The 56,057-nt window shown below is 71.3% G+C and carries 56 protein-coding genes and 1 riboswitch (1 of these 57 running past the window's edge); of the genes, 23 read left to right on the top strand and 33 right to left on the bottom strand.

The window, feature by feature from the left end:
* Together E2651_RS06525 and E2651_RS06520 are read right to left on the bottom strand one after the other, a co-directional pair.
* Positions 1-64, bottom strand: partial view of an amidohydrolase gene (locus E2651_RS06525; protein WP_135330036.1) — the beginning only. The gene continues 1,580 nt to the left of window position 1, outside the view; only the first 64 of its 1,644 coding nucleotides appear in the window; its start codon is at positions 62-64; its stop codon lies off the left edge, out of view.
* A gap of 49 nt (positions 65-113) precedes the next feature.
* Positions 114-554, bottom strand: coding sequence for an Lrp/AsnC family transcriptional regulator (locus tag E2651_RS06520; RefSeq protein ID WP_030789227.1), 441 nt, complete (start codon positions 552-554; stop codon positions 114-116).
* 199 nt (positions 555-753) lie between these two features.
* On the opposite strand from E2651_RS06520, the gene E2651_RS06515 reads away from it, so the two are divergent.
* Positions 754-1,218 (top strand): hypothetical protein, encoded by a 465-nt coding sequence (locus E2651_RS06515; RefSeq protein WP_135330035.1) that lies wholly within the window; start codon positions 754-756, stop codon positions 1,216-1,218.
* Between the two features lie 4 nt (positions 1,219-1,222).
* Here E2651_RS06515 and E2651_RS06510 read toward each other — a convergent pair whose 3' ends face one another.
* The 3 genes from E2651_RS06510 to E2651_RS06495 all read right to left on the bottom strand — a co-directional run bounded on the left by E2651_RS06510 (position 1,223) and on the right by E2651_RS06495 (position 5,194).
* On the bottom strand, positions 1,223-2,314 hold the full coding sequence (locus E2651_RS06510; protein ID WP_135330034.1) for a phosphotransferase family protein: 1,092 nt from the start codon (positions 2,312-2,314) through the stop codon (positions 1,223-1,225).
* 52 nt (positions 2,315-2,366) lie between these two features.
* Complete coding sequence (locus E2651_RS06505) at positions 2,367-3,494, bottom strand: hypothetical protein (RefSeq protein ID WP_135330033.1); 1,128 nt, start codon at positions 3,492-3,494, stop codon at positions 2,367-2,369.
* Between the two features lie 527 nt (positions 3,495-4,021).
* Entirely contained in the window at positions 4,022-5,194 is a 1,173-nt protein-coding gene (locus E2651_RS06495) for an acyl-CoA dehydrogenase family protein (protein ID WP_135330031.1), read from the bottom strand.
* Between the two features lie 362 nt (positions 5,195-5,556).
* Between E2651_RS06495 and E2651_RS06490 the strand changes: the two genes are divergently transcribed.
* Positions 5,557-6,801 (top strand): glycoside hydrolase family 18 protein, encoded by a 1,245-nt coding sequence (locus E2651_RS06490; RefSeq protein ID WP_135330030.1) that lies wholly within the window; start codon positions 5,557-5,559, stop codon positions 6,799-6,801.
* 79 nt (positions 6,802-6,880) lie between these two features.
* Here the strand turns inward: E2651_RS06490 and E2651_RS06485 are convergent, their stop codons facing one another.
* A complete protein-coding gene (locus E2651_RS06485; protein WP_245238611.1) occupies positions 6,881-7,468 on the bottom strand; it encodes a TetR/AcrR family transcriptional regulator in 588 nt (195 codons plus the stop codon).
* A 177-nt stretch (positions 7,469-7,645) separates the two neighbouring features.
* Here E2651_RS06485 and E2651_RS06480 point away from each other — a divergent pair, with 177 nt between their 5' ends.
* From E2651_RS06480 to E2651_RS06470, 3 genes are all read left to right on the top strand, one after another.
* Positions 7,646-8,260 carry a DUF6230 family protein gene (locus E2651_RS06480; RefSeq protein WP_135330028.1) on the top strand — a complete coding sequence of 205 codons (615 nt, stop codon included), beginning with the start codon at positions 7,646-7,648 and terminating at the stop codon, positions 8,258-8,260.
* Positions 8,261-8,331: 71 nt separating this feature from the next.
* Complete coding sequence (locus tag E2651_RS06475) at positions 8,332-9,240, top strand: DUF6114 domain-containing protein (RefSeq protein WP_135330044.1); 909 nt, start codon at positions 8,332-8,334, stop codon at positions 9,238-9,240.
* 61 nt (positions 9,241-9,301) lie between these two features.
* Positions 9,302-10,216 carry a hypothetical protein gene (locus E2651_RS06470; RefSeq protein ID WP_135330027.1) on the top strand — a complete coding sequence of 305 codons (915 nt, stop codon included), beginning with the start codon at positions 9,302-9,304 and terminating at the stop codon, positions 10,214-10,216.
* Here the strand turns inward: E2651_RS06470 and E2651_RS06465 are convergent.
* The gene (locus tag E2651_RS06465) at positions 10,194-10,346 is read right to left on the bottom strand and encodes an SCO1431 family membrane protein (protein WP_135330026.1); all 153 of its coding nucleotides are present in this window, start codon (positions 10,344-10,346) and stop codon (positions 10,194-10,196) included. The genes E2651_RS06470 and E2651_RS06465 overlap by 23 nt on opposite strands.
* Before the next feature lie 11 nt (positions 10,347-10,357).
* Positions 10,358-10,546, bottom strand: coding sequence for a hypothetical protein (locus E2651_RS06460; protein ID WP_135330025.1), 189 nt, complete (start codon positions 10,544-10,546; stop codon positions 10,358-10,360).
* A 142-nt stretch (positions 10,547-10,688) separates the two neighbouring features.
* On the opposite strand from E2651_RS06460, the gene E2651_RS06455 reads away from it, so the two are divergent.
* Positions 10,689-12,167: a M1 family metallopeptidase gene (locus E2651_RS06455; protein WP_209446082.1), complete on the top strand. Its 1,479-nt coding sequence runs from the start codon at positions 10,689-10,691 to the stop codon at positions 12,165-12,167.
* An 18-nt stretch (positions 12,168-12,185) separates the two neighbouring features.
* Positions 12,186-12,572, top strand: coding sequence for a hypothetical protein (locus E2651_RS06450; RefSeq protein ID WP_135330024.1), 387 nt, complete (start codon positions 12,186-12,188; stop codon positions 12,570-12,572).
* A gap of 53 nt (positions 12,573-12,625) precedes the next feature.
* Here the strand turns inward: E2651_RS06450 and E2651_RS06445 are convergent, their stop codons facing one another.
* Complete coding sequence (locus E2651_RS06445) at positions 12,626-13,987, bottom strand: peptidase C39 family protein (RefSeq protein ID WP_135330023.1); 1,362 nt, start codon at positions 13,985-13,987, stop codon at positions 12,626-12,628.
* A 227-nt stretch (positions 13,988-14,214) separates the two neighbouring features.
* On the opposite strand from E2651_RS06445, the gene E2651_RS06440 reads away from it, so the two are divergent.
* Both E2651_RS06440 and E2651_RS06435 read left to right on the top strand, forming a co-directional pair.
* Positions 14,215-14,859: a hypothetical protein gene (locus E2651_RS06440; protein ID WP_135330022.1), complete on the top strand. Its 645-nt coding sequence runs from the start codon at positions 14,215-14,217 to the stop codon at positions 14,857-14,859.
* 444 nt (positions 14,860-15,303) lie between these two features.
* Positions 15,304-17,175, top strand: coding sequence for an AAA family ATPase (locus tag E2651_RS06435; RefSeq protein ID WP_135330021.1), 1,872 nt, complete (start codon positions 15,304-15,306; stop codon positions 17,173-17,175).
* A 16-nt stretch (positions 17,176-17,191) separates the two neighbouring features.
* On the opposite strand, the gene E2651_RS06430 is transcribed toward E2651_RS06435, so the two are convergent.
* The 10 genes from E2651_RS06430 to ribD form a co-directional block, all read right to left on the bottom strand.
* Complete coding sequence (locus E2651_RS06430; RefSeq protein WP_135330020.1) at positions 17,192-18,271, bottom strand: hemolysin family protein; 1,080 nt, start codon at positions 18,269-18,271, stop codon at positions 17,192-17,194.
* Positions 18,268-19,611: a hemolysin family protein gene (locus E2651_RS06425; RefSeq protein ID WP_135330019.1), complete on the bottom strand. Its 1,344-nt coding sequence runs from the start codon at positions 19,609-19,611 to the stop codon at positions 18,268-18,270. The genes E2651_RS06430 and E2651_RS06425 overlap by 4 nt, the downstream gene beginning before the upstream one ends.
* Positions 19,612-19,809: 198 nt before the next feature.
* Positions 19,810-20,256 (bottom strand): PH domain-containing protein, encoded by a 447-nt coding sequence (locus tag E2651_RS06420; protein ID WP_135330018.1) that lies wholly within the window; start codon positions 20,254-20,256, stop codon positions 19,810-19,812.
* A gap of 23 nt (positions 20,257-20,279) precedes the next feature.
* Positions 20,280-21,128 carry an ATP phosphoribosyltransferase gene (gene hisG, locus E2651_RS06415; protein WP_135330017.1) on the bottom strand — a complete coding sequence of 283 codons (849 nt, stop codon included), beginning with the start codon at positions 21,126-21,128 and terminating at the stop codon, positions 20,280-20,282.
* A gap of 53 nt (positions 21,129-21,181) precedes the next feature.
* Positions 21,182-21,454 (bottom strand): phosphoribosyl-ATP diphosphatase, encoded by a 273-nt coding sequence (locus E2651_RS06410; RefSeq protein WP_135330016.1) that lies wholly within the window; start codon positions 21,452-21,454, stop codon positions 21,182-21,184.
* 35 nt (positions 21,455-21,489) lie between these two features.
* On the bottom strand, positions 21,490-21,975 hold the full coding sequence (ribH, locus tag E2651_RS06405; RefSeq protein ID WP_135330015.1) for a 6,7-dimethyl-8-ribityllumazine synthase: 486 nt from the start codon (positions 21,973-21,975) through the stop codon (positions 21,490-21,492).
* Between the two features lie 75 nt (positions 21,976-22,050).
* Positions 22,051-23,349 (bottom strand): bifunctional 3,4-dihydroxy-2-butanone-4-phosphate synthase/GTP cyclohydrolase II, encoded by a 1,299-nt coding sequence (locus E2651_RS06400; RefSeq protein ID WP_135330014.1) that lies wholly within the window; start codon positions 23,347-23,349, stop codon positions 22,051-22,053.
* Complete coding sequence (locus tag E2651_RS06395) at positions 23,346-23,933, bottom strand: nicotinamide mononucleotide transporter family protein (RefSeq protein WP_135330042.1); 588 nt, start codon at positions 23,931-23,933, stop codon at positions 23,346-23,348. The genes E2651_RS06400 and E2651_RS06395 overlap by 4 nt, the downstream gene beginning before the upstream one ends.
* Positions 23,934-23,989: 56 nt before the next feature.
* A complete protein-coding gene (locus E2651_RS06390; protein WP_135330013.1) occupies positions 23,990-24,619 on the bottom strand; it encodes a riboflavin synthase in 630 nt (209 codons plus the stop codon).
* Positions 24,620-25,735, bottom strand: coding sequence for a bifunctional diaminohydroxyphosphoribosylaminopyrimidine deaminase/5-amino-6-(5-phosphoribosylamino)uracil reductase RibD (gene ribD, locus E2651_RS06385; RefSeq protein WP_135330012.1), 1,116 nt, complete (start codon positions 25,733-25,735; stop codon positions 24,620-24,622).
* Between the two features lie 153 nt (positions 25,736-25,888).
* A riboswitch (FMN riboswitch) is annotated at positions 25,889-26,019 on the bottom strand.
* A 131-nt stretch (positions 26,020-26,150) separates the two neighbouring features.
* Between ribD and E2651_RS06380 the strand changes: the two genes are divergently transcribed.
* The gene (locus tag E2651_RS06380; protein ID WP_280922760.1) at positions 26,151-27,044 is read left to right on the top strand and encodes an RNA polymerase sigma-70 factor; all 894 of its coding nucleotides are present in this window, start codon (positions 26,151-26,153) and stop codon (positions 27,042-27,044) included.
* Positions 27,045-27,111: 67 nt separating this feature from the next.
* Positions 27,112-27,861, top strand: a complete 750-nt coding sequence (locus E2651_RS06375; protein ID WP_135330011.1) for an NAD(P)H-binding protein — start codon at positions 27,112-27,114, stop codon at positions 27,859-27,861.
* 20 nt (positions 27,862-27,881) lie between these two features.
* Here the strand turns inward: E2651_RS06375 and E2651_RS06370 are convergent, their stop codons facing one another.
* Positions 27,882-29,042, bottom strand: a complete 1,161-nt coding sequence (locus E2651_RS06370) for an ROK family transcriptional regulator (protein ID WP_135330010.1) — start codon at positions 29,040-29,042, stop codon at positions 27,882-27,884.
* A 121-nt stretch (positions 29,043-29,163) separates the two neighbouring features.
* Between E2651_RS06370 and E2651_RS06365 the strand changes: the two genes are divergently transcribed.
* The gene (locus E2651_RS06365; RefSeq protein WP_135330009.1) at positions 29,164-30,375 is read left to right on the top strand and encodes an MFS transporter; all 1,212 of its coding nucleotides are present in this window, start codon (positions 29,164-29,166) and stop codon (positions 30,373-30,375) included.
* 138 nt (positions 30,376-30,513) lie between these two features.
* Positions 30,514-31,932 carry a solute carrier family 23 protein gene (locus tag E2651_RS06360; protein WP_135330008.1) on the top strand — a complete coding sequence of 473 codons (1,419 nt, stop codon included), beginning with the start codon at positions 30,514-30,516 and terminating at the stop codon, positions 31,930-31,932.
* Here the strand turns inward: E2651_RS06360 and E2651_RS06355 are convergent.
* Positions 31,911-33,038 carry a glycoside hydrolase family 6 protein gene (locus E2651_RS06355; RefSeq protein ID WP_135330040.1) on the bottom strand — a complete coding sequence of 376 codons (1,128 nt, stop codon included), beginning with the start codon at positions 33,036-33,038 and terminating at the stop codon, positions 31,911-31,913. The genes E2651_RS06360 and E2651_RS06355 overlap by 22 nt on opposite strands.
* A 220-nt stretch (positions 33,039-33,258) precedes the next feature.
* Between E2651_RS06355 and E2651_RS06350 the strand changes: the two genes are divergently transcribed.
* Both E2651_RS06350 and E2651_RS06345 read left to right on the top strand, forming a co-directional pair.
* A complete protein-coding gene (locus E2651_RS06350; RefSeq protein WP_135330007.1) occupies positions 33,259-33,963 on the top strand; it encodes a DUF5995 family protein in 705 nt (234 codons plus the stop codon).
* A gap of 88 nt (positions 33,964-34,051) precedes the next feature.
* A complete protein-coding gene (locus E2651_RS06345; protein ID WP_135330006.1) occupies positions 34,052-34,984 on the top strand; it encodes an LLM class F420-dependent oxidoreductase in 933 nt (310 codons plus the stop codon).
* A 124-nt stretch (positions 34,985-35,108) separates the two neighbouring features.
* Here the strand turns inward: E2651_RS06345 and E2651_RS06340 are convergent, their stop codons facing one another.
* Together E2651_RS06340 and E2651_RS06335 are read right to left on the bottom strand one after the other, a co-directional pair.
* On the bottom strand, positions 35,109-36,803 hold the full coding sequence (locus tag E2651_RS06340; RefSeq protein ID WP_135330005.1) for an NAD(P)/FAD-dependent oxidoreductase: 1,695 nt from the start codon (positions 36,801-36,803) through the stop codon (positions 35,109-35,111).
* A gap of 56 nt (positions 36,804-36,859) precedes the next feature.
* Complete coding sequence (locus E2651_RS06335; protein WP_135330039.1) at positions 36,860-37,684, bottom strand: carbon-nitrogen hydrolase family protein; 825 nt, start codon at positions 37,682-37,684, stop codon at positions 36,860-36,862.
* Positions 37,685-38,017: 333 nt separating this feature from the next.
* Between E2651_RS06335 and E2651_RS06330 the strand changes: the two genes are divergently transcribed.
* Positions 38,018-38,626: a Repetin gene (locus E2651_RS06330; RefSeq protein WP_135330004.1), complete on the top strand. Its 609-nt coding sequence runs from the start codon at positions 38,018-38,020 to the stop codon at positions 38,624-38,626.
* Positions 38,627-38,823: 197 nt separating this feature from the next.
* Positions 38,824-39,360: a Repetin gene (locus E2651_RS06325; RefSeq protein WP_135330003.1), complete on the top strand. Its 537-nt coding sequence runs from the start codon at positions 38,824-38,826 to the stop codon at positions 39,358-39,360.
* 60 nt (positions 39,361-39,420) lie between these two features.
* Here the strand turns inward: E2651_RS06325 and E2651_RS06320 are convergent, their stop codons facing one another.
* Both E2651_RS06320 and E2651_RS06315 read right to left on the bottom strand, forming a co-directional pair.
* Positions 39,421-39,876: an Lrp/AsnC family transcriptional regulator gene (locus E2651_RS06320; RefSeq protein WP_135330002.1), complete on the bottom strand. Its 456-nt coding sequence runs from the start codon at positions 39,874-39,876 to the stop codon at positions 39,421-39,423.
* 10 nt (positions 39,877-39,886) lie between these two features.
* Complete coding sequence (locus tag E2651_RS06315; protein ID WP_135330001.1) at positions 39,887-41,356, bottom strand: amino acid permease; 1,470 nt, start codon at positions 41,354-41,356, stop codon at positions 39,887-39,889.
* A gap of 307 nt (positions 41,357-41,663) precedes the next feature.
* Here E2651_RS06315 and E2651_RS06310 point away from each other — a divergent pair, with 307 nt between their 5' ends.
* The 3 genes from E2651_RS06310 to E2651_RS06300 all read left to right on the top strand — a co-directional run bounded on the left by E2651_RS06310 (position 41,664) and on the right by E2651_RS06300 (position 44,810).
* On the top strand, positions 41,664-42,779 hold the full coding sequence (locus tag E2651_RS06310; protein WP_135330000.1) for an LLM class flavin-dependent oxidoreductase: 1,116 nt from the start codon (positions 41,664-41,666) through the stop codon (positions 42,777-42,779).
* A complete protein-coding gene (locus tag E2651_RS06305) occupies positions 42,776-43,582 on the top strand; it encodes an SDR family oxidoreductase (protein WP_135329999.1) in 807 nt (268 codons plus the stop codon). Before E2651_RS06310 ends, E2651_RS06305 begins: the two co-directional genes overlap by 4 nt.
* Positions 43,583-43,724: 142 nt before the next feature.
* A complete protein-coding gene (locus tag E2651_RS06300; protein ID WP_135329998.1) occupies positions 43,725-44,810 on the top strand; it encodes a GDSL-type esterase/lipase family protein in 1,086 nt (361 codons plus the stop codon).
* Here E2651_RS06300 and E2651_RS06295 read toward each other — a convergent pair.
* Complete coding sequence (locus E2651_RS06295; protein ID WP_135329997.1) at positions 44,786-45,214, bottom strand: helix-turn-helix domain-containing protein; 429 nt, start codon at positions 45,212-45,214, stop codon at positions 44,786-44,788. The genes E2651_RS06300 and E2651_RS06295 overlap by 25 nt on opposite strands.
* Positions 45,215-45,330: 116 nt before the next feature.
* On the opposite strand from E2651_RS06295, the gene E2651_RS06290 reads away from it, so the two are divergent.
* Positions 45,331-46,146 (top strand): NAD(P)H-binding protein, encoded by an 816-nt coding sequence (locus E2651_RS06290; protein ID WP_135329996.1) that lies wholly within the window; start codon positions 45,331-45,333, stop codon positions 46,144-46,146.
* Positions 46,147-46,216: 70 nt separating this feature from the next.
* Here E2651_RS06290 and E2651_RS06285 read toward each other — a convergent pair whose 3' ends face one another.
* The 5 genes from E2651_RS06285 to rpe all read right to left on the bottom strand — a co-directional run bounded on the left by E2651_RS06285 (position 46,217) and on the right by rpe (position 50,508).
* Positions 46,217-47,659 (bottom strand): GuaB1 family IMP dehydrogenase-related protein, encoded by a 1,443-nt coding sequence (locus E2651_RS06285; RefSeq protein WP_135329995.1) that lies wholly within the window; start codon positions 47,657-47,659, stop codon positions 46,217-46,219.
* A gap of 173 nt (positions 47,660-47,832) precedes the next feature.
* Positions 47,833-48,216 carry a barstar family protein gene (locus E2651_RS06280; protein ID WP_135329994.1) on the bottom strand — a complete coding sequence of 128 codons (384 nt, stop codon included), beginning with the start codon at positions 48,214-48,216 and terminating at the stop codon, positions 47,833-47,835.
* A complete protein-coding gene (locus E2651_RS06275; protein ID WP_245238609.1) occupies positions 48,213-48,599 on the bottom strand; it encodes a ribonuclease domain-containing protein in 387 nt (128 codons plus the stop codon). The genes E2651_RS06280 and E2651_RS06275 overlap by 4 nt, the downstream gene beginning before the upstream one ends.
* Positions 48,600-48,616: 17 nt before the next feature.
* Positions 48,617-49,663: a sugar-binding domain-containing protein gene (locus tag E2651_RS06270; protein WP_135329993.1), complete on the bottom strand. Its 1,047-nt coding sequence runs from the start codon at positions 49,661-49,663 to the stop codon at positions 48,617-48,619.
* Between the two features lie 158 nt (positions 49,664-49,821).
* Positions 49,822-50,508, bottom strand: a complete 687-nt coding sequence (rpe, locus tag E2651_RS06265) for a ribulose-phosphate 3-epimerase (RefSeq protein ID WP_135329992.1) — start codon at positions 50,506-50,508, stop codon at positions 49,822-49,824.
* A gap of 132 nt (positions 50,509-50,640) precedes the next feature.
* On the opposite strand from rpe, the gene E2651_RS06260 reads away from it, so the two are divergent.
* On the top strand, positions 50,641-52,869 hold the full coding sequence (locus E2651_RS06260) for an MMPL family transporter (protein ID WP_135329991.1): 2,229 nt from the start codon (positions 50,641-50,643) through the stop codon (positions 52,867-52,869).
* On the opposite strand, the gene E2651_RS06255 is transcribed toward E2651_RS06260, so the two are convergent.
* Together E2651_RS06255 and fmt are read right to left on the bottom strand one after the other, a co-directional pair.
* The gene (locus E2651_RS06255) at positions 52,843-54,291 is read right to left on the bottom strand and encodes a transcription antitermination factor NusB (protein WP_135329990.1); all 1,449 of its coding nucleotides are present in this window, start codon (positions 54,289-54,291) and stop codon (positions 52,843-52,845) included. The two genes, E2651_RS06260 and E2651_RS06255, sit on opposite strands and share 27 nt — an antisense overlap.
* A gap of 34 nt (positions 54,292-54,325) precedes the next feature.
* Complete coding sequence (gene fmt / locus E2651_RS06250) at positions 54,326-55,270, bottom strand: methionyl-tRNA formyltransferase (RefSeq protein WP_135329989.1); 945 nt, start codon at positions 55,268-55,270, stop codon at positions 54,326-54,328.
* 267 nt (positions 55,271-55,537) lie between these two features.
* Between fmt and E2651_RS06245 the strand changes: the two genes are divergently transcribed.
* Positions 55,538-56,057: hypothetical protein (locus E2651_RS06245; RefSeq protein WP_135329988.1), on the top strand; the 520-nt coding region annotated here is incomplete at its 3' end.

The following is a 56,057-nucleotide window of genomic DNA, read 5'->3' as shown; positions in this document are numbered from 1 at the left end:
CGCCGCGCAGCAGCACGGTGCGGTGGCCCTGAGGGGGGTTCTGGGGGGCGGTGCTCTCCATCATGGGACCAGTCTGGCCCCTCCCCCGGCGCGCCCCCGCGCAGGGGGCCGTCTCAGACCTGCGGGGGCCGTGCCTCGTACGGCGTGGAGAGCACGACGGTCGTCCGCGTCGAGACCCCGGCCAGGGCTCGCAGCCGGCTCAACAGGTGCTCCAGCTCCAGTGGTGTCGCCACGCGCACCTTGAGGATGTAGTTCTCGTCGCCCGCCACGCTGTGGCACGCCTCGATCTCCGGGACGCCCGCGAGGCGTTCGGCGATGTCGTCGGGTGCGCTGGGGTCGAAGGGCTTCACCGAGATGAAGGCCGTGAGCGGCAGCCCGACGGCTTCGGGGTCCACGACCGCGGCGTAGCCACGGATCACGCCGCGCTGCTCCAGGCGTCGTACCCGCTGGTGCACGGCCGATGTGGACAGGCCCGTGGCCTTGCCCAAGTCGGTGTAGCTCATCCGCCCGTCCTTGACGAGCAGCTGCACGATCTGTCGGTCCAGCTCCTCCATGCGCCGAACCTACAGGGCTCTTGATCCCTCCGGATACCTGAGAGCCGACGCGGGGCATCTTCTTCCGGCATGTGACGAACGCCACATGCCTGTGACCGTGTCCGAAGGGATGCCACGATTACCTCTACGACGGGACGGGAAGTGCTTGCTGTGGTCGAGGCCGCAGCGCCTTGTCGGCCCACCCAAGGGGGAGATTCCCATGCAGAACTTGAAGCGCCCCGGTCGCACTGCCCGCAGCAAGCAGCAGCGCTCCGATGAATCCGCGTCGTCCGCCCTCGCATCGGAGGGCGTCGAACCCGGTTCCGAACCGGGCGAGCACGACGCCGACTTCGACGCGTACGACACCTTCGAGATGTACCGCGTGACGTGCCCGGACTGCGCGCAGCCGATCGCACTCCTGGCCGACGAGGACGTACTGCCCGAGCACGCGCTGTGCCCCACTCCGTGGAACCCGTTCGGGCTCACGGTCTGCGCGGGCACGGGCCGCGCGGCGGCCGACGCGGCGCCCGCCGACGAGTCGATGGAGGCTCAGGAGCAGGACACCGCCCTGCTGTTGACGCTCCCTCAGGGACTCGACTGGCGGACCCAGCCCTTCTCGCACGTCGGCGGCCAGGGCTCGCGCCCGCTGCGCGTGCCTCAGCAGGTCCGGCGCACGGCCGCCTGAGCGTTCACCAGTAGCTGCCCTGCACCATGGCCGCCAGGCTGGCGTGGTGCAGGATCAGCGTGTCCGGGTCCGCGGGGACCGCGGCCTCGCCGAAGTGCACCTGGCGGTAGGCGACGCGGAGCATGACGACGGCGTGCCGCAGTGCCGCGTACAGCGTGTGGAAGTCCATGGACCGCGGCGTGTGGCCGGTGAGTTGGGCGTAGCGCTCCTCGATGCGGTCCCGGCGCAGGAAGTCGGGCAGGCCGTCCTGGCCGAAGCTCACCGTCAGGTCCTGGAAGAAGCGGTGCAGATAGACCAGCCAGCCGAGGTCGACCTCGCGGGGTGCGAGCGCCGCCATCTCCCAGTCGAGGACGGCCGCGGGTTCGAAGCCGTCGTAGATGACGTTGCCGATGCGCGCGTCACCCCAGTTGAGGACGGCGTCACCCTCCTCGTCGGGCCACGTTTCCTCGAGCCGGTCGAAGGCGCTCTCGATGAGGGGTGAGCGCGGCAGGCCGTCGACCACCCATGCGTAGTAGGCGCGTTGGGCGGCGACGTGCCGGCGCAGCGGGCTGCCCTCGCCGGGCAGTGCCAGGAACTGGGCTTCCCCGACCGGCACTTGGTCGTGCAGGCGGGCGACCAGGCCGATCGACGCCTCCTCCAGGCGAGCACGTTCGGTGTCGCTCGCCGTGTGCAGCCAATTCCCCTCGTACGTATAGGGCATGACGTCCGGCGGCACCCGGCCCTCGACCCGCTCCATGACGAAGAAGGGCGCGCCCAGCGGCCCGGGGTCCTCCTCGAGCCACAGCACGCGCGGCACCGGCAGGTCGGTGCGCTCGGCGACCAGGCGCATCGTGCGGTGCTGGCGCGGCAGGTCGTAGACCGGGAAGATCGTGTACGCGGCCGGGTCCGCCGCGACGCGCAACGCGCAGGCCCGCAGCGGCGGTTCGGGGTGTTCGATGTCGAAGAGCAGGGTCTCGCTCGACATGCCGTTGGACTCGGGGACCCGCACGCCGGTGGCCTTGGCGCCGGGCAGCCGGGTGGCGAGCCAGGCGGTGAGCCGGCGGGCCAGCTCCTCGGGGTCACGGGTGGTGGTGCGGGGGCGTGGTGCTGTGGCCATCGCGGGGCTCCTCTCAGGGGCTCCTCTCAGGGGCGGCTCTCAGGGGCGGCTCTCAGGGGGCGACCGAGTCGAAGCCGGTGAAGCCGCTCGGGTCGTGGCGGCCGAAGCTGCCGTGCTCGAAAATGCCGTACCCCGTCTGCCCGTTGAGGGTGAATCGGGCGGCGTGGTCGATGACTCCGTACGCGGCCATGGGGTGCGCCGCGGGGTCCGACAGGTCGTAGGCGCGGCGGTCGCTCCAGCCGCGCCCCTGCCAGGTGCCGTGCTGCCAGTCGTCCGCGGGCGGATAGCCGGCGCCCACCGCGAGCGGCAGCGAGGCGAGGACCTCGACGCCGAGCTCCAGGGGCTTGCGGTCGTCGGGGTCGACGAGGTGGATGACGGCGCGCTCGGGGTGGCGGGTGCCGGAGCGGTAGGTGATGTCGGCCTGGGGCCAGCCGAGTTGGCGGTCGCGGTGGCCTTCGCGGACGAGTGTCGCCTCGTTGAGGGTGCGGTGTCCGTCCGCGTCCTCCTGGGTGATGACCATGAGGAAGCGGTCGTCGAAGCGCACCGGGCTCCAGATCCAGTGGAAGCCCTCGGTGCCGAACTCCTCCTCCAGGCGCCCGCGTTCCTCACCGGGGATCGGCCGCACGCCCCAGCTCCGGTCGCGGGTCGCGGTCCACTCCCCCGCCGTCACCGCGATCTCCTCGCCCCCGACGCGGATCTGCCCGGAGCAGCCGCCCGCCTGCACGAATCGGCGCCCTTCGAGGGAGAGCCGGTCGCCGCGCCGCTGGATGTGGTGGGGCTCCCACAGGGCGGGGAAGTCCGCGGACCAAGTGATGTCGTACGAGAGGGAGTCGGGGTCTCCGGGATCGGCGGCGCACCTCAGGCGCAGGCGCCGCAGCGGCTCGTCGACGGTGATGGACAGGGGCCCGACGGAGAGGTTCATCCGGTCGTCGCCGAGCGCGTCCGACGCGCGTACGGCGTGCAGCGTATCCCCGGTGCGCAGGGTGGCGTACGCGTCGATCACCCCGAGGTTCGGGTAGACGCCGAGCCCGAGGATGAGGAGCGCGCGGCCCTCATGGTCGAAGAGGTGGAAGATGCAGCGGTCGTAGGCGTTGCGGTCGCCCGTCGCGACGTGCTTCATCGAGAGCGGGACCTGGTGGATCGGGTACTCGTCGAGCGGAACGGGACGGTCCTCTGCCACGTCAAACCTCCCTGGGCGCACGGCAGTTGCGAGCACACGGGGCAGGTCGACCGCCTCCGGCGCGGAGTTGACGGTACGTCAGACAAGGCGACGGAGCCAGACACGTGTCAGCCCGCGTTCACCGAGCCGCGCCGCCCGCGTTCCTCCAGGGCGCCCGCACACCACCGCATGGGCATGTCGCGAACTGACGCTCGATTCCGGCCGCCGGTGACCTGTCCGGCACGATGCGCGTTGGCCCGGTATGACCACCCCCACGCCGATGCCCACCGTGCTTCCCCCGACCGGCCGCCGCAGGCGCACTCTCCTGACGGCACCCGCACCCGCCGCAGAATCGGTTCCCCAGTACTCTCAGGCGCCACAGCACGCTCAACCGCCACAGCGGGCTCAGCCGCCCCAGCCGCAGCCGCAGGACCCGCCCATCTACCGCGCCCTCATCCGGAACTGGGCCGAGCGCGGCAAGACGCTGCCGGGGCGCCACGACCCGGAGTGGGTCCGGCTCGCGGCGCCGCCGGTCAGACTCGGTCAGTTCAGCGCGAGTCGGGACCCGCGAGGTGACGGGCGATGACCATGCGCTGGATCTGATTGGTGCCCTCGACGATCTGCAGCACCTTGGCCTCGCGCATGAAGCGCTCCACGGGGAAGTCCGCGGTGTAGCCATAGCCGCCGAGCACCTGCACTGCGTCCGTCGTGACCTTCATCGCGGCGTCCGTGCACATCAGCTTGGCCATGGCCGCCTGCTTGGAGAACGGCCTGCCCGCGTCGCGCAGCCTGGCCGCGGCGAGATAGAGCGCCCGGCCCGCCTCGATCTGCGTCGCCATGTCCGCGAGCATGAACCGAAGGCCCTGGAAGTCCGCGATCGGCCGGCCGAACTGCCGCCGCTCCGTGGCGTACGACAGCGCCGCGTCGAGCGCCGTCTGGGCCACACCGATGGCACAGGCCGCGATGCCGAGCCGCCCCGAGTCGAGCGCGGAGAGCGCGATGGCGAAGCCCTGGCCCTCGTCCCCGATGCGGCGGGCGTCGGAGATCCGTACGCCGTCGAAGTTGATCTGTGCGGTGGGCGAGCCCTTCATGCCCATCTTCTTCTCCGGCGCCGCGGCGTGCAGACCCTCGACGTCGCCCGGCACCAGGAACGCGGAGATGCCGCGGGCGCCCTCGCCGCCGGTACGGGCCAGGACGGTGTAGAAGTCGGCGACCCCGCCGTGCGTGATCCAGGCCTTCGTGCCCGTGATCACCCAGTCGTCGCCCTCCCGCACGGCCTTCGTGCGCAACGAGGCGGCATCGGAGCCGGACGCCGGCTCGGAGAGGCAGTACGCCCCGAGCAGTCCGCCGCCGAGCATCGCGGGCAGGTGCTCGCTCTGCTGCTCCTTGGTGCCGTACCCGGCGAGCGCGTGGCAGGACAGGGAGTGGACGCTGACGCCGAGGCCGACGGTGAGCCGGGCCGCGGCGAGCTCCTCGAGGACCTGGAGGTAGACCTCGTACGGCTGGTCGCCGCCGCCGAACTCCGAGTCGTACGGAAGTCCGAGCAGTCCGGACTCGGAAAGCAGGGCGAAGACCTCGCGCGGGAAGCGCCCGGCGTCCTCTTCATCGGCCGCCTTCGGGGCGATCTCGCGCTGGGCGATGTCCCTGACCAGTGAGAGCAGATCCCTGGCCTCATCCGTGGGCAGCTGACGGTCCACCGGCTGCGGGGCGTGGTCGGGCATGACGCTCTCCTCCCTGTCGGGCGCTGCGGCGGGCGGCCTGGGTGAGGCGACGCCGCCGGAAAATGATGCCGGGCCGGGGTCCCCTTCCGGGTCACGGAAGCTGCTGACCAGCGGCTGTGGCGCGTTGAGTATGCCCGATCGGCGGCAGCCCGTCACTGGTTAACGACCGCTCACTTAAAAGATAGCCGAAGATCACAGACGATCACGGGATTGGTACGAACCATTGACCGAACTGGTCTAGTCCTCCTACTGTTCCCCCGAGCGTTTTAACGCGTTCATGCCAAACGTGTTCATGCCACGTCACACCCGCAGGTCCACAGCACCACTTCCCCCCTCCCTGTTTCCCCCCACGAGGAGACACGATGCTCAGACCGCACACCCCCCGCGCCCGGTTCAAGGCGCTCCTCGCCGCCACGTGTTGCGCCGTACTCGGCGCGGGTCTGCTGGCCGGCGCGGGCACGGCCGCCGCCGGGCAGGACAAAGGCGCCACAGAGAAGGCCGCCGCCGGTTCCAAGGTCGTCGGATACTTCACCGAATGGGGTGTCTACGACCGGAACTACCACGTCAAGAACATCAAGACGTCTGGTTCGGCCGCCAAGCTCACGCACATCAACTACGCGTTCGGCAACGTCCAGGGCGGCAAGTGCGCCATGGGCGACGCCTACGCGGCGACCGACAAGGCGTACACCGCCGACCAGTCGGTGGACGGCGTCGCCGACACCTGGGACCAGGAGCTGCGCGGCAACTTCAACCAGCTGCGCAAGCTGAAGAAGGAGAACCCGAACCTCAAGGTCCTCTGGTCCTTCGGCGGCTGGACCTGGTCGGGCGGCTTCACCGAGGCCGCGAAGAACCCCGCGGCCTTCGCCCAGTCCTGCTACGACCTGGTCGAGAACTCCAAGTGGGCCGATGTGTTCGACGGCATCGACATCGACTGGGAGTACCCGAACGCCTGCGGTCTGACCTGTGACACCAGCGGGCGCGAGGCGTACAAGAACCTGATGTCCGCGGTCCGTTCGAAGTTCGGCAGCGGCAACCTCGTGACCGCGGCGATCCCGGCGGACGCCTCCGACGGCGGCAAGATCGACGCCGCCGACTACGCGGGCGCGGCCCAGTACGTCGACTGGTACAACCCGATGACGTACGACTTCTTCGGCGCCTGGGACGCGCAGGGCCCGACCGCCCCGCACTCGCCGCTCACCTCGTACAGCGGCATCCCCAAGGAGTCCTGGAACTCCGACGCCACGATCAAGAAGCTGAAGGCACTCGGCGTTCCGTCCGAGAAGCTCCTGCTCGGCATCGGTTTCTACGGCCGCGGCTGGACGGGCGTCACGCAGAAGGAGCCCGGCGGCACCGCGACCGGACCGGCCGCGGGCAAGTACGAGCAGGGCATCGACGACTACAAGGAACTGAAGACCAAGTGCCCGGCCAACGGCACGGTCGGCGGGACCGCGTACGCGCACTGCGGCACCAACTGGTGGAGCTACGACACCCCGGCGACCATCGCGGGGAAGATGGACTACAAGAACCAGCAGGGCCTCGGCGGCACGTTCTTCTGGGAGCTCAGCGGAGACACGTCCGACGGTGAGTTGATCAAGTCCATCAACTGACCGTTGGCACGGGGGATTCGGGGCGGGAGCCGGTCGGCGGCTCCCGCCCCGTCCTCATGGCCTCAGCGGCGCCGCGTCCTCATGGCCTGGCCGGCGCCGGCAACGACGGCTCGAAGTCCTCGATGACGCGCAGTGTGTCCCCGAGGGTCCGTACAAGCAGGTCGCAGACCGTCTCGCGGGCCAGCTCCCGGTGGCCGATCCAGTCGAGCGTGACGCCCTCGACGCTGCACAGCCAGCCGAGCAGCGCGGTGCGCGCGAGGCGCGGGATGTCCCCACGGCCGTACGCCCCTTCGGCGATCGTGCCGATCAGCGCCTCGCGCACACCGTCCCGTATGGCGTGCACCTCGGCGTCGAAGCCGACGCCGCCGCTGATGATGGTGCGGTAGGCGGCCTGGTGGTGCTCGGCGTACCGCAGATAGCCGTCGACGGTGCGCTGCACCCGTTCGACGGGCGGCAGGTCGTCGTGGCGTCCGGCGCGCTCGACCAGGTCGGCGACCGAGTCCTCGATGATCGCGAGGTAGTACCCGCGCTTGGACTTGAAGTAGTAGTAGATCAGCCCTTTGGCGACGCCCGCCTGCTTCGCGATGTCGTCCATCGACAGCGCGTCGTAGGACGTGTCGGCGAACAACTTCCGGCCGATGGTGATGAGTTCGGCGCGGCGCGCCACGGAGCGGTCGGTGCCACGCTGTTGACTATTATTCAATTTCGGCCCTAGTCTCCAACTGCCTCGGGATGTCCGCAGTATGGCAGAACCCTGCCGGCTGCCGGTTCGGCTCCCGACGGCGCTTCACGCACTCCCCTTACGCACGCCTGTGCACGCGGAACGACGTACGGGAGGAAGACAGTGGGCGCAGCACGCAGCGCGGTACGCGAAGGCAGAACCTCCTGGAAGAAGACGGCCGTCGTGGCCCTGCCGGCCGTCCTGGCCGTCGGCGCCATGGCCTCCGTGATGGCCGAGGGCGCGCTCGCCGCGTCCTTCGCCGTCTCGGGCACCAGCTTCCAGGTGTCGTCCGGGAAACTCACCAGCCAGGGCCTTTCCTCCTACGTACAGACCGACCGGGACATCGACGGCAAGGGGCACCCGGTGGCGCTCCTCGGGATCGGTGACGCGACCCTGTCCGACATCTGCCAGGCCGCCGAGGTCAAGACCCCGGTGGGCACCGTGGTGTTCAAGCTGACCGCGGGCGGTGACGCGGGCCAGGTCACGGCGAGCAATCTGGTGATCGACGGCGAGGATCTGGAGGGCGACGCCCGTTTCGGCACGGCCGAGATCGGGCGGGACGCCTCCACGCTCGACGAAGTGCCCGGGATCAAGGGCGAGAAGGGGAAGTTCGGCCTGCAGGCCGGCGACATCACCGTGTCCGGCGTGAAGTCGCACGCCTGGTCGGCGACCGGCGGGAACTTCCGGCTCAAGGGCATGAAGCTCGACGTCAGCCTCGGCGGCGAGAAGTGCTTCTGACCGGCGGCCGAAGAGCCGGGGTCAAGGCGTTCGGGCGGGACGGCGGCGGCTGGCTCGACGAGCGCCTTCCGCTGCGGGAGCCGCGCCGGGTGCTGCGCAGATGGCGGCGGACCCGCCCCTTCTGGGGCGGTCTGCTGCTGGTCCTGGGCGGCGCGGAGCTGCTGCTGGTGCCGCTGTCGCCGCTGACCGTCCTGGTCAGCCTGGGGCTCGGCGGGCTCGCCGCGATCGGCATCGGGCTCGCGCTCATCGCGGCCGGGATCTTCCTGTGGCTGCTTCCGCACGCCCACCACTATGTGAGCGTCAACGCCCTGATCCTGTCGGTGCTTTCGTTCGCGGCCACCAATCTCGGCGGGTTCCTGGTGGGCATGGCGCTCGGCATCGCGGGCAGCGCCATGGGCTTCGGCTGGACGCCGGTCCCGGAAGGGGACGAGGAGTCGCCCGAGGTGCCGAAGGTGCGGGACGGGCAGGGCACACGGACGCTCGCCGCGCTCCTTCCCGTGCTGATCCTCGCCGGGATCATGAACGGGAGCCCGGCCAGGGCCGCCCCCGGGGACGGCGCGGGCGACGCGATCGTGGCACCGAGCACCCCGCCGACCGTCACCACGACCCTCTTCGCACCCCAGGGCTTCACCCTGGCCGGCGTACGCGAGATCCCCACGGCCGAGGGCCCGTTGAAGGTCATGGTGCTGCGGATGAAGGCCGCGTCGCTCACCGACTACCGGCTGAAGACCCGCGACGGGAGCCGTGAACTCGCCCTGGGGGCCGACACTTTGGACCTCAGCGGCTCGGTCACGCTCTATCTGACCAAGTTCAAGGGCTGCCTGGAGGGGCTGCTCTGTCTGACCTTCACGCCCGACAAGCTGCCGGTGCCGCCCGTCGTACCGCCGTTCGTCTTCATGACGGACGTGAGCGCCGAACAGGCCCTGGTCACATCGGACTTGATCGTCACGGACGGGCTCACCCTGGGGGCGAGCCGATGACGGGCGAGCTGATGACGGGCGAGCCGATGCCGGGCGAGCCGATGCCGGAGGAGGCCCGCGCATGATCCAGATCCAGGCCGCCCTGTTCTGGGCGTACGCGATCGGCGCGACGTTCGCGATGTCCGCGGGGCGGCAGTTGCAGGTCTGGGAGCGGATCAACGCGGGCGAGGGCCCGCGGACCCGCAGCCGCGCCGCCAATCCGTATCTGGCGCTCACGGTGCTCTTCGCGGCGGTGCTGCTGGTCCCGACGGGGCTCTTCCTGCTGTGGCAGAACCCCGCGTGGGCGACCATGCACGTCGCGGACGGGCACGAGGGGGTGTGGGCCGGGTTCGTGCTCTTCTACGCGGGCGGGCTCCCGGTGGCCGCCGCCCTCGGGTTCCTGGTGGCGCAGGCGCTCGTCCTGGTGGGGGCCGGCTACTGGGCGTATCTCCAGTGCGTCGGCGGCTACTTCCTGCTCTTCGGGACGCTGGTCCACGGCTGGGACGGCCGGGGTTACGAGCGGTTCCTCTCGCCCGGCGCGCGGGACTTCGCGCGGTGGCGGCAGGACAGCGTGGTCAACCACGTCCTGGACTTCCTGACGTCCGGCACGTTCCTGGCCCTGCTGGTCTTCGGCGCGGCGGTGATCGGCACCATGCTGCTCACCGAGATCGGCTGGCTGATGGAGGGTTGGTCGCTGCCGGGCGCGGACGAGGACCGCAAGGTGCACAGGGTCCTGGCGATCGCCATCGCGGCGGCCGGGGTCTACGGTCTGCCGTTCCTGGGCGCGCTGGTCGCGAGTGTCCTGGTGCGCCTCGTCGGCGGGTGGATCGGGCTTCCGGTCTTCGCGGTGCTCTCGGGCGTGACCCTGCTGGCGCGGCGCTCGCCCGTGCGGTGGCTGTACGGCCTGGTGGGCGTCCCGCACCGGCACTGGCGTGCGGATCTGGACCGCACCGCGGAGAGCTACGAGACCGAGGTCACATCAGCCCGGTCTGCGTGACCAGCATCGCGAGGACGACGACGAGGGTCCAGCCCAGCACGTGCTCGAGGATCTTCGGGCCGTCTTCCTTGGGGCCGCCGGTACGGGTGACCGCGCGGGTCACGGTGGCGGTGGCTGTGCTCGCAGTCATGGCAACTCTCGCTACATCGGTCGGCAGTGGCATCCCCCCACTGACCCGTCCACCATCCCACCGGATTCCGCCGTCGCGGGCGAGAGCTTGGTCACGCGCCGCTCGGTCACTTCGCCGCTCGTCACGCGCCGCTCGGTCACTTCGCCGCTCGTCACGCGCCGCTCGGTCACTTCGCCGCTCGTCACGCGCCGCTCGGTCACGCGCCGCCGGGCCCGCGCGGGACGCGGTCGGCCACGTCGAGGCGCCGGTACAACCGGGGCCGTCGGCCGCGCGTCTCACTACGAACGGCGGGGCATCTTCCCGCCGACTCGTCCGCGCAACCATCCGACCGAAAGGTTTCCGATGAGCACGTACCGGACGCCCCGCCGCAGAACACGGCTGGCCCTCGCGGCCGCCGTCACCGTGACGGCCGCCCTCACAGGAACGGTCTCGCAGGCCGCGCCGTCCGCTCCGGCCGCCCCGTCACCCGGAGCGCCGGGCCTGGGCGACCCGATGTTCCCGCTCGACGGCAACGGCGGATACCGGGTCGACCGCTACACCCTCGACTTCGACTGGCAGGCCCCGAAGACGCCGTTCGAGGCGACAGCGACGATCAGGGCCACCGCCACACAGTCGCTGTCCCGCTTCAACCTGGACTTCGGCGGCAACACCCTGCACGGCGTGCAGGTGAACGGCTCGGCGGCGGGCACATCCCGCGACGGCGACGAGCTGACCGTCACGCCCAAGTCCCCGATACCCAAGGGCAGTACGTTCACCGCGAAGGTCACGTACACCGCCGACCCGACCCAGACGCGGCACCGCGACGACGCCATCGAGGACTACGGCTGGATACCCACGGCCGACGGCACCGTGGTCTATCCGCAGCCGAACGGGGCCCGGCTGATCTTCCCGGCGAACGACCACCCCAGCCGGCGGGCGCCGATCACCTTCCGCATCACCACGCCGAAGGACCTGACCGCGGTCGCCAACGGCAGGCTGGTCGACCGTACCGAGCGCCCCGGTGACCGGGTGCGCTGGACGTACGACTCCGAGCAGCCGCTGTCCACGCAGCTCGTACAGATGGCGGTCGGCAAGTTCAAGCTGATCGACTCCAAGGGTCCGGGCGGCCTTCCGCTGCGGGACGTCGTCCCCGATGCCCTGGTCGAGCCGACGGCGGAGTACCGCAAGCTCACCCCCGACCATCTGACGTGGCTTCAGGAGAAGCTGGGCCCCTACCCGTTCAACCGGTACGGCCTCCTCGTCGGCGACACGGATCTGGGCGTCGCCCTGGAGACCCAGACGCTCTCCCTCATCCCGAAGGCAGACCTCCTCGGCACGAAGGTGGACGCCGAGCGGAACCTGGTGCACGAGCTCACCCACCAGTGGTTCGGCGACAGCGTCGCCCTGGCGAGCTGGTCCGACCTGTGGGTGAGCGAGGGCCACGCCCGCTTCTACGAGCGGATGTACTCCGAGGAGCACGGCGGCGACAGCTTCGAGGCCGCGATGAAGACGGCGTACCAGGCCCACGACCAGTGGCGCCGCGACTACGGCGCCCCCGCCGAGCCGACCGAGCCGAACCTCTTCAAGCGCATGCGGTACGACGGCTCGGCCCTGGTCCTGTACGCCCTGCGCGAGCAGGTCGGCGACGCGACGTTCCAGAAGATCGAACGGGCGTGGATCAGCACCTACCGGGGCAAGACGGCGAGCACGCAGCAGTACATCGACCTGGCGTCGAAGGTCGCGGGCGAAGACCTCGACGGCTTCCTGCGGCCGTGGCTCTACGGCTCGAAGACACCGCCGATGCCGGGGCATCCGGACTGGGTGGTGGATCCGGCGAAGTGACGTCCGGGTGAGGTCCGAGTGACGTACCGCGCGGGGCCGGACGAAGCGGATGATCTCGTTCGGCTGGGCTACTCGGGCAGCGCGGCGGCGGGTGCCGCCCTGGCGGGTGCCGGGTCGGCGCGCGCCGCCGACGGCGAGCCGGCCGAGGCGGCCGAGGCGGCCCAGGCAGACGCGGCCCGGTCGTCGGACGCCAACATCGCGACCGGCACCAAGTTCGCGGGCGATGTCAGCATCGGTGACATCGACGCGATGATGCAGATGTCGTTCAGCATCAACATCGAGAACGCTCCCGCCGCGAAGCAGATCACCCCGATGGAGATCGTGGACGCGTTCAACGAGATCGCCACGTCCCGCGGCCGGCCTCCGATGACGTTCTACTACGCCACTTCGGCACCGCTGAACTGATCCCGCGCACGAGGGGCCCCACCCGGCTTCGGGCGGGGCCCCTCGTCACGCCGTCAGCGGATGCCCACGGCCGCCAGCGCGGACTTCTGGGCGGCGGAGAGCTTCGTCGGGAAGTACAGGTAGCAGACGCCGCCCGTGCCGGAGACGACCTTGCCGGTGGCGTTGTAGCGCTTGGTCCTGAGCCAGATGTTCTCCCACTCGCGCCGCTTGTAGACGCGGCGCACCGCCGGATTCGTCGGCGACGCCGGGTCGTTGGCGATCACGTCGCCGTCCGCCGTGAAGCCGATCACCGTCATGAGGTGACCCGCCGTGCCGTAGCCGGCGCCGGTCAGCTCCTCCTTGAGGAACGACTGGGACGTTATGGCCGGGATGCCGGCGGCGATCAGCGACTCCAGTTCGGTGAGCGAGTCGAGTCGCGTGACGACGCCCTGGAGATCCTTGTACGTCGACGCGTAGGCCGCGTTGAAGGGCCAGTTGCCGCAGCCCGCGTACTGGTAGTCGAAGGTGTGGCGGGCCGCGTGGCACACCTGCGGGTCGGCGTAGGAGGGATCGACCCAGGCGAGGTCATCCGCGGTCGGCTTGCGGCCCCAGAACTCTATGATCATCTGCGAGGAGGTGGGGCTGCACCAGGCCTCGCCGCCGTTGTCGTACTCCGGATACTGCCCGGCGTGGATCTCCTGCGAGTAGCGCGGGACCGTCAGCTCCTTGGTCAGGCCCGGCTTCGACGCGGGCACCGTGAAGCGGTCGGGGACGGCGGACGCCATCGCGCCGAGCCGCCAGACGGTGGGCGTCGCCGTGGCGCCCGGCTTGCGGTACAGCGTCAGGCGCAGCCGGCAGGAGGCGAGGCGCAGGCCCGTCGTGGTGTCGTCGATGGAGAAGGTGTCCGTCCAGATGCTGGACTTGCCGTCGCTCTGGTCGTCGACCGAGGTGCGGCGGATGTCCTTCTCCTTGTCGTCGCCCGAGGTCCAGCGGCCCAGGACGTACCAGGGGGTCTTCTTCCCGTCCGAGTACGTTCCCTGGAGCTCGACCTGGAGCCAGGTGCCGGCGGGCGTGCGGGCGTTCCAGGAGGCGACGACCTCCGTCGCCGGGACGGTGGGGCGGTGCACGGGCGAGGTCCACCGGGCGTACTCCCAGGTGGCGGTCTTGCCGGTGTGCGGATCGGCGTAGTCGGTGGTGCCCGCGGCCTTGGCGATCTCCACCGCGGGGCGGGCTCCGGCGACGGCGCGGGTGCCGTTCGCGGTGCCCGCGCTCCAGTCCGCGTACGACGTCCAGAAGCGGTTGCTCACCGGGCGCTGCGCACGCGGCGCCACCCGGCCTCCCGCGGCGAGCGCGGGGCTCGCGGTCGCGGCCACGGCGGCCAGCGCGGCGGCCGCGCCCAGGACGCTTCTGCGGGACATGTCATCAGCTCGGTCCATGGCGGGACCCCCAGTCGACGTGGGTTCCGGACGGATCCGGAAGGGGCAGGTCAGGTACACGCGGTAGGCCAACTATGGCTGCTGCACGCCGACTTCTGCCAGCGCTTCGGGGACCATCGCTGCCACCAATATTGGCCTCGACCACTGGCGTGAGCAGGGACGGCGCGCGGAGCGGGGCATTCCGCACCCGTGAGGCGGCGAGCCCCGCCCCCGTACGCTGGTGAGCGATGACCGCACACGCCACACCCCTGTCCCACGTCGCCGACGCCCTGCGGCGCCTGCCGCCCTCCTGCGGCCCCGTCCGCCTCGTCGGCGTCGACGGACACGCGGGCTCCGGCAAGTCGACCTTCGCCCGGCGCCTGGCCGAGGCGCTGGACGGCGCCCCGGTGGTGCGCCTGGACGACATCGCGAGCCACGACGAGCTCTTCGGCTGGACGGAGCGGGTGCGGCGGCAGGTGATCATGCCGCTCTCACGCGGCGAGAGCGCGCGCTACGAGACGTACGACTGGCACGCGCGCCGCTTCGGCCCCGAGGTCCGCACCCTGCCGCCCGCGCCCGTCGTCCTCCTCGAAGGCGTGGGCGCGGGCCGCCGCGCGCTGCGCCCGTTCCTCGCGCGGCTCCTGTGGATGGAGCTGCCCCGGGGCGAGGCGTGGGAACGGGGTCGCCACCGGGACGGGGCGGAGCAGAGTGACTTCTGGGACGGGTGGGAGCCCGCCGAGCGCCGGCACTTCGACCAGGACCCGTCAAGGCCCTTCGCGCACTCTTTGGTACGACAGTGTCGCGAGGGATATGAGGTGCTTGCGGGGCCTGATGAGACCGCAGCGCAGAGCCAAATCGTCACGCACGGTGAAGGGCCGTCGGCGATGTGCTGAACCCCCGGAAAGCAACTTCCGGAAGTTCACTCGAGTTTCTATAGAGTGCCTCAACTCCGCTTGACCGAGGGCCCTTACAGGACTTACGTTCTGAATGTGCGGCCTTTCGGGGTCGCCCGCAGACGCGAAGCCCCCGGTTGTTCCCCCGTGATCGGGGGCTTCGTTCTGCCTCCACGCCCCTGTTCCGGGCGCTCCGAGCCGCCATTCGCTCACACTCGGTGACCACTGCGGCCCACCGTCACATGGCCCCACCTGGCCGATCCCGCGCTGCGGCACCCTACGGCCGAGCACTCCCCCGCAGGTACGATGCCTTTCGGTGCGACGTACGGACGGCTGCTCTGCGCACCGAGACAACTCCCGTCCGCAGCACGGCGGTTCAGCGAAGTTGCCGACGGGCACCGGCCTGGCGGTACACAAACGGGGGCACGGTTTGTGGGGGACGTGATGGACTTCGGCACGCAGGGCTCACCCGCCCCGGCCGACCTCGCCTGGATCAGGGGCGTCGACGCCTACACGATGGGCGCCTATCCCCAGGCGGAGGAGGAGTTCCGGGCCGCGGTGCGAATGGATCCGGGGATGGCCGACGGCTGGCTCGGACTGCACGCGCTGCGCATCGACACGACGACGGCGCTCCTTCGGATGTTCCAGCACCGGGACCGGTTCGGGGAGCAGCGCGCCCGGCACGGGCGCACGCTCAACTCCTGGTACTGGCTCGGCTGGTGGGTGCAGCCCGTCCTGGAGAGCACGCGCGATCTGCTCCTCGCGCACGCCTCGCACTGGCTCGACGGACGCCATGTCCCGGAGCTGGACCGGGCGTTGGCGGGTCTGCCGCCGGTCGACGCGGATCCGCAGGTGCGCTTCCTGCACGCCTGCCGGTCCTATCTGGTCAAGGACTGGGAGCAGTTGGTCCGGCACACGGACTCGCTGATCGACGACGCGATGCTGGGTATCGAGGCCGGTCTCTTCGGCGGGATGGCCCGCGTACGCCTGGAGATGTACGGGCAGGCCGAGCCGCTCCTGTCCGCCGCCCTGATGCGCTGCCGCAGCGAGCAGCCGCAGCGCAAGGAGCTGCGCTACTGGCTGGCCCGCGCCCACGAGGGCACCGGCCGCTCGGCGGCGGCGCTGCCGCTGTACCGGGCGGTGCACCGGGTGGACCCGGCGTTCATGGACACCTCGGCGCGGCTCGCGGCGATCGCAGAGGGCGACGGGTACGACGAGGTCACCGACCTGGCATCGATCGCCCTGTCCGGCTTCGGGCAGGACATGGTGGACGCTCCGGACGGGATCGACCCGCTCTTCGGGACGGAGGGCCGCGACCTGAAGGTCACCGAGCCCGAACTGCCGACCGGCGGCGGCCCGTCCGAGACCGACGCGGTGCGCGAGAAGGCCGTGATCCCGATCCAGCCGGGTCTTCCGCAGCTGCCGCCGGGCCCGACGGATCCGGCCCTCCTGGAGGCGGCGCTCGCCGAGCTGGAGCGGATGGTCGGTCTGGAGCCGGTGAAGCGCCAGGTCAAGGCGCTCTCGGCGCAGCTGAACATGGCGCGCCTGCGGGCCGCGCAGGGGCTGCCGGTGCAACCGCCGAAACGACACTTCGTCTTCTCAGGACCCTCGGGCACCGGCAAGACCACGGTGGCCCGCATTCTGGGGAGGGCGTTCTACGCACTCGGACTGCTCGGCGGCGACCACCTGGTGGAGGCGCAGCGCGCGGACCTGGTCGGCGAGTACCTGGGCCAGACCGCCGTGAAGGCCAATGAACTGATCGACTCGGCGATCGGCGGCGTCCTCTTCGTGGACGAGGCGTACTCGCTCTCCAACTCGGGCTACGGCAAGGGTGACGCGTACGGCGACGAGGCCCTGCAGGTCCTGCTCAAGCGCGCCGAGGACAACCGCGACCACCTGGTCGTGATCCTCGCCGGCTACCCGGAGGGCATGGACCGGCTGCTCGCCGCCAACCCCGGCCTCTCGTCCCGCTTCACGACGCGGGTCGACTTCCCCTCGTACCGCCCCCTCGAGCTCACCGCGATCGGCGAGGTCCTCGCCGCCGACAATGGCGACGTGTGGGACGAGGAGGCGCTCGACGAGCTGCGCTCCATCAGCGGCCATGTCGTCGACCAGTCCTGGATCGACGAGCTGGGCAACGGCCGCTTCCTGCGCACGCTCTACGAGAAGAGCTGCGCCTACCGCGACCTGCGCCTGTCCGGCTATCCCGGAGAGCCTGGCCGTGACGACTTGTCGACACTGCGCCTCCCGGACCTCATGCAGGCGTACGGAGAGGTCCTTTCGGGGCGGGGGCCGCAGGACCCGCCCCGGATGTGACGACAGGCCACGAGGCTCAGCCGACCAGGGCGCCGTCCCGCACGTCCTGGGGCCTGCGGGGCACCGACACCCGGTGCGCCGGGTCGCGGACCTCGCCGACCAGGAGTTCCAGTACGTCCTCCAGGGCGACCAGGCCGAGCACCTTGCCCGACGCGTCGGCCACCTGCGCCAGATGCGTGGCGGCGCGGCGCATCACCGTCAGGGCGTCGTCCAGCGGGAGTTCGGCGCGCAGCGTCGTCATGGGGCGCCAGACCTGCTGCGGCACCGCCCGGTCCGTCTCCGCGCCGTCCGTCAGGTCCAGTACGTCCTTCACGTGCAGGTAGCCCATGAAGGCGCCGTTCTCCGCGCAGAGGGGGAAGCGGGAGTAGCCGGTCCGCCCGGTGAGTTCGATGACCTGGCTCGGCGTGACCGAGGCCCCCACGGTGACCAGGGACGCCCGGTCGAGCAGGACGTCCGTCACCGGGCGCGAGCCCAGCTCCAGGGCGTCCTCGAGGCGCTCCTGCTCCTCGGGCTCGAGCAGTCCGGCCTGGCCGGAGTCGCCGACGAGCCGGTTGAGCTGCTCGCTGGTGAAGACCGCCTCGACCTCGTCCTTTGGCTCGACCCGGAAGAGCTTCAGGACGAGCCGGGCGCACGCCCCGAGCGCCACCGTGACCGGCCTGCACAGCCGGGCGAAGGCGACAAGGCCGGGGCTGAACCACAGCGCGGTCTTCTCCGGGGCCGCCATCGCGAGGTTCTTCGGGACCATCTCGCCGATGACGAGGTGGAGGAAGACGACGACGGCGAGTGCGATGGCGTATCCGAGCGGATGGATGATCCCCTCGGGGATGTGCGCCGCCTCGAAGACGGGCTCCAGAAGATGCGCGACGGTCGGCTCGGCGACCGCGCCGAGCGTCAGCGAGCAGATGGTGATCCCGAACTGGGCGGCCGCCATCATCTGCGGCAGATGCTCGAGGCCGTAGAGGACCTGGCGGGCCCGCTTGGTGTTCAGGGGCTCGATCTGGCTGCGGCGTACGGAGACGAGCGCGAACTCGGCCCCTACGAAGAAGCCGTTCGCGAGCACCAGGAGCAGGGCGAACAGGAGTTGGAGCACGCTCATCGGACGGCCTCCGCCACGCTCAGGGCTTCGGTGGCCTCCGCGGTCCGGACGAGGCGTACCCGCTCGGCGCGGTAGTGATCGACCTGGCGCACCGCGAGGCGCCAGCCGGGAAGCTCGGCGCGGTCGCCGGGGGCGGGGATGCGGCCGAGCAGATCGGCGACGAGCCCGGCCACGGTCTCGTACGGCCCCTCGGGGACGTCGAGCCCTATCCGCTGGAGCGTGTCGACCCGGCAGCTGCCGTCGGCGTCCCAGGCCTGGCGGCCGTCCTCGGCCGGTGCCGCCGCGAGTTCGGGCAGATCGTGCAGGTCGTGCTCGTCGCGGACCTCGCCGACGAGCTCCTCGACGATGTCCTCCAGGGTGACCACACCGGCCGTGCCGCCGTACTCGTCGACGACGACGGCTATCGGCTGCTCACTGCGCAACTGCTCCAGGAGCTGCTGCACGGGCAGCGTCTCGGGGACCTGGAGCGGCGTCTGCGCGATACGGCCCGCGGGTGTCCGCAGCCGCTCGTACGCCGGGACCGCCAGGGCGTCCTTGAGGTGCACCATGCCGACGATCTCGTCGATCCGCTCGCGGTACACCGGGAAGCGGGAGAGACCCGTGGCACGGGTCAGGTTCACCACGTCCTGGGCGGTCGCCGACGTCTGCAGCGCGCTGACCTTCACGCGCGGCGTCATCACGTGCTGCGCGGTCAGCTCGCCCAGCGAGAGGGTCCGTACGAACAGGTCCGCGGTGTCCTGTTCGAGGGTGCCCGCCTGCGCCGAGTGCCGGGCCAGGGAGACCAGCTCGCCCGGGGTGCGGGCCGAGGCGAGCTCGTCGGCGGGCTCCACGCCGAGCACCCGCACGATCCGGTTGGCGACGGCGTTCAGGAGCGAGATCACGGGCCGGAAGAGCCGCGCGAAGACATGCTGCGGGCCCGCGACGAAGCGCGCGACCTGCAGCGGCCTCGACACCGCCCAGTTCTTCGGCACGAGCTCGCCGATCACCATCTGCACGGCGGACGCGAGCAGCATGCCGACCACTACGGAGACGCCCGGTACGGCGCCTTCCGGAAGGCCGGTCGCCGTGAACGGGCCCGCGAACAGATGCGCGAGCGCCGGCTCGGCGAGCATGCCGACCACGAGCGAGGTGATCGTGATGCCGAGCTGGGTGCCGGAGAGCTGGAAGGACAGCTCCTTGAGGGCGGCGACGACCGTACGGGCCCGTCGGTCGCCGTCGGCGGCGGCCTTCTCCGCGTCCGGGCGCTCGACGGTGACGAGCCCGAACTCGGCGGCCACGAAGAAGCCGTTGGCGAGAATCAGCAGAAATGCCGCCCCGAGAAGCAGCAGGGAAGTCGTCATGCCGCCGCCTCCCTGGTCAGGCCGGTCCCGGTATGTCGGGAGGGGGCGGCGCATGTACTACAGGACGAACCGTCCATCGCCGGAGGGAGTCACTCCTCGGATAGCAGGAGCCCCCGCGGGCCGGGCGGGCCCTTCAGGGGCGGGGCGGCACACCGGGCGTGCCCCGCCACCAGATTAATCAAGACCGGGCCCGAAGCGTCAGCCCTGCGGGGTGCGGGCGTCGGCGAGGGCGCGCAGCGCGCGGGCGTCGCTGATGGCCTGTGCCTTGGCGATGCCGGGCTGGATGCCCATCGCGGGCAGGCTGGTGCCGTCGCTGAGGTTGAGGAACACCCAGGGGTCGCCGGGGCGCAGGTTCACCTGGATGATCTCGGCCCAGGCAAGGCGCCTGCTGGTGGCGATGTTGACGACGGTCACGCCGGCCTCGTCGGCGACGACCTTCGGCCTGCTCAGGAGCAGGAGCACGCCGAAGAGCAGGGCGCCGGTGAAGATGAAGCTGGTCCGCTCCCCCGTGCTGAGGCCCGGGATGAGCAGGGCGATCACCGTGAGGACCACGAAGATCGCGACTCCCGCACCGAGCAGGACGGCCCGCGTCCGGCCGGGCCGGAAGGTGACGGGCAGCGCGGGGATGTCGGTCTGGTCGGTCATGGCCGGGGTCTCCTGCCGGGTCATCAGAGGCGGCAGGCGTGGATGGCCGTGGTCAGGATCGCGCGCGCCCCGAGGTCGTACAGGTCGTCCATGACCCGCTGGGCCTCCTTGGCCGGGACCATGGAGCGCACCGCCACCCAGCCCTCGTTGTGCAGCGGCGAGATGGTCGGCGACTCGAGGCCCGGGGTGAGGGCGACGGCCCGCTCCAGGTGCTCGGCGCGGCAGTCGTAGTCCATCATCACGTACGACCTGGCGACCAGGACGCCCTGCAGACGGCGCAGGAACTGCTGCACCTTCGGGTCGTCGCCGTCCGCGCCGGTGCGCCGGATGACGACCGCCTCGGACTTCATGATCGGGTCGCCGAAGACCTCGAGGCCCGCGTTCCGCAGCGAGGTGCCCGTCTCCACGACGTCCGCGATGACCTGGGCGACGCCCAGCTCGATGGCGGTCTCGACGGCGCCGTCCAGGTGCACCACGGAGGCGGCCACGCCGCTGTCCGCGAGGTGCTTGGCCACGATGCCCTCGTACGAGGTGGCGACGGTCTTGCCGGCGAGGTCCTCGATGCGCTCGGCCGTGCCCGGCTTCGCGGCGAACCGGAAGGTGGAGCGGGCGAAGCCGAGCGGCAGGATCGGCTCGGCGTCGGCACCGGAGTCGACCAGGAGGTCCTGGCCGGTGATGCCGATGTCGAGCCTGCCGGTCGCGACGTAGATCGCGATGTCCTTGGGCCGCAGGTAGAAGAACTCGACCTCGTTCTCGGGGTCGACGAGGACGAGCTCCTTGGACTCCTTGCGCTGCTGGTAACCGGCCTCATGGAGCATCGCCGACGCAGGTCCGGACAGTGAACCCTTGTTGGGGACGGCGATGCGCAGCATGAGGCGGGATTCCTTTGCGTTAAGGGGAGTTGGGTGCGGCTGGGGCGTACGGCTCAGAGATGGGCGTACACGTCGTCGAGGGAGATGCCGCGGGCGACCATCATCACCTGCACGTGGTAGAGGAGCTGCGAGATCTCCTCGGCGGCGGCTTCCTTGCCCTCGTGCTCGGCGGCCATCCAGACTTCGGCGGCCTCCTCGACGACCTTCTTACCGATGGCATGGACGCCCTTGTCGACCAGCTCGGCGGTGCGGGAGGTGGCGGGGTCGCCGTTGGCGGCCTTGTGCTGGAGCTCGGCGAAGAGCTCCTCGAAAGTCTTCTTGGACATGATGTCGCTTACTTTACGCGGCTCCTCGCCCTCGCTCACCGCCAGGGTTCGGAGATCGTACGCAGCGTGGTCGCGGTGGCCACGGCGGCGGTGACCGCTTCGTGCCCCTTGTCCTCCCGGGAGCCCTCGATGCCCGCGCGGTCCAGGGCCTGCTCCTCGGTGTCGCAGGTCAGCACGCCGAAGCCGATGGGCACTCCGGTGTCGATGCTGACCTGGGTCAGGCCCTGGGTGACGCCCTGGCACACGTACTCGAAGTGCGGGGTGCCGCCGCGGATGACGACGCCGAGCGCCACGACCGCGTCGTAGCCGCGGCCCGCGAGGACCTTGGCGACGACCGGCAGCTCGAAGCTGCCGGGCACGCGCAGGACGGTCGGCTCGTCGATGCCGAGCTCGTGCAGGGCGCGCAGCGCGCCGTCGACGAGGCCGTCCATGACCTTCTCGTGCCACTGGGCCGCGATCACCGCGACCCGCAGGTCGCCGCAGTTCTTCACGCTCAGTTCGGGTGCACCCTTGCCGCTCACGCGCTTCTCCTGGTTCTCGTTTGCGTTGTCGTATGCGTCGTATGCGCTGTCGTACGCGTTCTCGTGTGCCGGTACTTACTGGTTGCCGCAGGCCGAGACCTCGGGGGTGTCGAGCCAGGGCAGGTCGTGGCCCATCCGGTCCCGCTTGGTGCGCAGGTAGCGGAGGTTGTGCTCGCCCGCCTGGACCGCCATGGGCTCGCGTCCGTTGACCTTCAGGCCGTGCCGGACGACCGCGTCGGTCTTGTCGGGGTTGTTGGTCATCAGGCGCAGGCTGCGGACGCCGAGGTCGTCGAGGATCCGGGCGCCGGCGCCGTAGTCCCTGGCGTCGGCGGGCAGGCCGAGCTCCAGGTTGGCGTCCAGGGTGTCGCTGCCGCGCTCCTGGAGTTCGTACGCGCGCAGCTTGGACAGCAGACCGATGCCGCGCCCCTCGTGACCGCGGAGGTAGACCACGACGCCGCGTCCCTCGTCCGTGATGCGCCGCATGGACGCCTCGAGCTGGGGGCCGCAGTCGCAGCGCAGCGAGTGGAAGACGTCGCCGGTCAGGCACTCGGAGTGGATGCGGACGAGGACGTCGTCGCCCTCGCCGATCTCGCCGTGCACCAGGGCGACGTGCTCCACGCCGTCGACGGTGGAGCGGTAGCCGTACGCCGTGAACTCGCCGAACGCGGTGGGAAGACGGACCTCGGCCTCGCGGCGGACGGTGGGCTCGGAGGAGCGGCGGTAGGCGATCAGGTCCTCGATGGAGATGATCGTCAGGCCGTGCTTGCGGGCGAACGGGATCAGCTCAGGCAGGCGGAGCATCGTGCCGTCCTCGCCCGCGATCTCGACGATGGCCCCGGCGGGGCGCAGTCCGGCGAGCCGGGCCAGGTCGACCGCGGCCTCGGTGTGGCCGTCGCGCACCAGGACGCCGCCGGACTTGGCGCGCAGCGGGAAGATGTGGCCGGGCCGCACGAAGTCGGCCGGTTCGTGGCTGCCCGCGGCGAGCATCTGGAGCGTGGTGGCGCGGTCGGCGGCGGAGATGCCGGTGGTGACGCCGTGCGCGCCGCTCGCGTCGACGGAGACGGTGAAGGCCGTCCGCATCGACTCGGTGTTGTTCTCGACCATCTGCGGGAGCTCGAGGCGGTCCAGTTCCTCGCCCTCCATGGGGGCGCAGATCAGGCCGCGGCACTCGCTCATCATGAAGGCGATGATCTCGGGGGTCGCCTTCTCGGCGGCGATGACGAGGTCGCCCTCGTTCTCCCGGTTCTCGTCGTCGACGACCACCACGGGACGCCCGGCCGCGATGTCGCGGATGGCCGCCTCTACGGGATCGAGGGCGAGGTCCGAGGCGTCTTCCTCGTGACCCGTGCTGTACCAAACAGGTGCCGCTGTCATGCCGGGGCTCCTTCCATGACGGGCTGCGAGGACGCGGTGCGCGACCGCAGCCACCAGTCGCGCATGCCCCACAGGACGAGGGCGAGGTAGATGACGTACACAAGGCCCGAGAAGGCGAGGCCGCTGTCGAACGCGAGCGGTACTCCGACCACGTCGACCAGCAGCCAGGCGAACCAGAACTCGACGAGGCCGCGTGCCTGGGCAACCATCGCGGTGAGCGTGCCGACAAAGATGTAGGCGTCGGGCCAGGGGTTCCAGGAGAGGTCCGGTACGGCGGAGAACAGGGCGCCGACGGCGAGCGTGCCGGCGGCCGTGCCGCCGAGCAGCACCCCGCGCTCCTTCCAGGTCGCGAACCGGATGGCTATGGAGCCGTCCTGCGCCTGCCGCTTGCCGCTGGTCCACAGGCGCCAGCCCCACAAGGCCACGCCGATGACGAGCAGCTGCTTGCCGACGCCGCCGGAGAGCTGCGCGGAGGCGTACGCGGCGACGAGGATGACGCCGGACAGGAACTGGGCGGGCCAGGTCCATATGGAGCGCCGCCAGCCGAGGGCGAGGGCGATCAGGCCGACGGTGTTGCCCACCATGTCGGACCAGATCACGTGCTGCCCGAAGGCCGTGAAGGCTTCGGAGTTGAGCCAGTTCACTTCGTGGCCTCCTGAGCGGCGGAAGAGGTCGCCTGGACACGGTCGCCGAGCATCCGCTCGACGTACTTCGCGATGACGTCGACCTCGAGGTTGACCGGGTCGCCGGGCTGCTTGATGCCGAGCGTGGTCAGCGCGAGGGTGGTGGGGATGAGGCTGATGGTGAAGTAGTCGGGTCCCGCGTCGACGACGGTCAGGCTCACGCCGTCCACCGTGATGGAGCCCTTCTCCACCACGTAGCGGGCGAGGCCCACGGGGAGCGAGACCTTGACGATCTCCCAGTTCTCGGACGGCTTGCGCTCGACGACGGTGCCGACGTCATCGACATGCCCCTGCACGATGTGCCCACCGAGGCGGTCGCCGACGGCGGTGGGCCGCTCGAGGTTGACCCTCGAGCCGACCGCGAGCGCGCCGAGACTGGAGCGGTCGAGCGTCTCGGCCATCACATCGGCGGTGAACTCGTCGCCCTCATGCTCCACGACCGTCAGACAGACGCCGTTGACCGCGATGGAGTCGCCGTGCTTCGCGCCTTCGGTGACGACGGGGCCACGGAGGCGGAAGCGCGAGGCGTCGGCCAGCTTCTCGACGGCGGTGATCTCGCCCAGCTCTTCGACGATTCCGGTGAACACTCAGTGCTCCTTCGCTGCAAGGGTGGCGGTGATGCGCAGATCGGGGCCGATGCGGACGCTCTCGCTGACGTCGAGGCGCAACGCATCGGTGATGGTCGTGATTCCGCCGCCGGCCAGGACGGCGGGCCCCGCGCCGAGCAGCACGGGGGCGAGATAGCCGACGACGCGGTCGACGGCGCCCGCGGCGACGAACGCTCCGGCGAGCGTCGGACCGCCTTCGAGGAGGACGGACCGCACCCCGCGCGCGTGGAGCTCGGCGAGGAGGGTTTGGATGTCCAACCCACCCTCCGCGCGCGGGAGTCGCACCGTGTCGGCTTCAAGTTCGGTGGTCGCGTCCTCGGCGACCGCCACGAGCGTGGGCGCGGCGTCGTCCAGGACGCGGGCTCCGGGCGTGACGGCGGTGCCGTTGGTGTCGATGACGACGCGCAGCGGCTGCACGGCGCCTTCGACGCCCCGTACGGCGAGGTGCGGGTCGTCGGCGCGCTGGGTGCCGGAGCCGACCACGACCGCGTCGCACTCGGCGCGCAGCCGGTGGACGTCGGCGCGGGCCTCGGCGGAGGTGATCCAGCGGCTCGTGCCGTCGGCGGCGGCGATACGGCCGTCGAGTGTCGCGGCGTACTTCCAGGTGACGTAGGGGCGGCCGAGCCGCACGGAGGTCAGCCAGGCGGCGTTCCCCGCGGCGGCCTCGTCCTCCAACAGGCCCGATTCCACGTCGACTCCGGCGCTGCGCAGTCGCTGCGCGCCCCCGGTCGCGGTGGGGTTCGGGTCGCTGACCGCGTAGACGACGCGGGCGATCCCGGCGTCGATGAGCGCCTGGGCGCAGGGGCCGGTGCGTCCGGTGTGGTTGCAGGGTTCGAGGGTGACCAGGGCGGTCGCGCCGCGGGCCTTCTCACCGGCGGCGCGCAGGGCGTGGACCTCGGCGTGCGGGCCGCCCGCGCGCTGGTGGTGGCCCTCGCCTACGGTCCGGCCGGAGGCGTCGATGATGACGCAGCCGACGACCGGATTGGGGCTGGTGGAACCGAGTCCGAGAGCGGCGAGCGTGATGGCGCGGCGCATGGCGATGCGCTCGTGGTCGTTCGCTGCGGCTGCGGTGGCCACCGGGTCCTCCTGCCTCATAGGGCACGGACTCCGGGGCCTGTCGATGACGACAGAATGTACGGACCGCGGCATCGGGAGCGACGCCGGAAAACGAGACCTCTCCCTGGGGAACCCGAAAAGACGGGTATCCCAAAAACAAGCCACTCGGCGACGTGCACGAATGCCCGCCCGCCGCGCACTGCCTCCCATCCGGACTTTCACCGTCGGTCCAGGAATTTCACCTGGTCAACCGGTCGCTGGAGGCGACCGGGTCGCGGACTGTAACCGCCGGTTCGGAATTACACCGACCCCGGAGTGCGCTGCTTTTGGTACGAGGTCAGTCTGCCACGCCTGATCGACGCCCATACGGGCGAACCCCTGTGGCCTGGCTCACACAAACCGGTCGCACGGCTTTGACCGGCGGCGATATGCCGTTCTCTGGCACGCTGAGCGCGTGACGACAGCAGCACTCGCGGATGAGTTCGAGTCCCACCGCCCCCGGATGTTCTCCCTGGCCTATCGCATGCTCGGCTCCGCGCAGGAGGCCGAGGACACCGTCCAGGACGCGTATCTGCGGTGGAGCGGCGCCCGGCGCGATGACATCGGGCAGCCCGCGGCCTGGCTGGCCAAGGTCGTCACCAACCTCTGTCTGAACAGGCTGACCTCGGCGCGGGCGCGGCGCGAGCAGTACGTGGGGCCCTGGCTGCCGGAGCCGGTGATCACGTCCGGTGGTGCGCTCGGCCCCCTGGAGTCGGCGGAGCAGCGGGACGCGGTCTCCATGGCGCTGCTGATCCTCCTTGAGCGGCTCACGCCGGTGGAGCGCGCGGTGTTCGTGCTGCGGGAGGCGTTCGCGTACAGCCACCGGGAGATCGCCGGTGTCCTCGACATCGGCGAGGCCAACTGCCGCCAGCTGTACCGCAGGGCCACGCGGGCGGTTGCCGGGGAGCAGACGCGGTTCGAGGCAGCGGCGGAGCGGCGCCAGAAGTTCGTGGAGTCGTTCATCGCGGCGGCCCGCGACGGCGATCTGGCGGGCCTGGAGAAGGTGCTCGCGGCGGACGTCACGTGGTGGGGCGACGGTGGCGGCAAGGTCACCGCCGCGCGCAGGCCGATCGTCGGCCGCGAGAAGGTGCTGCGCTTCCTGGTGGGCGGCATGGAGAACTTCGGCGGCGCCATGGATCTCTCGTACGCGGAGGTCAACGGCGCGCCCGCGATCGTGGCGACGGTGGAGGGCACGGTGGTGGGGACCGCGACGTTCGAGTTCCGGGACGACGGCCTGGTCAGCGCCCTGCGGACGGTGGTCAACCCTGACAAGCTCGGCTTCGTGGCCGGGCAGCTGTCACATTCCTGACCGCCGCCCGGTTCTCAGCTGGTGACGGACGCCGGTGCGGCGTCCCGGACAGCGAAGGAGCCTTGCGATGACCACGATCCTGGTGACCGGCGGCACGGGAACCCTCGGCCGCCCGGTGGTGGAGCGGCTGAGCGCGGACGGCCACGACGTACGCGTCCTGAGCCGCCGTTCCCAGCCGTACGCCGTCGATCTGCGGGAGGGCACGGGGCTCGACGCCGCCATGGCGGGCGCGGACGTGATCGTGCACTGTGCGAGCACCCAGCGCGGGGGCGACGAGCAGGCCGCGGGCCATCTGATCGAGGCCGCCCGGCGGGCGGGCGTCCGGCACCTGGTCTACATCTCGATCGTCGGTGTCGACCGGGTGCCGCTCGGCTACTACAAGACGAAGCTGGCCGTGGAGCGGCGGATCGAGGAGTCGGGCCTCGGCTGGACGGTGCTGCGGACCACGCAGTTCCACGATCTCGTCCTGCAGATCCTTCAGGGCGCGGCGAAGTTCCCGGTGATGCCGTTGCCGTCGGGCGTCAGCGACCAGCCGATCGAGGTCGGTGAAGTGGCCGCCCGGCTTGCCGAGTTGGCGGCGGCGCCGCCCGCCGGGCGGGTCGAGGACATGGGAGGCCCCGAGGTCCGTACGCTGCCGGACCTTGCCCGCACCTATCTGCGGGCGAGCGGCAAGCGGCGCCCGCTGATGCCGCTGCGGCTCGCGGGCAAGACGTATCGGGAGTTCCGTGCGGGCGGCCACCTGGCGCCCGAACAGGCCGTGGGGAAGGGGACGTTCGAGGAGTTCCTGGCGGCGCGGGCAGGTACACCCAGAGGGTAGTGGTCGGCCGAAGGGCCTGCTCAACGCCCCGGCCCGAACAACTCGTCCTGCGCCGCCTCCCTCGCGGCAAGCAGCGCCCCCCGCAGCACGGCGGAGCCGCCCAGCGTGCTCGCCCTGACCTCCGTACGTAGCGGCGACATGGCGGTGACGCGCTCCCCGACGCGGGCGGCAAGCGCGTCGCCGCCCGCGCGGCCCAGCTCGCCGCCGAGGACGACGCAGCCGGGGTCGAGGATGGCGGCCATCGCGGCGGCGCCGACGGCGATCCGGTCGGCGGCCGCGTCGAGATAGCCGCCGTGGCCGGTCGCGACGGCGCGGCGCACCACATCGGCGGCGCCCTCCCCCGGCTCCAGGAGCCCGTGCTCGGCGCCGAGTTCGCGCAGCGCGGCCGCGCAGGCCAGCGAGTGGAAGCCGCCGTCGCAGCCGGTGGCGGACGGCAGCGACGCGGTGCCGGGCACCGGCAGGAAGCCGATCTCCCCGGTGCCGCCCGAGGCGCCGCGGCGCAGCGTCCCATCCAGGACGACGGCGGCACCGACGCCCTCGCCGAGCCAGAGCAGGACGAAGGTGTCGCGGTCCCGGGCGGCGCCTTCGCGCTGTTCGGCGCGGGCGGCGAGGTTGGTCTCGTTCTCGACGAGGACGCGGGCCGGCAGCCGCTCCTGGAGCGCGCCCGCGAGCCTGCGGTGCCAGGCGGGCAGCGAGGTGGTGTCGCGCAGTTCGCCGGAGGCGGGGTCGATGAGGCCGGGGGCGCCGATGCCGACGGTGTGCAGCCGCCGGGCGCCGCCCTCGTGAGCGGTGCGCTCGACGAGGGCGACGGCGCGCTCCACGGCGGGCTCGGTTCCGGTGTCGCCGCCGATGGGCAGCGATGCCTCGGCGAGCACCGCGCCGAGCAGATCGGTGACCACCACGGAGAGGCCTCCGGTGCGTACGTCGAGGGCCGCGAGGTGGGCCCGGTCGGCGACGATCCCGTACAGCCGGGCGTTGGGGCCCCGGCGCTGCGCGCCCGCCTCCCCCACCACCGTGATCAGTCCCGAGCCCTGCAGGCGCTCGACGAGATCGGCGACCGACGGCCGGGACAGGCCGGTCAGCTGCTTCAACTGGTTGGCCGTCAGCGGCCCTTCGCGCTGCAGGAGCCCCAGGGCGAGCCGGTCGTTGATGGCCCGGGCGGTGCTCGGTGATGCGGGCATGCCGGGGATCCTTCCATAAAGCTGCTATTTATCAGGCAGGGTTCCTGATAGTTTACGTCGCCGTAGCGGGGCGGTACCTGTCGCCGTAGCGGGGCAGCACGCTGGGAGGGGCGGAGCATCGATGAGTGAAGTGGTCTATGACGCACGGCAGTTGAAGCGGGCGCGGTACGCCGTAGCCGCTGTCTTCTGTGTGCACGGCGCCGTCACGGGCTCCTTCGCCACCCGCGTCCCCTGGATCCAGGAACATGCCGACCTCAGCGCGGGCCTCCTCGGCCTCGCCCTGGCCTTCCCCGCGATCGGCGCCTCGGTGGCGATGCCGCTGGCCGGCTGGGTCAGCCACCGCTTCGGCGCCCGCACGGCGCTGCGCGGCCTGCTCGCCCTGTGGACGATGGCGCTGATCCTGCCCTCGCTCGCGCCGAACCTGCTCACGCTCTGCCTGGCCCTGTTCGTGTACGGCGCCACGGCGGGCATGTCGGACGTGGCGATGAACGCCCTGGGCGTCGAGATCGAGACCCGCATGAAGAAGTCGATCATGTCGGGGCTGCACGGCATGTGGAGCGTCGGCGCCCTGATCGGCTCCGCGGCGGGCACGGTCGCGGCCCACCTGGGCGCGGACGCCCGGCTGCACCACGCGCTCGCCGCCGTGGCGCTCACCGCGATCGGCCTCGTCGCCTGCCAGGGCGTGCTGGATCTGCAGGCGGCCCCCGAGGAAGAGCCGCCGCCGCGCTTCTCGCTGCCGCCGAAGTCGGCGCTGCTCATCGGCGCGGTCGGCTTCTGCGCGGTCTTCGCCGAGGGTGCGAGCCTGGACTGGTCGGCGGTCTATCTGCGGGACGTCCTGGACAGCTCGGCCGGGCTCGCCGCGGCCTGCACCACCGGGTTCACGCTCACCATGGCGATCGCGCGGCTCGCGGGCGACGCGGTGGTGGACCGGTTCGGGGCGGTGCGCACCGTGCGGGTGGGCGGCGTGGTCGCGGCGCTCGGCGGGGTGCTCGTGGTGGCGGCGCCACATCCGGCCATGGCCATGGGCGGGTTCGCCCTGATGGGACTCGGCATCGCGGTCGTGGTGCCGCTGGCCTTCGCGGCGGCAGGGCGCAGCGGCCGCAACCCCAGCCAGGCCATCGCGGGCGTCGCGACCATCACGTACACATCGGGTCTGATCGCGCCGTCGGCGATCGGCACGCTCGCCGACGCGACGAGCCTGGTGGTCTCCTTCGGCCTGGTGACGGTGCTCGCCTGCGGGCTCGCGGTGTTCGCGGGCGTCCTGCGCACGGACGGCCGCGACGCCACGCCGGTCGCCGCGGCGGACGCGACGGCACCGGGGCCGAAGGCCTGAGACCCGCCGTCGCCTGCCTGACCCCGCCGTCGCCCGCACCACCTGCCGAACATCCGCGGACCTTACGCCCGTTTAACATTGCGCTGACTCATTCAGGTCTTGACAACAGGTCGGGCGCACAGAAGGCGGAACAGAACCATGGATCTCGGCGTGCGCTGGAGACTGCACGGAGACGGGCGCACCCCCGCGCCCGGAGCCGTCGTCCGACCCGACGAGCGGCTCTCCTGGCCGCGGACCTTCGGGCTCGGCGCCCAGCACGTGGTCGCCATGTTCGGCGCGTCGTTCGTGGCGCCCGTCCTGATGGGCCTCGACCCGAACCTGGCGATCATGATGTCGGGCGTCGCGACCGTCATCTTCCTGCTCGCCACGCGCGGCCGGGTGCCCAGCTACCTGGGCTGTTCGCTCTCCTTCGTGGGTGTGGCCGCCGTCATCCGCGCGCAGGGCGGCTCCTCGGCGACCGTGACGGGCGCGGTCTTCGTGGTCGGCGCCGCACTGTTCCTGGTGGGTCTGGCCGTGCAGAAGTTCGGCGCGCGGATCATCCATGCCGCGATGCCCCCGATCGTCACCGGCGCCGTCGTCATGCTGATCGGCTTCAACCTGGCCCCCGTCACCGCGTCCACGTACTGGCCGCAGGACCAGTGGACGGCCCTTCTGGTGATGCTGTTCACCGGCTTTGCCGTGGTGTGCCTGCGCGGATTCTGGTCACGCGTCGCGATCTTCCTTGGGCTGATCTTCGGGTACGCCCTGTCCTGGGCCCTCGACCTGGTCTTCGGCAAGATCCACTCGGCGGACGGCTCCGGCAAGGTCGTCGACCACTGGCGCCTGGACCTCTCCGCCGTCGGCAACGCCGACTGGATCGGCCTGCCGTCCTTCCACGCCCCGAGCTTCGAGTGGTCCGCGATCCTGGTCGCGCTGCCCGTCGTGATCGCACTGGTCGCCGAGAACGCGGGCCACGTCAAGGCGGTCGGCGAGATGACCGGCGACTCCCTGGACGACAAGCTCGGCACCGCGATCTCCGCCGACGGCGCCGCGTCCATGCTCTCCACGGCGGTCGGCGGCCCGCCCAACACGACGTACTCCGAGAACATCGGCGTGATGGCCGCGACCCGCGTCTACTCCACCGCCGCGTACTGGGCGGCCGCGTGCTTCGCGCTGCTCTTCGGCCTCTGCCCCAAGTTCGGCGCGGTCGTGGCGGCCATCCCGGGCGGCGTGCTCGGCGGCATCACCGTCATCCTGTACGGCATGATCGGCCTGCTCGGCGCGCAGATCTGGATCAACGCCGAGGTGGATCTGCGCAATCCGCTGAACCTGGTACCGGCCGCCGCGGGCATCATCATCGGCGTCGGCGGCGTCTCCCTGAAGATCACCGACAACTTCGAGCTGAGCGGCATCGCGCTCGGCACGATCGTCGTGATCACGGGCTATCACGTCCTTCGCGCGTTTGCGCCCCCGCACCTCAAGACGCAGGAGCCGTTGCTCGACCAGGGCACGTCCTCGTACGACGAGACGGATCCGGAAGCGGGCGCCGACGGCTCTCAGCCACGCGCCAAGTCGTAGGCGTACCCGGGCGTGAAGGTCCCCGGCGCGCCCTTGCAGCCGTCGGACTCGCCCGGCAGCTTGATCCACAGATAGGCGTCGATGCGGGCCTCGCCGGTGCGCAGCGTCGGGCTCGGCCCGAGCTTGCGGCCCGCGGGGTCGCACCATTCGCCGTCCGCCGGGGCGCCGTTGCCGTTGCGGCTGGTGTCGATGACGGCGCCCAGGCCCGAGGGGCCGCCGAGCGCGGCCAGGACCTGGCGGGCGTAGGCGGCCTCGTCGGCGGTGCGGTGGAAGTTCGAGACGTTGGTGAAGATGCCGTCGGAGGACGCCGCCGACGCGGCGCCCGCCGCGCGCAGCCGCCCGGCCTGCTTCGTGGCAGCGTTCCAGCCCGAGTGCCCGGCGTCGTAGTAGACCCGGGCCTTGGGGTCGGCGGCCTTGAGGGTGCGGCCCGCGCGGGCGAGCGAGGCGTACCGGTCGGCCCGTTCGCCTGCCGACAGGCACTCGGAGAGCGCGATCGCGTCCGGTTCGAGGATGACGATGACCTCGCCGGAGCCGAGGCCCGCGGCGAACTTCTCGATCCACGCGTCGTACGCCGCGAGATCCGGCGCCCCGCCTTCCGAGGCGCCCCCGCAGTCCCGGTCCGGTATCGCGTACGGAACGACGACGGGCACCCGGCCCCCGGCAGCCGACGTCACGGCCCGCACCCGTGACGTGATGGTCCCCGGCGCGTAGTCGGCGAACCACACGGCGGCCGGCTGATCGGCGATCCTCGACTCTATGAGCGGCCGCCGCGCGTCGCCGCGGTTGGCCCTGACCCAGTCGAGCACCTGTGAATCGCCGTACCGGTAGAGGGAGTTGGCGGCCGGGGCCGTGTTGTCCGGTCTCTCCGGGCGCCGCGTCGACGGCTTCGGTTTCGGTTTCGGCTTCGGCTTCGCGGAGGACTTGGCGGGGGACGGCTTCGCCGAGGACTCGGAGGCGGACGGGGTCGGCACCGCGGGCAGCGGTTCGAGCGTCGGCGACTCCGTCACCTTCGGGCGTGCCCGGTCCTTGCCGCCGCCCTCGTCGAGCGCGGACACCATGCCCGCGACGGTCCCGACGGCGGCCACCACCGAGGCCGCCGCGACCATGACCCCATGGCGGGCGGCGCCCCTGCGCTCGGCCCGTCGTCCGGCGCGATGTCGTGCGCGATTGCCTGACACGATGCTGCTCCTCCCCCTCCTCCGTGTCCCCCCGGACACGGTGTACAGCTCCCCTCCCCAGGGGCACACACGGACGCCGTTCCCCCGTTCTGGGGAAGCGTCCGGTGCGGTGACACTCGGGCCAGCCTATGACTGGGACCCTGCCACCATGGCGCAGTTGGAGCGGTTCGCGGAGTTCACAGGCCCGGCACAGGGGGTTGACGGGGTGGTGACGCGGATGCGCGCGCTCGGCGCGGACCTCCCATCGGGCGACGGGGTCGGCGTCTTCAACGGGGTCTATCTGTCGGTCACCGAAGAGGTCGACCGGCACCTCGACAGGGGCCGGTTCGCCGACTCCGGGGCCGCGATCACGCTGGACGTCCTGTTCGCCGAGCGCTATCTGCGGGCCGTCGACGCGGCGGCCGGCCACCACAGGGCGCCGGCGTGCTGGCGGCCCCTGCTGCAGTTCCGCCGCCATCCGGGCGTACGTCCCCTGCAGTTCGCGCTCGCGGGCATCAATGCGCACATCGGGCACGATCTGCCGCTGGCCGTCGTGGACACCTGTCGTACGCTCGGCTGCGAACCGGCCGACGTCGAGGACGAGTTCGACCGCGTGGGCGACATCCTCGTCTCGCTGGAGGAGCGCATCCGCGAAGATCTGATGCCGGGCCCCGATCTCTTCCAGATCGCCGATCCCCTGACGCATCTCGTGGGTTCCTGGAGCCTGGAGCGGGCCCGGGACGGAGCGTGGGCGGCGGCGCGGGCGCTGTGGGCGCTGCGTGGACTCCCGGCCGTGGCCGAGGAGTTGCGCACCCGCCTCGACGGCGCCGCGGGCCTGGTGGGCCGCATGCTGCTCACCCCGCTGCCGGACTGATCCGGCCACTCATCGCGCTCCCCCGCGGAACTCCCGGGCGATCGCTGTACGTTGACGCGTGGGACCCCGGATGCGAAGGAGCACCACCATGGCCACTCGACTCGGACTGAGCCTCCCGCAGGGCCGGCAGTACAGCATGGGACGAGACGTCCCCGCTGTCGCCCGAGCCGCCGAGGAGATCGGGTACGAGAGTCTGTGGGTCTATGAACGGATCCTGTTCCCCGAGCCCGCCACCCAGGGGCTCTACGGAATAGAGGGCCTGCCCTGGCCCGACGTCTACCGCTCGGTGCCCGACCCGCTGATCACCCTGACGCTGGCCGCGGCCGCCACGGAGCGGGCCCGCCTGGGCACCAGCGTTCTGGTCGCCCCGCTGCACGTGCCGTTCCAGCTGGCGCGCTCCCTGGCCAGCCTGGACGCGGCGAGCGGCGGCCGGGTCGTCGCGGGCCTCGGCACGGGCTGGTCGCTCGACGAGTACGCGGCGGCGAGCATGGCCCCCTTCAAGAAGCGCGGCAAGGTCCTCGACGAGCTGATCGACGTCTGCCACGCGGTCTGGGGCCCGGACCCGGTGTCGTACGAGGGCGAGCTGACGACCATCACCTCGGCCGTGGTCGGCCCCAAGCCGGCCCGCCCCATCCCGATCCTGCTGCCCGCCAACAGCCCGCGCGCGCTGCGCAGGCTCATCGACCGCGCGGACGGCTGGATGCCGGTGGGCATGGGCGCGGACGCGCTCGCCACGCAGTGGCAGCAGGTCCAGGAAGCCGCCGCCGAGCACGGCCGCAAGGACCCGGTCCAGAGCGTCCTGCGGGTCAACACGCGCTACACGGCCAAGGCGTACGAGGGCGAGGGCCGCGCCCCCTTCCAGGGCAGCGTCGCCCAGATCGTCGAGGACCTGGCGGCACACGCCGCGGTGGGCGCGGTGGAGGAGATCCTCATCGAACTGCAGGGCAGCGCACGGGACGGCGAGGAGCTGAAGGACCTCGCGGCGGAGGTGTACGAGGCGGCGCGGGCGGCCGGGGTGTAAGGGCCCGCCCCGAGGGGCCGCCCCGAAGGGGCGCGGGGCTGTTACATATGCGGCTCCGCCGCGTGGGCGCGACCAGCCACAACGGACCGTCCGGTGCCCACGCGCCCCAGATGAAACGGCGCTATCAGTCCTCAGGCAGCTCGACGGGCGCAATCTCGTCGTACACATCCCCGGGCCCGGGGTTCGTAGCGTCCGTCGTCCCCCCGAAGTGGTTCATGACACCCCACACCGCGTTCAACGCGGTCGTCACCGCACCCTCAGCCCAGCCCGCCGTCCAGGAAATGTCGTCACCGGCAAGGAAGATGCCCCGCTTGTCCTCCGGCAGGGACTCCTGCATGAAGTGCGTGAACAGCCGCCGCTGATAGCGGTAGTGCCCCGGCAGGTTCGCCTTGAAGGCGCCCATGAAGTAAGGCTCGTTCTCCCAAGACACAGTCACCGGGTTGCCGATGATGTGCTTCCTGATGTCGACCTTCGGGTAGATCTCGCCGAGCGACTTCAGCATGACCTCCATGCGCTCGTTCGCCGACAGCGGCAGCCACTTCAGGCTGTCGTCGCACCACGTGTACGAGAGGCAGATGACGGCGGGCTTGTCCGGCCCGTCGTCGAGCAGGTAGGTGCCCCGGGTCATGCGGTCCGTCAGCGTCATCGACATGACGTCACGCCCCGTCTCCTCGTCCTTGTCCAGCCAGAACGGCCGGTCGACCGGAACGAAGAGCTTGGAGGACTCCATGTAGTGGGTCCGCTCCATCGCCGTCCAGTGGTCGATGGGGAAGAGCGTGTCGTCGCAGGCGATCTTGGAGAGCAGCATCCAGGACTGGGCGGTGAAGATCGCCGCCGGGTACGTGCGGATGTCGCCCGAGGCGTCGGTGACGGTGACCCTGTTGCCCGCGGTGCGGTCGAGCCGCGTCACGGCGGGCTTGGGCTCGCCGCCCTCGTGCAGCGACTTCAGGGACGTACCGAGATCCCAGTGCACGATCTTCTGCGGCTCGCGCTCCCACAGGCGAAGGGGCAGCTGCTGGCTGCCGCCGACGATGCCGCGGTGGTAGTCGTCGGCCTCGGTGTAGACGACGCGCAGGATCTCCAGGATGGAGTTGGGGAAGTCGGTGTCCCAGCCGCCCGTGCCGAAGCCGACCTGGCCGAAGATCTCGCGGTGCCGGAAGGACTTGAAGGCCTCCGAATCGCAGAGGAAGCCGTAGAAGGTCTGGTTGTCCAGCTTCTCGACGAGCTTCGACCAGATCTCGCGGATCTTGGGCACGTCGCGCTCGCGCAGGGCGCGGTTCATGTCGGAGAAGTCGGCGCCCTCCTCCAGACAGGCGTTCCAGGCGTTCATCACGTCGCGGTAGACCTGCGGCAGGTCGTCGACGGACGTCGCGTAGTGGGACTCGCCCTTGAGGTCGACGACCGTCGAAGGGGTCGACTCCGCGAGGGGGTTGGGGAACGCCTTGGTCTTCAGGCCGACCAGGTCGATGTAGTGCTGCAGCGCCGTCGAGGACGGCGGGAAGCGCATCGCGCCCATCTCGGCGGTGAGCGAGTCGTCGCAGCCCTCGAAGCCGACGGTGCGGAGCCGGCCGCCGATCTGGTCGGCCTCGTAGACGACGGGCTTGAGGCCCATCTTCATCAGCTCGTACGCGGCGATGATGCCGGACAGGCCGCCGCCGATGACGGCGACCTCGGTGCCGTGCTCCGTCGCCGGTATCTGGCCCAGGCCCGCCGGGTTCGCGAGGAAGTCGTCGTACGCGTAGGGGAAGTCGGGACCGAACATGGTGATCGGCGGCTGCGCGTCGGTGTGCTGGACGGCATTGGGCACCGTGGACGTCATGGGGTACGGACTCCTTGCGGGAACGGCAGAACAGAAGAAGGGGAGGCTCGGGGGGGTCAGGCCAGCGACGCGTACAGACCCGGGCGGCGGTCGCGAAGATAGGGGTTGTTCTCGCGCGACGCGGCCAGGAACTCCGGGTCGGCGTCGGCGAACACCAGCTGCCTGTCCCGTCCGGCGCGGGCGCGGGCGACGCCGTCGGGACCGGCGAGCGTGGAGAGCCCGACGAACTCGAACTCCCCTTCCTTGCCGACCCGGTTGACGTACGCCACGTACATCTGGTTCTCGAAGGCCCGCACCGGCACGACCGAGTCGGCGACGAACTGGAAGGGGTGCATCTGGGCCGTGGGCACGAGCAGCAGATCGGTGCCCGCGAGCGCGTGCGCGCGGACGTTCTCCGGGAACTCCACGTCGTAGCAGATCATCAGGCCGATCCGCAGACCGCCGAGCTCGGCCTGGACGACGGCCTGTTCACCGGGGGTGAAGTGGTCGCGCTCGAAGCAGCCGAAGAGGTGGGTCTTGCGGTAGTTCGCCAGGCGGGTGCCGTCGGGGCCGATCAGCTGGACGGAGTTGAAGACCGTCCCCCGCTCTCGGCTTCGCTCGAGCGGGAGGTGCCCCCCTCCGTCCCGCTCGGGGTAGCCAAAGGCGACGGCGACACCATGACGTACGGCGATCTCGGCGATGGCGGCGGCCGAGGGACCGTCGGCGGTCTCGGCCAGGCGCGGGATGTCGTCGCCGATCGCGTAGCCGGTCAGGAAGAGCTCGGGCGCCACGAGCAGCCCCGCCCCCGCGGCGGCGGCGCGGCCCGCCGCGTCGTCGAGCTCCTTCAGGTTCTCGGCGACGGATCCGAGCTGCCCTGAGCTCTGGAGCAGGGCGGTGCGCAGCGCAGGCATGGCGGATCCTCATGGCGTACGAAGGGGCTTGTGGGGTCCGTTAGACGGTACGGTCGGCGGCCTTGCCCGGACAAGGCGCGAGCGTTGCGGGCTGCCGCGCGATCCGTTGCGCGTGACGGGCCAGGGGCGGCGATTCGTTGCGCGGTGCCGTGCGCCCCGGGTATCGGGGGTCTCCTCCTCCGGGCGCAGGGGTCCGCCGCGGGCCCCCGCCGCGCGGCGGAAGCGGAGTCCCGCCCCTGGCCGGACGTGCCGGACCCCCCGTCCGCGAGAGCGTGATCTCACCCGGAAACGCCGGGTGAACGGCCTCGAAGACGGAGGGCTCCCATGAGCCGCACGACCTCGCCCCGCACCCGCCGCTACCCCCGCGCCCTCGCCGTGGGCGCCGCGCTCCTGATGACGGCGGGCGCGGCGGGCGTGGCCGTCGCGTCCGGCGACGACGCCGCGTCCACCTCGCACGCCGGCGAGCGGGCCGAGCCCCGCGAGGCGGCGGCGCTCACCGGCTCGGCGAAGATGTACCGCAAGACCACCGAGGACGTGACGTTCACCTTCGACGCGCATCTGGCGGCGAAGAACAACGGTGACCCGTCGAAGGCCACCGGCACCTTCCGCTTCGTCCACCTCGACAAGCCCGGCGGCGAGGGCGGCTGGGCGAAGGGCCGCATCGACTGTCTGATGACGGGCGGCAAGGTGGCCACGGCGACCGGCATCATCACCGACACGAACCTGAAGGAGATCAAGGGCGGCCGCGTCGGCTTCACCGTCCACGACCAGGGCAAGAAGGACCGCGTCGGCTACAGCTGGGCGGCCGTGGGCCGTCCCGACGGCACCAAGAAGCTGCCCAAGTGCACCAGCTCCGCGCCGCACGAGAAGGTCAGGCAGGGCACGGGCGACTTCGAGGTCGTGCCGTGGAAGGTGCCGTACCCGACGGACTGACCGGCGCGGCCACGGACGAGGAGCCGCCCGGACGGGGGTCTGGCGGCTCCTCCCCGAGGAGGGCTCGCGCACCGGCGTCCCCGCCGCGCGGCGGAGGCGATCACCACCTCGCGTGCGATGCGCGGGGCGCCGGTGCACGGGAGCGTTGATCCCGCCCGGAGCGACCGGGCGAAGCCACCGCAGACGGAGGACCCCTCATGACCTTGACCCGTACCCGTGTCGCCGCAGCCTTGGGAGTCCTGGTCGTGCTCGCCACCGGGGTGGCGGTACCGGCCTTCGCGTCGGACGCGCAGCACCGAGAGGCGGCCGCGCTGACCGGCACCGCGATGATCGACCGCCCGAAGGGCGACGACATCACGTTCACCTTCGACGCCCGTCTGGACGCGAAGGACAAGGCCGATCCGGGCAAGGCCCGCGGCACGATCAAGTTCAGCCACTCCATGGAGAACCCCAAGTGGGGCGGCTCGGCCGAGGCGCGGGTGGACTGCCTGCTGACCGGCGGAAAGGTCGCCACGGTCTCGGCGGTCGTCACCAAGGCGGACGGCGGCCTGAAGGAGTCCGTCGGCAAGCGCGTCGGCCTGACGGTCCACGACACGGGCAAGCAGGACCGCTTCGGCTACAGCTGGGCGATGGTGGGCATCCCGAACGACCTGCCGGACGACATGCCCAAGTGCGTGAGCGCGGCCCCGTTCGAGAAGACGAGGCCGGGCAGCGGCACGTTCCACGTGCGGTAGCGCCCCGTAAGGGGCGCGGGGAACCGCGCGAGCGACCCAAGACAACCCGCAGCCGGGGAACTACGCGGGCGACCCGGACGAAAACCGCCGCATCAACGGCGAGAGCACCAACACAGACCGGGTCCGCTCCACAAACGGCTCCCCCGCAATGCGCTCCAGCACCCGCTCGAAATGCCGCATATCCGCAGCGAAAACCTGGACAATCGCGTCCGCGTCACCGGTGACGGTAGACGCGGACGCGACCTCCGGATACCGCTCGAGGCCCCGCTTGATGGCCTCGGGCGAGGTATTGCGGCGACAGTAGATCTCGATGAACCCCTCGGTCTCCCACCCCAGGGCCGCGGGGTCGACCCGCACCGTGAACCCCGTGATGGCCCCGGAGGCCCGCAGCCGGTCCACGCGCCGCTTCACGGCGGGCGCGGAGAGTCCGACCAGCTGGCCGATGTCGGCGTAGGAACGGCGGGCGTCCTCGGCGAGGGCGTGCACAATGCGTTCGTCGAGATCGTTCAGTCGCACTGGGGGTGGATCACTTCTCTGCTGTGGCCAGTCGGGAGCGGCTCATGCCGTACAGGAAGTAGAACACGAGGCCGACGGCCATCCAGACACCGAACACGACCCAGGTGATGGAGTCGAGGCTGAACATGTTGTACGCGCAGAAGCCGAAGCCGAGCACCGGGAAGAGCCAGCCGAGCGGCACGCGGAAGGTGCGCGGCATGTCCGGGCGGGTCCGGCGCAGCACGATCACGGCGATGTTGACCAGGCCGAAGGCGAAGAGCGTACCGATGCTGGTGGCGTCGACGAGCTTGCCGAGCGGGATCACCGAGGCGAGGGCGGCGCAGAACAGCGACACGATGACGGTGTTCACGCGGGGCGTGCCCGTCTTCTTGCTGACCTTGCCGAACGCCTTGGGGACCAGGCCGTCGCGGGACATGGCGAACAGGACGCGGGTCTGGCCGTAGAGGACGGTCAGGACGACGGACGCGATGGAGATGACCGCGCCGGCGGCGAGGATCGTGCCCCACATGCTCTGCCCGGTGACGTCGTTCATGATCGCGGCGAGCGTGGCCTCGGAGCCCTCGAAGTCCTTCCAGTTCCAGGCGCCGACGGCGACGGCGGCGACCAGGACGTAGAGGGCCGTGACGATGATCAGCGAGAGCATGATCGCGCGGGGCAGGTCGCGCTGCGGGTTCTTGGCCTCTTCACCGGCGGTGGATGCGGCGTCGAAGCCGATGTACGAGAAGAAGAGGCTCGCGGCGGCGGCGCTGACGCCGGCCGTGCCGAGCGGCATGAAGTCCGAGTAGTTGCCGGACTTGAAGCCCATGAAGCCGATCGTGCAGAAGAGCACGAGCGCGGCGATCTTCACGATGACCATGATCGTGTTGGCCGTCGCCGATTCCTTGGCGCCGCCGAGCAGGAACACCATGGCGAGCAGCACGACGATCAGGCCGGGCAGGTTGATGATCGCGCCGTCCACCTCGCCGGGCGCCGCGGAGAGCGCGTCCGGGATGGTGACGCCGATGGTGCCGTCGAGCAGTTCGTTGAGGTACTCGCCCCAGCCGACGGCCACGGCGGCCACGGACACGCCGTACTCCAGGACCAGGCACCAGCCGCAGACCCAGGCGACGAGTTCGCCCATCGTTGCGTACGCGTACGAGTAGGAGGAGCCGGCGACCGGTATGGAGCCCGCCAGCTCGGCGTACGAGAGGGCCGAGAAGAGGGCGGTGAGTCCGGCGATCACGAAGGAGATCGTGACGGCGGGCCCGGCCTTGGGGACGCTCGCGCCGAGGACGACGAAGATGCCGGTGCCGAGCGTGGCACCGATGCTGATCATGGTCAGCTGCCACATGCCGAGGGAGCGCCGCAGCGAGCCGCCCTCACCCTGGCCACCCTCCGCGACCAGGGCTTCCACCGGCTTGCGCCGCATGAGACGGCTGCCGAGTCCGGTGGCTCCCGGGGGGCTTGGGCGGTTCTGCGGGGGTGCGCCTTGGTCGAGCACGCATGGCTCCTTCATCGCTGCCGGTCAGGGCGGCGGGACCGGCGGCAGCACCCACGCATGGATGGGGACCGCCGAGCAGGCGGTCCCCGCCACACCACGTACAGCGGATGACTCTATGAGTCCGGCTTCACTGGCGTAATGCAGCAACCTTGCGCAGCGGCGGATGATCGTTGCGTACTTCCGTTTCCTGCGGGTCTTCGTTGCGCGGTCCGTTTCGTCCGTTGCGTGCGGGAGCCTCGGGCAAGTGGTTGACACTTCGTCAGATCTCCCCCATCGTGCACCCCGGTCGAGAGGGAGGCAGCAGGCCATGGACCTCGATGTGCTGTACGAGATCGACGTACCGAAGCCCTGGAACGGACCCCATCCGCACGGCCAGCGCACCGCCGAACAGCGCGCCTACCGCGAGGCCGTGGAGCAGATCCGGCTCGCGGACCGGGTGGGCTTCCGCACCGTGTGGGCGGTCGAGCACCACTTCCGCGAGGGCCGCTCGCACTGCCCCGCGCCGGAAGTCCTGCTCGGCCACCTCGCGGCGCTGACCGAACGCATCCGCCTCGGCTTCGGCGTCACGCTCACCCCCTTCGGCTTCACCCCGCCGCAGCGGATCGCGGAGAAGGTCGCGGCGGTGGACGTGCTCTCGGAGGGCCGCGTGGAGTGGGGCACCGGCCGCTCAACTCCCATGGAACAGACGGCATTCGGCGTCAACAGGGAACAGTCGCGGTCCGACTGGCGCGAGGCGATCGAGATCGTGACGGGGATGTGGCGCGAGGAGTACTTCGCTTACGAGTCGGAGCGCTTCACCTTCCCCCGCCGGATGGTGACCCCGAAGCCGGTGCAGGACCCGCACCCGCCCTGCTGGATGGCGGCGACCTCCCCCGGCTCGGCGGAGGTCGCGGGCGCGGCGGGCCTCGGCCTTCTCTCCTTCTCGATCATGCAGCCGCTCGAGGCGATGGCCCGGCAGGTGCGGGCCTACCGCGAGGCGGCGCGCACCCCGGCACCGATCACGGACGTCACGACGAACCGCGTCAGCGCGTACACCCTCGTACACGCCACGGACCGGCCCTCACCGCGGGTCTGGGACTCGGTCGCCTGGTGGTACCGCAATCTCGCCCAGTTCACGCTCGACTGGGAGCTGCCGCACCTGAACGCCGAGGAGCGTGAGCGGACCTTCCCCCTCCTCACCCCGATCATCGAAGGCAGCGTCCCCGTCCAGGAGTTCAACGACGGCGACATGATCCTCATCGGCGACGCGGAGACCATCGTCCGCAAGGCCAAGCACTACGCCGACCTCGGCATCGACCAGCTCATCTGTTACGTCCAGTGGGGCTATCTGGAGCATCAGGAGATCCTGCGGACGATCGAGATCCTGGGCAAGGAAGTCATCCCGGAGCTGGCGGCGTACAAGCCCCGCCTGGCGTCCCGATGACGCCGCTCGACACCTCCCCCGTCCCCGACTACGCCTCCCTGCACCGCCTGGACGGCCGCCTCTTCGTCCTGCTCGGCGCGGGCAACGGCATCGGCCGCCAGACCGCGCACGCCCTCACGGCGGCGGGGGCACGGCTGCTGTGCGTGGACGTCGACAAGGACCGCGCGGAGGCGGTCGCAGCCGAGACGGACTCCGTCGCGTACGTCGCTGACGTGACGCGCCGCGAGGAGGTGAGGGAGCTTTTCGCTTACACGCAAAGGGAGTTGGGCGCAGTCGGCGGCATCGTCGACATCGTCGGCATGGCCCGCTACACGGCCTTGGCGGACCTTGACGACGCGTCCTGGGACTGGCACTTCTCGATGGTCCTGCGGCACGCCTGGCTGGCGGTGCAGTACGGCGGCGCGGCGCTCGCCGAAGCGGGCGGCGGCCCGATGGTCTTCGTGGCGTCGGTGTCGGGCCTCACGGCGGCGCCCCTGCACGCGGCGTACGGCGCGGCCAAGGCCGGTCTGGTCTCGCTGGTCCGCTCGGCGGCGGTGGAGTACGGCCCGCGCGGGGTGCGGGTCAACGCGGTGGCGCCCGGAGTCGTGTGGACCCCGCGGGTGGCGGCCCTGATCGGCGACGAGGGCCGCGAACGCAACGCCCGCAACGCCCCGCTGAACCGCGTCGCGGAGACCTCCGACATCGCATCGGCCCTGCTCTTCTTCGCCTCACCACTCTCCTCGTACGTCACCGGACAGACGCTCGTCGTGGACGGCGGGGTCGGCGTGAAGTTCCCCTACCCGACGATCGGGGGCGCCCGGTGAGGGAGTTCGTGCGGGGCGTGGCGTGGCGGGCACGCGATGGCCACCCCCCGCGCACCGACCGGGACCGGCTGCCCGCCGACACCTGGGAGCGAGCGGGCCTCCCGGCCGAAGCGCGCCTCGAGCTCACCACACGCGGTGCACGATGAGGGAATTCACGCGAGGCGCCGCATGGTGGTCACCGGACGGCCGAGCACTGCGCGCCGACCCCACCGACCGGGACCGTCTGCCCGCCGACACCTGGGAACGGGCGGGCCTGCCGGCCGGGGTGCGGCTTGAGTTCGCCGTGTGTGGGGTGCGGGCGGTGGAGGTGACGTACGCCGCCTCGCCTCCCTCGGTTACGGACTCGTACCGCAACGCGCCGCCCGTCTTCACGCTGCTCGCGGACTCCGGCGAGAAGGCGGGCGCCCCCGTCGAGGGCAGCGGAACGGAAGCCGCCGGCACACCCTCACAGCGGGGCGCACCCGCGCGAGCCGTAGGTACGTCCACGCCGCCGGGTGCCCGCGCGCAGACCGCCTTCGACACCCCCGCGGCGCCGGGCTCGCACGTGGCACGGATCGAACTCCCTTACCCCGACGGCGACTTCATCCTCCACCTGCCGGAGACACTGCGCCCCGCCCTCACCGGCCTGCGCCCCGTCGGCGGCGGCACGATCGAGCCCGCCGCACGGCGACCGCGCTGGCTCGTCTACGGCGACTCCATCGCGGAGGGCTGGTCGGCGTCGCGCCCCCATCTGGCATGGCCCGCGCTCGCCGGGCGGGCACTCGGCCTGGACACGGTGAACCTCGGGTACGCGGGTGCGGCCCGCGGCGAAATCGCGTCGGCGCAGCAACTCGCCTCCCTGGAGGCCGACTTGATCACCGTCGCGTTCGGCACGAACTGCTGGTCGCGCACGCCGCATTCGGCGGGGCTGCTCTACGAGACGACGCGGGCGTTCCTGACCCTGGTGCGGCGCGGGCACCCGGAGACCCCCCTCCTGGTCCTCTCCCCCGTGCTCCGCCCGGACGCCGAGTCGACGCCGAACGCCCTTGGCGCCACGCTCGCCGAGCTGCGCGCGGCGGTGGAGCGGGCGGCCGAGGACGCGGGGGCCGCGCTGCTCCCTGGCGGTGGCCTCCTTGAACCCCGGCATCTGGTGGACGGCGTGCATCCGGGGGACGCGGGCCACGGCGTACTCGCGGACGCGGTGGCCTCAGCACTGCTGAAGCGTCACTCCTGGGCCGCTTCGTCGTAGGCCTCGCGGGCGGCCGCGATGGCCGGGCGGTGGCCGATGGACCAGTCGGCGAGCGCCTTGACGAGGTGGGTGAGGCTGTGGCCCATCTCGGTCAGCTCGTACTCGACCTGCGGCGGAATCGTCGGGTAGACGGTGCGCTTGACCAGGCCGTCGCGTTCCAGCCGGCGCACGGTGAGGGTGAGCATGCGCTGCGAGATGCCGCCGTGGATCCGGCGCTGCAGCTCCTTGAACCGCAGGACGCCCGAGGCGAGTTCGACCACCACGTACACGGACCACTTGTCGCCGAGCCGGTCCAGGACGTCCCGCACCCCGCACTCGTCCTGCGGGGTCTCACAGCGGATCACCGGCTCGACAACCGCCTCAGGAGCCGGCGGGGTGGTTACCGCCGTGTGCCCTGCTGACATGAAAGTGCCTCCTTACGCGGCGGCGCGCCGCCGATCACCATGGTCACAAGCACAAGCACAAGCACAAGCACAAGCACAAGCACCAACACAACCACTCACCACGGGGGAACCTTCCCATGCTCATGATCACCGGCGCCACTGGCGCCCTCGGCAAGCTCGTCACCGCCCGCCTCGCGGACCGCGCCGACGTCGTCATCGGCAGCCGCGCCCCCGCTCCCGGCGGCCGCCGCGTCGACTTCGACGATCCGGCGTCCCTGGACTTCGGCGGCGTGGACACGCTCCTGGTCATCTCCGCGGGGGCCGCCGAGGACGACGTGGTCGTCGCCCGCCACGAGGCCGCGATCTCCGCCGCGGAGAAGGCGGGCGTGCGGCACCTCGTCTACACCAGCCTCAGCGGCGACGGCGACCACCTGACGTACGCACTCGCGCACCGCTGGACCGAACGCAGACTGCGCCGCTCGTCGATGAACTGGACGATCCTGCGCAACGGCCTGTACGCGGAGTTCCTGGCCGCCATCGCGGCACCGGGCCCCGACGGCACCATCGCCGCACCCCTGGGCGACGGCCGGCTGGCCGCCGTGGCACGCGATGACCTGGCCGAGGTCGCGGCACGGGTGGCGACGGATCCGGCCCCGCACGCGGGCCGCACGTACGAACTGATCGGCGAACAGGCCCTGGGAGGAAAGGACTTGGCGGAGGCGATCCACGGTGCGTACGAACCCGGCACACTCGCCGCGACCCGCGAGGCGATCACCGCGGCAGCCCAGGCACTGCCCTTCCAGATACCGATGCTCCTGAGCACGTACTCGGCGATAGCCGGGGGTTTCCTGGACGGCACGGGGGTCGAGGACCGCGGCGCACTGCGCACCCTGCTGGGCAGGCAGCCCCGCCCGCCGATCGAGGCGTACAGGGCTGCGCTGCAGGGTTCCTGAGGGGCGCGGGGAACTGCGCGACAAGCCACGACGCGGCCGCAGTCGAATGGCGCAGTTCCCCGCGGAGCGCCTAGCTCCAGCTGGCGTGAAGCGGCTTGCCCTCCGCGTAACCCGCAGCGCTCTGCACACCTACAGTGGCCCGCTCGGCGAACTCCTCGAGCGAGCCCGCACCGGCGTACGTGCAAGAGGAACGAACGCCCGCGATGATCGAGTCGATCAGATCCTCGACACCGGGACGCTCCGGGTCGAGGAACATCCGGGAGGTCGAGATGCCCTCCTCGAAGAGCGCCTTGCGGGCACGGTCGTAGGCCGACTCCTCGCTCGTGCGGTTCTTCACCGCACGCGCCGACGCCATGCCGAACGACTCCTTGTAGAGGCGGCCGTTGGCGTCCTGCTGCAGGTCGCCCGGGGACTCGTACGTACCCGCGAACCACGAACCGATCATGACGTTCGACGCACCGGCGGCCAGCGCCATCGCGACGTCACGCGGGTGACGGACACCGCCGTCGGCCCACACGTGCTTGCCGAACTTCTTGGCCTCGGCGGCGCATTCGAGCACCGCGGAGAACTGCGGGCGGCCGACGCCGGTCATCATGCGCGTGGTGCACATGGCGCCGGGACCGACACCCACCTTGATGATGTCGGCACCGGCCTCGATGAGGTCCCGGACGCCCTCGGCGGCGACGATGTTGCCCGCGACGATCGGCACCTGCGGGTCGAGCCCGCGCACGGCCTTGACCGCGGCGATCATCGACTCCTGGTGACCGTGCGCGGTGTCCACGACGATCGTGTCCGCGCCCGCGTCGAGGAGCTGCTTGGCCTTGGCCGCGACGTCGCCGTTGATGCCGACGGCGGCGGCGATGCGCAGCTTGCCGTTGACGTCGAGGGCGGGCGAGTAGAGGGTCGCGCGCAGGGCGCCCGTGCGGGTCAGGATGCCGGCGAGGCGGCCGTCCTTGTCCACGGCGGGGGCGTAGCGGCGGTTCGCGTGGTCCAGCTTGTTGAAGGCGTCGCGCGGGTCGATGTCCGCGTCGAGCAGCACGAGGTCCCTGGACATGACCTCGGAGAGCTGGGTGAAGCGGTCCACGCCGTTCAGGTCCGTGTCGGTGACGACGCCGACCGGCCGCTGGCCCTCGTCCACGACGACACCGGCGTTGTGCGCGCGCTTGGGCAGCAGGGCGAGCGCGTCCGCGACGGTCTGGTGGGGGGCCAGCACGATCGGGGTGTCCAGGACGTGGTGACGCGTCTTGACCCAGGCGATGACGTCGGTGACGACCTCGATCGGAATGTCCTGCGGGATCACGACGAGACCACCGCGGCGGGCGACGGTCTCGGCCATGCGGCGGCCGGCGATCGCGGTCATGTTGGCGACGACCAGCGGGATCGTGGTGCCGGTGCCGTCCGGCGACGAAAGGTCTACGCCCTGACGCGAGCCGACGGCGGAGCGCCTCGGCACCATGAAGACGTCGTCGTACGTCAGGTCGTACGCAGGCTGGATGTCATTGAGGAAGCGCACGTGCTGCTCATCCCAGTCGATCAGAGGTGGCCCCCGGACAGTCAGCCGGGGGAAAAGCACGTACTTCAGTGTCCCATGCCCTGGGGGTCGAACCGCCTGGGATGATCACCCAGGCAGGTCACGGGACCCCTGGTCGGATCGTCCAAGTGACCCCCACAAGCGGAACGCTCGGCTCACGCCCCGCCACGCTCCGTGGTGACCGCGGGCCCGAACGCGAGAATGATCTCCAGGCCGGTGCTCCGCTCACGCGCGTACGCCACCGCGTCGGTGAACACCTCCTGGGCGACGATCCACTCCTGGGGCGCGGCCTCCGCGTACGCCTGCCAGCCGGAGACGACCAGCAGGAGGCCGGGCCCGGACGGCACCCGCGGCAGGTCGGTGAGGCAGTCGGCGAGCGCGTCCCAGTTGTGCCCGAACCAGTCGGGCAGATCGAGCGCGCGGGCACAGCGGTCCATGAACGCCCGCTTGTCGCTCACGCCGCTCAGATCGAGCGAGACGGTGCTCAGACCGGCGCCGCGCGCGGCGTCGAGCAGGGGCACGAGGGGTTCGGACGTCATCTCAGTACCGCCTTGAAGGACGCGTAGTGGTCGTCGGTGTAGTAGATCTCGTCGCCGCTCCCGGTGACGATCCGGCGCGCGCCACGGTCACGTTCGCCGGGGGTGCGCACGGTGTACTCGTGGTAGTAGCCGCGCGGCTGCTTGGGCAACTCGCCCTCGAAGTTCCCGAAGACGGCCCCGTCCTTGGCATACGGAAACGGCCCACCGTCATCGATGAGCCGCAAGGTCCGCCGGGCCTCGGGGGGCAGCCGAGCGGCATGGACGGTGTCCATGCCGCCGCCCGAGGAGCACCCGCTGACGAGGACGGCGAGACAGACAAGCAACGCCGCCAGGACGCGGGGCCAGTGCCCCGAAGGGGCGCGGGGAACTGCGCGACCAGCCACGGAGCGCCCGCAGCCAATCAACTACCGTCCGGATCCGCCCGATCCAACGCAGGATGCGGCGTCGGCCCCATGACCAACAACTGATCGGCGGCAGCGGTATCCGTGACGAGGCTGGTCACAAGCCCAGACCGCAGCACCGCGTCAATGGCGGCGGCCTTCCGCTGCCCCCCGGCAATCGCCACGACCTCAGGAATCCGTCGAAGCCGGTCGGCTTCGACAGTGATGCACCGCTCCCCCAGATCCCGCCCGACCCGACGCCCCTCGGCGTCGAAGAGGTGCGCGGACATCTCAGCGGCCACACCCAGCGAGGCGTAATGCGCACGCTCCTCGTCCGAGAGCATGTCGTGCACCGTCGAGATACCCGGCTCCCAGGAGCCGATGGAGACGGCGGCGACGGTGACCTTGTCGAAGTACTCAAACGCCCGCGCGATCCCGGTCTGGTTCCGCAGCGCGGCGGCCGTGGCGGGGTCGGGAAGGAGCATCGGCGCGTAGATCGGGTGGGCCTCGCCGCCCGAGACCTGCGCGGCTCGCCGCACGGCCTCGACCGAACCGCGCTCGGCGGTCCCGGCGTCGTACACACCCGTCAACTGCACGACCGTGCACGGCGGCAGCTGGTCGAGCGCGGCCGCCATGTGGATGGTCGAGCGGCCCCACGCGAGGCCGAGCACATCGCCCTCGGTGACCAGCTCGCCGAGCAGATCGGCCGCGACCTCGCCGAGGTTCTCGGGGTCGGGGGAATCGTCGATCTCCTCGGTGGGAGCCGGCGACTCCACGACGACCGCGTGCCGCAGGCCGTAGCGGGCGCGCAGCGCGTCCGAGCGCTCGGCGTCCAGCTCCGCGGGCACACGGATCTCGATCCGTACGAGATCACGCTCGAGCGCGGTCTCCAGGACCCGGGCCACCTTGAAGCGGCTGACGCCGAACTCCTCGGCGATCTGGATCTTGGACTTGCCCTCGAGATAGAAGCGGCGGGCCATGGCCGCCGCCTGCACCAGCTCCGCGGGTCCCATCCGCATGGCTGACCGGCCGCCCGTCGACACGACGATCTCCTCACTGTCATTCACTCAATTGTCGTTCACACATTCACACGCATTTCTGCGGCTTCACGCGTGTTGCTGCGGAATCGAGCGCGTTGCCGCAGCGCAACCTGGGTTCGCCGTTCATCCTTGCAGATCCGGCGTGCTTGATCAGCCCTGAAGGACTGCGTTCACGTTCCCGTGGCTCAGTGGCTGCATGCCCATGCCGCCGCCGCGGTCGAGTCGGCCGCTTGGCTGCGCAATGCACGTACCGCCGCCGCCGGGTCCTTCGCCCCGTAGACCGCGGAACCGGCGACGAAGACGTCGGCTCCCGCGTCGGCGCAGCGCTCGATGGTCGCGGCCGAGACGCCGCCGTCCACCTGGAGCCAGAGTTCGAGACCGTGCTTGCTGATCAACTCGCGGGTCCGGCGAATCTTCGGCAGCATGATGTCGAGAAACGCCTGCCCGCCGAATCCGGGCTCGACCGTCATGATCAGCAGCATGTCGAGCTCGGGGAGCAGATCCTCGTACGGCTCGATGGGCGTCGCGGGCTTCAGCCCCATGGAGGCGCGGGCGCCCTTGGCGCGGATCTCACGGGCCAGGCGGACGGGCGCGGCAGCCGCCTCCGCGTGAAAGGTGACGGATCCGGCGCCCGCTTCTACGTACTGGGGAGCCCAGCGATCGGGGTCCTCGATCATCAGATGGCAGTCCAGCGGCGTCTCCGTCGCACGGGCCAAGGACTCTACGACCGGCACCCCCAGGGTGAGGTTAGGGACGAAGTGGTTGTCCATGACGTCGACATGGAGCCAGTCGGCACCTTCGACCGCCTTTGCCTCCTCGGCAAGACGGGCGAAATCCGCGGACAGGATGCTGGGGTTGATCTGCACGGCCATGCCCCAAGCCTGCCATGCCCGGCGCCCGTTGCTCACCGCCGTCCGTAGCGTGAGCCGAGAGGCCCTCTTGACCATGGACCGCGTGCCATGCTGGTCGGTCCACCGGCACGACGCGGGGCAGCGGGGGTAGCCATGCCGGACGAGCGGACGGACAAGCAGCCGGGAGCACAGCGCCAGGCGGGCCGCGGCGTGGCCTGGATGGTGTGCGGGAGGCGCACCAAGTGGCTTGTGGTGCTGTTCTGGCTGGTGGCGATCGTCGTCGCGGCGCCGCTCGCCCAGAAGCTCACGGACGCCCAGGACAACCAGGCCTCGTCCTGGCTGCCCGGCTCCGCCGAGTCCACCCAAGTCCTGGAAATCTCCGAGGACTTCAGGCCCGAGCAGATTCCCGCGGTCGTCGTGTACGCCCGCGAAGGCGGGCTGACCGCGCAGGACCGCGCGCAGATCGCCGAGGACGTCACCGAGCTCAAGGAGCTGCGCGCGCACGGCATCCGCGGCGCGGAGACCCGCGGCCCCGTCTTCGACACGAAGGACCCGAACAGCGCCGAGGCGGCCCAGATCTTCGTACCCATCACGATGGACGAGAAGGGCTGGGAGCGGATCGCGCCCGCCGTCGACTCCATCCGTGAGCGGGTGGGCGAGGGTTCGGGCGGGCTCGCGGTGCGCATCACCGGGCCGGGAGGTACGTCGGCGGACTTCTCCGAGGCGTTCGAGGGCATCGACTCGACGCTGCTGATCTCGGCCGGCGCCGTCGTCATCGTGATCCTGCTGATCACGTACCGCAGCCCGATCCTGCTGCTCGTGCCCCTGATCTCCGTGGTCGTCTCGCTGTTCGCCGCGCAGGCGCTGATCTATCTCCTTGCGGAGTACGCGGGTCTGACGGTCAACGGCCAGAGCGCCGGCATCCTCACGGTCCTCGTCTTCGGCGCGGGGACGGACTATGCCCTGCTCCTGGTCGCCCGGTACCGCGAGGAGCTGCGCCGCCACGAGGACCGGCACGAGGCGATGCAGCTCGCCCTGCACCGGGCGGGGCCCGCGGTCATCGCGTCGGGCGCCACGGTCGTCCTGAGCATGCTGGTCCTGCTGACCGCCGACATGAACTCGACGCGGGGCCTCGGCCCGGTCGCCGCCATCGGCGTCGCGGTGGCCCTCCTCGCGATGCTGTCGCTCTTCCCCGCCCTCCTGGTGGTCTGCGGCCGGTGGCTGTTCTGGCCGCTGATCCCGCACGTCGGTTCGGACGAGCCCACCGAGCACGGCGTCTGGGCCCGCACGGGCCGCCGTATCGCCGGCAGGCCCCGGCTGACCTGGAGCGTCACGGCGGTGGCCCTGGCGGCGATGGCGTTCGGCCTGACGCAGCTGCGGGCCGAGGGGCTCAGCAACGCGGACGCGTTCACGGAGAAGCCCGACTCGATCGTGGGCCAGGAGCTGCAGGCCGAGTACTTCCCGGCGGGCAGCGGCGACCCGCTGGTGATCGTGTCGAACACGGAACAGGGCGAGGCGGTGGGACGCGCCGTCGCGGCGACGCGCGGCATCGATCCGGCGAGCATCGGCGTGCCACCGGGGTCGAAGGCGGAGGCCGACGGCCGGGTCCTGTTCGAGGCGACCCCGACCGACCCGGCCGACAGCGAGGCCGCCAAGCAGACCGTGGAGCGGGTCCGCGACGCGGTGCACGCCGTGCCCGACGCGGACGCGATGGTGGGCGGCGGCACGGCCGCACTGCTCGACATGGACACCGCGACCACCCACGACAACAAGCTGGTCATCCCGCTCGTCCTGGTGGTCGTCCTGATGATCCTCTGCGTGCTGCTGCGGGCCCTTGTCGCGCCGCTGCTGCTGATCGGGACGGTCGTGCTGTCCTTCTCCGCCGCGCTGGGCCTCAGCGCGCTCGCCTTCCGGTACATCTTCGACTACGCGGGCGAGTCGACGGACTTCCCGCTCTTCGTCTTCGTGTTCCTGGTGGCGCTCGGCATCGACTACAACATCTTCCTGTCGACCCGCGTCCGTGAGGAAGCGGGCCGTCAGGGCACCCGTGCGGGCGTGGTGACGGGCCTCGCCGCGACCGGCGCGGTGATCACATCGGCGGGCCTCGTCCTCGCGGGCACCTTCGCCGCGCTCGGCACGCTCCCGATGGTGGCGTTCGCCGAGATCGGCTTCGCGGTCGCGCTCGGCGTCCTGATCGACACCTTCATCGTGCGGTCCGTCCTGGTCACCGCGTTGTTCCTGGACGTGGGCCCGAAGGTGTGGTGGCCGCACCCCCTGAGCAAGGACCCGGCGGTCCCTGCCCAGGCGGCGGGCTCAGGCGGTCGTGCGGCGGACTCAGGCGGTCAGGCGGCGGGCTCAGGCGGTGCGCCGGATCAGCGCTAGGTACATCGCGTCCGTGCCGTGCAGATGCGGCCACAGCTGGATGTCGGGCCCTTCGCCGAGCGCGGGGACGCCGGGCAACAGCGGGCGCGCGTCGATGAGTTCGGCACCCGCGGCACCGTCGAGGTGCTTCAGCACGTCGTCCACGACGGCACGCGTCTCCGCGAGATGCGGTGAACAGGTCGCGTAGCCGACGACGCCGCCGACCCGTACGGACTCCAACGCCGTGCGCAGCAGCCCGCGTTGGAGCGGCGCGAAGCCGTCGAGGTCCTCCGGGCGGCGCCGCCAACGGGCCTCGGGGCGGCGGCGCAGGGCGCCGAGTCCCGTGCAGGGCACGTCCATCAGGACCCGGTCGAAGGTGCCGGGCTGCCACGGCGGCCGGGTGCCGTCGGCGGCGATGACCTGATACGGGCCGGGGTTGCCGCGCAGCGCCTGTGCGACGAGGCGGGCCCGGTGCGGCTGCTTCTCGGCGGCCAGCACGGCCGCGCCGCGCTGGGAGGCCAGACCGGCGAGCATGGCGGCCTTGCCGCCGGGCCCTGCGCAGCCGTCAAGCCACTTCTCGTCGCGCCCTTCCAGCGGTGCGTTCGCGAGGGCGACGGCGACCAGCTGGCTGCCCTCGTCCTGGACGCCCGCGTTCCCCTCGCGCACGGCCTCGATCGCACCGGGCTCGCCGCCCTCGCTGAGCCGCACGGCGTACGGCGACCAGCGGCCCGGCAGCGCGGACTCCTCGCCGACGGCGTCGAGCAGTTCGTCGGCGGTGGAGCGGCCGGGGCGGGCCACGAGCGTCACCTCGGGCCGTTCGTTGTCGGCCTCGAGGAGGTCCTCGATCCCGGCCCGTCCGCCGCCCAGCGAGTCCCAGAGCGCCGAGACGACCCAGCGGGGGTGCGAGTGGACGACGGCGAGATGCTCCTCGGCGTCCTCGTCGTAGGGCGGCGCGACCTTCTCCAGCCACCCGTCGAGATCGTCGGCGGCGACCTTGCGGAGCACCGCGTTGACGAACTTGGCCCGCCCGTCCCCGAGGACGACGCGCGCCAGCTCGACGGATGCGGAGACGGCGGCGTGCGTCGGGATCCTCGTCCCGAGCAGCTGATGCACCCCCATGTTCAGCACATCCAGGACCGGCGGATCGACCTCCCGCAGCGGCCGGTCGATGCAGGCCGCCACGATCGCGTCGTACGTTCCCTGCCTGCGCAGCGTCCCGTAGACCAACTCGGTGGCGAGCGCCGCGTCACGCGCGTCGAAATCGCCCTTGTCGCGGGCCTTGCGCAGCAGCGGCGGCAGGACGAGGTTCGCGTACGCGTCGCGTTCGTCGACGGCCCGCAGCGCCTCGAAGGCGAGGAAGCGTACGGGGTCCTTCTTGGGGCGGCGGTGGGGCTTGCCGGGCTTCCCCTGCTTGCGGGGAGGCCGGCCTGGCTGGTCGTTCAAAGGTGCTCCGCTGATGGTGGTGAGGCGTATTCGTTCAGCGTACGTCGGTGGCGCCGACCCGCTCGCCGGGGGCGATCCGCACCCCGCGCGCCCAGTCGGCGCCGCGCATCGGCTTCTTGCCCTGCGGCTGGACCCAGAGCAGCTCCACGGCGTGCGAGCCGGAGCCGACGTACACATTGTTCTTGGCGGCGAAGAGCTCACCGGGCGCCAGGTCGGTGCGGTCCGGAACGAGCGCGGCCTGGATGATCTTCAGCCGCTCCTCGCGGAAGACGGTCCAGGCACCGGGCGCGGGCGTGCAGGCGCGCACCACGCGGTCGACGCGCAGGGCCGGGGCCGCCCAGTCCACCTGGGCGTCCTCGACGGTGATCTTCGGCGCGAGGGTGACGCCGTCGGCGGGCTGCGGCACGGCCTTCAGGGAGCCGTCCTCGATGCCGTCCATGGTGGCGACGAGCAGCCCGGCGCCCGCGAAGGCGAGGCGGGTGAGCAGGTCACCGCTGGTGTCGGTGGGCCGGACGACCTCGGTGACGGTCCCGTACACCGGCCCGGAGTCGAGCCCCTGCTCGATCAGGAAGGTGGAAGCGCCCGTGATCTCATCTCCCGCCATCACCGCGTGCTGCACGGGCGCGGCTCCGCGCCAGGCAGGCAGCAGCGAGAAGTGCAGATTGACCCAGCCGCGGGCCGGCACGTCCAGGGCGACCTTCGGCAGCAGCGCACCGTACGCCACGACGGGGCAGCAGTCGGGCGCGATCTCCCGCAGCCGCGCCAGAAACGCTTCGTCACGCGGCTTCACGGGCTTGAGGACCTCGATGCCGGCCTCCTCCGCGCGCTGCGCGACCGGGCTCGCGACGAGCCTGCGGCCACGGCCCGCGGGGGCGTCGGGGCGCGTGACGACGGCGGCCACCTCGTGCCGGCCGGAGGCGATCAGGGCGTCCAGGGCGGGGACGGCGACTTCGGGGGTGCCTGCGAAGACGAGCTTCATCGGTGGCTGTCGGCCTCTCGGGCGGGAACGTGACGGGAGCGCACCAGTCTATGAGCCGCTTCCCCCGGCCGCTCTCCTCGGGGCGCCCGCCCGAGCGGTGGCACATCCCCCTGGGGGCGTACGCGTGGACGCGCGCCCTGTGCATATGCGCATACGCCCCTGCACCGTGACCCCTCACGAACTAGCGCGTTGGTCAAGAAAGAGTTGACCACAGCGGGCCGCGGATGCGGCCCGATCCTTTTCAACGCCGGTTCGAGAGGCTTGTTCATGGCCGACCACGCAACCCACGACGCCCAGGCACGGGCCAGCCTGCACCTCCTGGTGCGGGACATCGAGCGGGTCCGCCGGCAGGTGGACGCACTGCGCACCCTCACCGCCCAGCTCGGCAACGTCTACCGCCCGCGCCGCTCCAGCCCGTCCGCGGGCTTCGTCGTGTACGGGCGGGCCCCCGCCCCGACCGTCCGCCTCGCCCAGGAACTGCGGGACAGCGTCGAGACGCTGGTGACCGCCGCGGTGGACTTCGACCGCTCGCTCGGGTTCTCGTGGGACGCGGTGGGCTCGGCCCTCGGGGTCACCAAGCAGGCGGTGCACCGCCGTTACGGAGCCCGCAGGGCCACGACGCAGGCGGCCGCCGAGGCGGAGCGCGCCACTGAGGCAGCACCGTCAACCGCGGCCGCGGCCGCCCGGCCGCCGGTCCCGGTCGGCGCTCCGCTTCCCTCGGTGCCCTCGGTCCCCGCGGCCCGCGCGATGCCGACCCAGCCGACGGCAGGCAGCCCCGCCCTCCGCG

The organism is Streptomyces sp. MZ04 (assembly GCF_004684775.1).
Classification (GTDB): domain Bacteria; phylum Actinomycetota; class Actinomycetes; order Streptomycetales; family Streptomycetaceae; genus Streptomyces.
Note: the sequence above shows the minus strand (reverse complement) of the source record. Positions and strands in the feature narration are given on the sequence as shown.

Coding starts and splice junctions, on each gene's coding strand:
- E2651_RS06520 (WP_030789227.1), bottom strand. CDS start 554: ATGGAGGAGCTGGACCGACAGATCGTGCAGCTGCTCGTCAAGGACGGG.
- E2651_RS06515 (WP_135330035.1), top strand. CDS start 754: ATGCAGAACTTGAAGCGCCCCGGTCGCACTGCCCGCAGCAAGCAGCAG.
- E2651_RS06510 (WP_135330034.1), bottom strand. CDS start 2,314: ATGGCCACAGCACCACGCCCCCGCACCACCACCCGTGACCCCGAGGAG.
- E2651_RS06495 (WP_135330031.1), bottom strand. CDS start 5,194: ATGCCCGACCACGCCCCGCAGCCGGTGGACCGTCAGCTGCCCACGGAT.
- E2651_RS06490 (WP_135330030.1), top strand. CDS start 5,557: ATGCTCAGACCGCACACCCCCCGCGCCCGGTTCAAGGCGCTCCTCGCC.
- E2651_RS06470 (WP_135330027.1), top strand. CDS start 9,302: ATGATCCAGATCCAGGCCGCCCTGTTCTGGGCGTACGCGATCGGCGCG.
- E2651_RS06465 (WP_135330026.1), bottom strand. CDS start 10,346: ATGACTGCGAGCACAGCCACCGCCACCGTGACCCGCGCGGTCACCCGT.
- E2651_RS06455 (WP_209446082.1), top strand. CDS start 10,689: ATGAGCACGTACCGGACGCCCCGCCGCAGAACACGGCTGGCCCTCGCG.
- E2651_RS06445 (WP_135330023.1), bottom strand. CDS start 13,987: ATGGACCGAGCTGATGACATGTCCCGCAGAAGCGTCCTGGGCGCGGCC.
- E2651_RS06440 (WP_135330022.1), top strand. CDS start 14,215: ATGACCGCACACGCCACACCCCTGTCCCACGTCGCCGACGCCCTGCGG.
- E2651_RS06435 (WP_135330021.1), top strand. CDS start 15,304: ATGGACTTCGGCACGCAGGGCTCACCCGCCCCGGCCGACCTCGCCTGG.
- E2651_RS06430 (WP_135330020.1), bottom strand. CDS start 18,271: ATGAGCGTGCTCCAACTCCTGTTCGCCCTGCTCCTGGTGCTCGCGAAC.
- E2651_RS06425 (WP_135330019.1), bottom strand. CDS start 19,611: ATGACGACTTCCCTGCTGCTTCTCGGGGCGGCATTTCTGCTGATTCTC.
- E2651_RS06420 (WP_135330018.1), bottom strand. CDS start 20,256: ATGACCGACCAGACCGACATCCCCGCGCTGCCCGTCACCTTCCGGCCC.
- hisG (WP_135330017.1), bottom strand. CDS start 21,128: ATGCTGCGCATCGCCGTCCCCAACAAGGGTTCACTGTCCGGACCTGCG.
- E2651_RS06410 (WP_135330016.1), bottom strand. CDS start 21,454: ATGTCCAAGAAGACTTTCGAGGAGCTCTTCGCCGAGCTCCAGCACAAG.
- E2651_RS06400 (WP_135330014.1), bottom strand. CDS start 23,349: ATGACAGCGGCACCTGTTTGGTACAGCACGGGTCACGAGGAAGACGCC.
- E2651_RS06395 (WP_135330042.1), bottom strand. CDS start 23,933: ATGGTGGGCAACACCGTCGGCCTGATCGCCCTCGCCCTCGGCTGGCGG.
- ribD (WP_135330012.1), bottom strand. CDS start 25,735: ATGAGGCAGGAGGACCCGGTGGCCACCGCAGCCGCAGCGAACGACCAC.
- E2651_RS06375 (WP_135330011.1), top strand. CDS start 27,112: ATGACCACGATCCTGGTGACCGGCGGCACGGGAACCCTCGGCCGCCCG.
- E2651_RS06370 (WP_135330010.1), bottom strand. CDS start 29,042: ATGCCCGCATCACCGAGCACCGCCCGGGCCATCAACGACCGGCTCGCC.
- E2651_RS06365 (WP_135330009.1), top strand. CDS start 29,164: ATGAGTGAAGTGGTCTATGACGCACGGCAGTTGAAGCGGGCGCGGTAC.
- E2651_RS06360 (WP_135330008.1), top strand. CDS start 30,514: ATGGATCTCGGCGTGCGCTGGAGACTGCACGGAGACGGGCGCACCCCC.
- E2651_RS06355 (WP_135330040.1), bottom strand. CDS start 33,038: ATGGTCGCGGCGGCCTCGGTGGTGGCCGCCGTCGGGACCGTCGCGGGC.
- E2651_RS06350 (WP_135330007.1), top strand. CDS start 33,259: ATGGCGCAGTTGGAGCGGTTCGCGGAGTTCACAGGCCCGGCACAGGGG.
- E2651_RS06345 (WP_135330006.1), top strand. CDS start 34,052: ATGGCCACTCGACTCGGACTGAGCCTCCCGCAGGGCCGGCAGTACAGC.
- E2651_RS06340 (WP_135330005.1), bottom strand. CDS start 36,803: ATGACGTCCACGGTGCCCAATGCCGTCCAGCACACCGACGCGCAGCCG.
- E2651_RS06330 (WP_135330004.1), top strand. CDS start 38,018: ATGAGCCGCACGACCTCGCCCCGCACCCGCCGCTACCCCCGCGCCCTC.
- E2651_RS06325 (WP_135330003.1), top strand. CDS start 38,824: ATGACCTTGACCCGTACCCGTGTCGCCGCAGCCTTGGGAGTCCTGGTC.
- E2651_RS06310 (WP_135330000.1), top strand. CDS start 41,664: ATGGACCTCGATGTGCTGTACGAGATCGACGTACCGAAGCCCTGGAAC.
- E2651_RS06305 (WP_135329999.1), top strand. CDS start 42,776: ATGACGCCGCTCGACACCTCCCCCGTCCCCGACTACGCCTCCCTGCAC.
- E2651_RS06300 (WP_135329998.1), top strand. CDS start 43,725: ATGAGGGAATTCACGCGAGGCGCCGCATGGTGGTCACCGGACGGCCGA.
- E2651_RS06295 (WP_135329997.1), bottom strand. CDS start 45,214: ATGTCAGCAGGGCACACGGCGGTAACCACCCCGCCGGCTCCTGAGGCG.
- E2651_RS06290 (WP_135329996.1), top strand. CDS start 45,331: ATGCTCATGATCACCGGCGCCACTGGCGCCCTCGGCAAGCTCGTCACC.
- E2651_RS06280 (WP_135329994.1), bottom strand. CDS start 48,216: ATGACGTCCGAACCCCTCGTGCCCCTGCTCGACGCCGCGCGCGGCGCC.
- rpe (WP_135329992.1), bottom strand. CDS start 50,508: ATGGCCGTGCAGATCAACCCCAGCATCCTGTCCGCGGATTTCGCCCGT.
- E2651_RS06260 (WP_135329991.1), top strand. CDS start 50,641: ATGCCGGACGAGCGGACGGACAAGCAGCCGGGAGCACAGCGCCAGGCG.
- fmt (WP_135329989.1), bottom strand. CDS start 55,270: ATGAAGCTCGTCTTCGCAGGCACCCCCGAAGTCGCCGTCCCCGCCCTG.